61 protein-coding genes and 1 riboswitch (2 of these 62 cut by a window edge) are annotated in these 57,671 nt (G+C 44.5%); of the genes, 55 read left to right on the top strand and 6 right to left on the bottom strand.

The window, feature by feature from the left end; genetic code table 11:
* Positions 1–2,157: the 3' portion of a dynamin family protein gene (locus tag CYJ37_RS22065; protein ID WP_101551925.1), read on the top strand. Its footprint begins 570 nt before the window's first position; the window shows 2,157 of its 2,727 coding nt (coding positions 571–2,727); its start codon lies beyond the left edge, outside the window; its stop codon occupies positions 2,155–2,157.
* 124 nt (positions 2,158–2,281) lie between these two features.
* On the opposite strand, the gene yiaA is transcribed toward CYJ37_RS22065, so the two are convergent.
* Positions 2,282–2,755 (bottom strand): inner membrane protein YiaA, encoded by a 474-nt coding sequence (gene yiaA, locus CYJ37_RS22060; RefSeq protein ID WP_009792332.1) that lies wholly within the window; start codon positions 2,753–2,755, stop codon positions 2,282–2,284.
* A 329-nt stretch (positions 2,756–3,084) separates the two neighbouring features.
* On the opposite strand from yiaA, the gene CYJ37_RS22055 reads away from it, so the two are divergent.
* From CYJ37_RS22055 to CYJ37_RS21975, 17 genes are all read left to right on the top strand, one after another.
* Positions 3,085–4,008, top strand: a complete 924-nt coding sequence (locus CYJ37_RS22055) for an ABC transporter ATP-binding protein (protein ID WP_022543319.1) — start codon at positions 3,085–3,087, stop codon at positions 4,006–4,008.
* Positions 4,009–4,011: 3 nt separating this feature from the next.
* Complete coding sequence (locus CYJ37_RS22050; RefSeq protein WP_009792330.1) at positions 4,012–4,752, top strand: ABC transporter permease; 741 nt, start codon at positions 4,012–4,014, stop codon at positions 4,750–4,752.
* The gene (locus CYJ37_RS22045; RefSeq protein WP_101551923.1) at positions 4,753–5,874 is read left to right on the top strand and encodes a sensor histidine kinase; all 1,122 of its coding nucleotides are present in this window, start codon (positions 4,753–4,755) and stop codon (positions 5,872–5,874) included. It begins immediately after the preceding gene.
* Positions 5,875–5,889: 15 nt separating this feature from the next.
* A complete protein-coding gene (locus tag CYJ37_RS22040; RefSeq protein WP_009792328.1) occupies positions 5,890–6,495 on the top strand; it encodes a response regulator transcription factor in 606 nt (201 codons plus the stop codon).
* Positions 6,496–7,544: 1,049 nt separating this feature from the next.
* On the top strand, positions 7,545–8,912 hold the full coding sequence (locus CYJ37_RS22035) for an aspartate kinase (RefSeq protein WP_101551920.1): 1,368 nt from the start codon (positions 7,545–7,547) through the stop codon (positions 8,910–8,912).
* 101 nt (positions 8,913–9,013) lie between these two features.
* Entirely contained in the window at positions 9,014–9,412 is a 399-nt protein-coding gene (locus CYJ37_RS22030) for a MarR family winged helix-turn-helix transcriptional regulator (protein ID WP_101551918.1), read from the top strand.
* The gene (locus tag CYJ37_RS22025; protein ID WP_101551916.1) at positions 9,413–9,754 is read left to right on the top strand and encodes a DUF3147 family protein; all 342 of its coding nucleotides are present in this window, start codon (positions 9,413–9,415) and stop codon (positions 9,752–9,754) included.
* Positions 9,755–10,020: 266 nt separating this feature from the next.
* A complete protein-coding gene (locus tag CYJ37_RS22020; protein WP_180827417.1) occupies positions 10,021–10,902 on the top strand; it encodes an alpha/beta hydrolase in 882 nt (293 codons plus the stop codon).
* Positions 10,903–11,080: 178 nt separating this feature from the next.
* Positions 11,081–11,977: a phytoene/squalene synthase family protein gene (locus tag CYJ37_RS22015; protein WP_257964286.1), complete on the top strand. Its 897-nt coding sequence runs from the start codon at positions 11,081–11,083 to the stop codon at positions 11,975–11,977.
* A complete protein-coding gene (locus tag CYJ37_RS22010; RefSeq protein ID WP_101551913.1) occupies positions 11,967–13,463 on the top strand; it encodes a phytoene desaturase family protein in 1,497 nt (498 codons plus the stop codon). The genes CYJ37_RS22015 and CYJ37_RS22010 overlap by 11 nt, the downstream gene beginning before the upstream one ends.
* A complete protein-coding gene (locus tag CYJ37_RS22005; protein ID WP_101551911.1) occupies positions 13,456–14,853 on the top strand; it encodes an aldehyde dehydrogenase family protein in 1,398 nt (465 codons plus the stop codon). Before CYJ37_RS22010 ends, CYJ37_RS22005 begins: the two co-directional genes overlap by 8 nt.
* The gene (locus CYJ37_RS22000) at positions 14,841–15,338 is read left to right on the top strand and encodes a glycosyl-4,4'-diaponeurosporenoate acyltransferase (protein ID WP_257964285.1); all 498 of its coding nucleotides are present in this window, start codon (positions 14,841–14,843) and stop codon (positions 15,336–15,338) included. Before CYJ37_RS22005 ends, CYJ37_RS22000 begins: the two co-directional genes overlap by 13 nt.
* A gap of 32 nt (positions 15,339–15,370) precedes the next feature.
* Positions 15,371–16,897, top strand: coding sequence for a phytoene desaturase family protein (locus tag CYJ37_RS21995; protein WP_101551908.1), 1,527 nt, complete (start codon positions 15,371–15,373; stop codon positions 16,895–16,897).
* Between the two features lie 56 nt (positions 16,898–16,953).
* Positions 16,954–18,060, top strand: a complete 1,107-nt coding sequence (locus tag CYJ37_RS21990) for a glycosyltransferase family 2 protein (RefSeq protein WP_101551906.1) — start codon at positions 16,954–16,956, stop codon at positions 18,058–18,060.
* A 333-nt stretch (positions 18,061–18,393) separates the two neighbouring features.
* The gene (locus CYJ37_RS21985) at positions 18,394–19,407 is read left to right on the top strand and encodes a helix-turn-helix transcriptional regulator (RefSeq protein ID WP_180827416.1); all 1,014 of its coding nucleotides are present in this window, start codon (positions 18,394–18,396) and stop codon (positions 19,405–19,407) included.
* 41 nt (positions 19,408–19,448) lie between these two features.
* Positions 19,449–20,243 carry an SDR family NAD(P)-dependent oxidoreductase gene (locus CYJ37_RS21980; protein WP_101551904.1) on the top strand — a complete coding sequence of 265 codons (795 nt, stop codon included), beginning with the start codon at positions 19,449–19,451 and terminating at the stop codon, positions 20,241–20,243.
* A gap of 118 nt (positions 20,244–20,361) precedes the next feature.
* A complete protein-coding gene (locus CYJ37_RS21975) occupies positions 20,362–21,186 on the top strand; it encodes a class I SAM-dependent methyltransferase (RefSeq protein WP_101551902.1) in 825 nt (274 codons plus the stop codon).
* Positions 21,187–21,263: 77 nt separating this feature from the next.
* Here CYJ37_RS21975 and CYJ37_RS21970 read toward each other — a convergent pair whose 3' ends face one another.
* On the bottom strand, positions 21,264–21,689 hold the full coding sequence (locus CYJ37_RS21970; protein WP_101551900.1) for a DUF3995 domain-containing protein: 426 nt from the start codon (positions 21,687–21,689) through the stop codon (positions 21,264–21,266).
* Between the two features lie 233 nt (positions 21,690–21,922).
* Here CYJ37_RS21970 and modA point away from each other — a divergent pair, with 233 nt between their 5' ends.
* On the top strand, positions 21,923–22,720 hold the full coding sequence (gene modA / locus CYJ37_RS21965; RefSeq protein ID WP_101551898.1) for a molybdate ABC transporter substrate-binding protein: 798 nt from the start codon (positions 21,923–21,925) through the stop codon (positions 22,718–22,720).
* A 140-nt stretch (positions 22,721–22,860) separates the two neighbouring features.
* Here modA and CYJ37_RS21960 read toward each other — a convergent pair whose 3' ends face one another.
* A complete protein-coding gene (locus tag CYJ37_RS21960; protein ID WP_101551896.1) occupies positions 22,861–23,262 on the bottom strand; it encodes a DUF4362 domain-containing protein in 402 nt (133 codons plus the stop codon).
* 204 nt (positions 23,263–23,466) lie between these two features.
* Here CYJ37_RS21960 and CYJ37_RS21955 point away from each other — a divergent pair, with 204 nt between their 5' ends.
* The 19 genes from CYJ37_RS21955 (at position 23,467) to CYJ37_RS21855 (ending at position 37,436) form a co-directional block, all read left to right on the top strand.
* Positions 23,467–23,901: a DUF4181 domain-containing protein gene (locus tag CYJ37_RS21955; RefSeq protein WP_101551894.1), complete on the top strand. Its 435-nt coding sequence runs from the start codon at positions 23,467–23,469 to the stop codon at positions 23,899–23,901.
* Positions 23,902–23,974: 73 nt separating this feature from the next.
* Positions 23,975–24,460 carry a hypothetical protein gene (locus CYJ37_RS21950; RefSeq protein WP_180827415.1) on the top strand — a complete coding sequence of 162 codons (486 nt, stop codon included), beginning with the start codon at positions 23,975–23,977 and terminating at the stop codon, positions 24,458–24,460.
* Positions 24,461–24,578: 118 nt separating this feature from the next.
* Positions 24,579–25,103, top strand: a complete 525-nt coding sequence (locus tag CYJ37_RS21945; RefSeq protein WP_101551890.1) for a cysteine hydrolase family protein — start codon at positions 24,579–24,581, stop codon at positions 25,101–25,103.
* A 105-nt stretch (positions 25,104–25,208) separates the two neighbouring features.
* Positions 25,209–25,658, top strand: a complete 450-nt coding sequence (locus CYJ37_RS21940; RefSeq protein ID WP_101551888.1) for a hypothetical protein — start codon at positions 25,209–25,211, stop codon at positions 25,656–25,658.
* Positions 25,659–25,692: 34 nt separating this feature from the next.
* Entirely contained in the window at positions 25,693–25,920 is a 228-nt protein-coding gene (locus CYJ37_RS21935; protein WP_101551886.1) for a hypothetical protein, read from the top strand.
* 74 nt (positions 25,921–25,994) lie between these two features.
* Positions 25,995–26,468, top strand: a complete 474-nt coding sequence (locus tag CYJ37_RS21930; RefSeq protein WP_101551884.1) for a GNAT family N-acetyltransferase — start codon at positions 25,995–25,997, stop codon at positions 26,466–26,468.
* Between the two features lie 42 nt (positions 26,469–26,510).
* Positions 26,511–27,059, top strand: coding sequence for a GNAT family N-acetyltransferase (locus CYJ37_RS21925; RefSeq protein WP_101551882.1), 549 nt, complete (start codon positions 26,511–26,513; stop codon positions 27,057–27,059).
* 106 nt (positions 27,060–27,165) lie between these two features.
* The gene (locus CYJ37_RS21920; RefSeq protein ID WP_101551880.1) at positions 27,166–27,564 is read left to right on the top strand and encodes a GyrI-like domain-containing protein; all 399 of its coding nucleotides are present in this window, start codon (positions 27,166–27,168) and stop codon (positions 27,562–27,564) included.
* Between the two features lie 431 nt (positions 27,565–27,995).
* Positions 27,996–28,526 (top strand): AAA family ATPase, encoded by a 531-nt coding sequence (locus tag CYJ37_RS21915; RefSeq protein ID WP_101551878.1) that lies wholly within the window; start codon positions 27,996–27,998, stop codon positions 28,524–28,526.
* 197 nt (positions 28,527–28,723) lie between these two features.
* Positions 28,724–28,927, top strand: a complete 204-nt coding sequence (locus CYJ37_RS21910) for a PLDc N-terminal domain-containing protein (protein ID WP_101551876.1) — start codon at positions 28,724–28,726, stop codon at positions 28,925–28,927.
* A complete protein-coding gene (locus CYJ37_RS21905; RefSeq protein WP_101551875.1) occupies positions 28,927–29,832 on the top strand; it encodes an ABC transporter ATP-binding protein in 906 nt (301 codons plus the stop codon). The genes CYJ37_RS21910 and CYJ37_RS21905 overlap by 1 nt, the downstream gene beginning before the upstream one ends.
* Positions 29,829–30,608 (top strand): ABC transporter permease, encoded by a 780-nt coding sequence (locus CYJ37_RS21900; protein ID WP_101551873.1) that lies wholly within the window; start codon positions 29,829–29,831, stop codon positions 30,606–30,608. The genes CYJ37_RS21905 and CYJ37_RS21900 overlap by 4 nt, the downstream gene beginning before the upstream one ends.
* Before the next feature lie 973 nt (positions 30,609–31,581).
* Entirely contained in the window at positions 31,582–32,364 is a 783-nt protein-coding gene (locus CYJ37_RS21890) for an SMI1/KNR4 family protein (protein ID WP_101551869.1), read from the top strand.
* Positions 32,365–32,659: 295 nt separating this feature from the next.
* The gene (locus tag CYJ37_RS21885; RefSeq protein ID WP_101551867.1) at positions 32,660–33,466 is read left to right on the top strand and encodes an aldo/keto reductase; all 807 of its coding nucleotides are present in this window, start codon (positions 32,660–32,662) and stop codon (positions 33,464–33,466) included.
* Between the two features lie 113 nt (positions 33,467–33,579).
* The gene (locus tag CYJ37_RS21880) at positions 33,580–33,963 is read left to right on the top strand and encodes a hypothetical protein (protein WP_101551865.1); all 384 of its coding nucleotides are present in this window, start codon (positions 33,580–33,582) and stop codon (positions 33,961–33,963) included.
* Between the two features lie 173 nt (positions 33,964–34,136).
* A complete protein-coding gene (locus tag CYJ37_RS21875) occupies positions 34,137–34,367 on the top strand; it encodes a hypothetical protein (protein ID WP_180827414.1) in 231 nt (76 codons plus the stop codon).
* Between the two features lie 15 nt (positions 34,368–34,382).
* The gene (locus CYJ37_RS21870) at positions 34,383–34,952 is read left to right on the top strand and encodes a dienelactone hydrolase family protein (RefSeq protein WP_101551861.1); all 570 of its coding nucleotides are present in this window, start codon (positions 34,383–34,385) and stop codon (positions 34,950–34,952) included.
* Positions 34,953–35,321: 369 nt separating this feature from the next.
* Positions 35,322–35,876 (top strand): hypothetical protein, encoded by a 555-nt coding sequence (locus tag CYJ37_RS21865; protein ID WP_101551859.1) that lies wholly within the window; start codon positions 35,322–35,324, stop codon positions 35,874–35,876.
* A 258-nt stretch (positions 35,877–36,134) separates the two neighbouring features.
* Positions 36,135–37,436: a DUF5667 domain-containing protein gene (locus CYJ37_RS21855; RefSeq protein ID WP_101551855.1), complete on the top strand. Its 1,302-nt coding sequence runs from the start codon at positions 36,135–36,137 to the stop codon at positions 37,434–37,436.
* A 305-nt stretch (positions 37,437–37,741) separates the two neighbouring features.
* On the opposite strand, the gene CYJ37_RS21850 is transcribed toward CYJ37_RS21855, so the two are convergent.
* Positions 37,742–39,517: a sensor histidine kinase gene (locus tag CYJ37_RS21850; RefSeq protein WP_101551853.1), complete on the bottom strand. Its 1,776-nt coding sequence runs from the start codon at positions 39,515–39,517 to the stop codon at positions 37,742–37,744.
* Positions 39,514–40,224, bottom strand: a complete 711-nt coding sequence (locus CYJ37_RS21845; protein ID WP_101551851.1) for a response regulator transcription factor — start codon at positions 40,222–40,224, stop codon at positions 39,514–39,516. Before CYJ37_RS21845 ends, CYJ37_RS21850 begins: the two co-directional genes overlap by 4 nt.
* A 173-nt stretch (positions 40,225–40,397) precedes the next feature.
* Here CYJ37_RS21845 and CYJ37_RS21840 point away from each other — a divergent pair, with 173 nt between their 5' ends.
* From CYJ37_RS21840 to CYJ37_RS21785, 12 genes are all read left to right on the top strand, one after another.
* Positions 40,398–41,603, top strand: coding sequence for a DUF418 domain-containing protein (locus CYJ37_RS21840; RefSeq protein ID WP_101551849.1), 1,206 nt, complete (start codon positions 40,398–40,400; stop codon positions 41,601–41,603).
* Positions 41,604–41,716: 113 nt separating this feature from the next.
* Positions 41,717–42,346: an NUDIX hydrolase gene (locus CYJ37_RS21835; protein WP_101551847.1), complete on the top strand. Its 630-nt coding sequence runs from the start codon at positions 41,717–41,719 to the stop codon at positions 42,344–42,346.
* An 84-nt stretch (positions 42,347–42,430) separates the two neighbouring features.
* Positions 42,431–42,856 (top strand): 2-oxoglutarate dehydrogenase E1, encoded by a 426-nt coding sequence (locus CYJ37_RS21830; RefSeq protein WP_101551845.1) that lies wholly within the window; start codon positions 42,431–42,433, stop codon positions 42,854–42,856.
* A 111-nt stretch (positions 42,857–42,967) separates the two neighbouring features.
* Positions 42,968–43,687 (top strand): class I SAM-dependent methyltransferase, encoded by a 720-nt coding sequence (locus tag CYJ37_RS21825; RefSeq protein WP_101551843.1) that lies wholly within the window; start codon positions 42,968–42,970, stop codon positions 43,685–43,687.
* Between the two features lie 162 nt (positions 43,688–43,849).
* On the top strand, positions 43,850–45,085 hold the full coding sequence (locus CYJ37_RS21820) for a cation:proton antiporter (RefSeq protein WP_101551841.1): 1,236 nt from the start codon (positions 43,850–43,852) through the stop codon (positions 45,083–45,085).
* Positions 45,086–45,342: 257 nt separating this feature from the next.
* Entirely contained in the window at positions 45,343–46,125 is a 783-nt protein-coding gene (locus tag CYJ37_RS21815) for a threonine/serine exporter family protein (RefSeq protein ID WP_101551839.1), read from the top strand.
* Between the two features lie 11 nt (positions 46,126–46,136).
* Entirely contained in the window at positions 46,137–46,577 is a 441-nt protein-coding gene (locus CYJ37_RS21810) for a threonine/serine exporter family protein (protein ID WP_101551837.1), read from the top strand.
* 217 nt (positions 46,578–46,794) lie between these two features.
* Entirely contained in the window at positions 46,795–48,537 is a 1,743-nt protein-coding gene (locus tag CYJ37_RS21805) for an ABC transporter ATP-binding protein (protein WP_101551835.1), read from the top strand.
* Positions 48,518–50,365 carry an ABC transporter ATP-binding protein gene (locus CYJ37_RS21800; RefSeq protein WP_101551833.1) on the top strand — a complete coding sequence of 616 codons (1,848 nt, stop codon included), beginning with the start codon at positions 48,518–48,520 and terminating at the stop codon, positions 50,363–50,365. The genes CYJ37_RS21805 and CYJ37_RS21800 overlap by 20 nt, the downstream gene beginning before the upstream one ends.
* Positions 50,366–50,538: 173 nt before the next feature.
* Positions 50,539–51,996 carry an alanine/glycine:cation symporter family protein gene (locus CYJ37_RS21795; RefSeq protein ID WP_101551830.1) on the top strand — a complete coding sequence of 486 codons (1,458 nt, stop codon included), beginning with the start codon at positions 50,539–50,541 and terminating at the stop codon, positions 51,994–51,996.
* Positions 51,997–52,396: 400 nt separating this feature from the next.
* Positions 52,397–52,912, top strand: coding sequence for a hypothetical protein (locus tag CYJ37_RS21790; RefSeq protein ID WP_257964284.1), 516 nt, complete (start codon positions 52,397–52,399; stop codon positions 52,910–52,912).
* Positions 52,913–53,049: 137 nt separating this feature from the next.
* Positions 53,050–53,334 (top strand): hypothetical protein, encoded by a 285-nt coding sequence (locus CYJ37_RS21785; protein WP_094768126.1) that lies wholly within the window; start codon positions 53,050–53,052, stop codon positions 53,332–53,334.
* A gap of 185 nt (positions 53,335–53,519) precedes the next feature.
* On the opposite strand, the gene CYJ37_RS21780 is transcribed toward CYJ37_RS21785, so the two are convergent.
* Positions 53,520–54,446, bottom strand: a complete 927-nt coding sequence (locus CYJ37_RS21780; protein WP_142385291.1) for a DMT family transporter — start codon at positions 54,444–54,446, stop codon at positions 53,520–53,522.
* A 184-nt stretch (positions 54,447–54,630) separates the two neighbouring features.
* On the opposite strand from CYJ37_RS21780, the gene CYJ37_RS21775 reads away from it, so the two are divergent.
* The 5 genes from CYJ37_RS21775 to CYJ37_RS21755 form a co-directional block, all read left to right on the top strand.
* Entirely contained in the window at positions 54,631–55,125 is a 495-nt protein-coding gene (locus CYJ37_RS21775) for an Lrp/AsnC family transcriptional regulator (protein WP_094768127.1), read from the top strand.
* Positions 55,126–55,190: 65 nt separating this feature from the next.
* Positions 55,191–55,292, top strand: a riboswitch (TPP riboswitch).
* A 62-nt stretch (positions 55,293–55,354) separates the two neighbouring features.
* Positions 55,355–56,020, top strand: a complete 666-nt coding sequence (locus CYJ37_RS21770; RefSeq protein WP_101551826.1) for a thiamine phosphate synthase — start codon at positions 55,355–55,357, stop codon at positions 56,018–56,020.
* On the top strand, positions 56,004–57,155 hold the full coding sequence (gene thiO / locus CYJ37_RS21765; protein ID WP_101551823.1) for a glycine oxidase ThiO: 1,152 nt from the start codon (positions 56,004–56,006) through the stop codon (positions 57,153–57,155). Before CYJ37_RS21770 ends, thiO begins: the two co-directional genes overlap by 17 nt.
* The gene (thiS, locus tag CYJ37_RS21760; protein ID WP_101551821.1) at positions 57,152–57,355 is read left to right on the top strand and encodes a sulfur carrier protein ThiS; all 204 of its coding nucleotides are present in this window, start codon (positions 57,152–57,154) and stop codon (positions 57,353–57,355) included. Before thiO ends, thiS begins: the two co-directional genes overlap by 4 nt.
* 1 nt (position 57,356) lies before the next feature.
* Positions 57,357–57,671, top strand: partial view of a thiazole synthase gene (locus CYJ37_RS21755; RefSeq protein ID WP_101551819.1) — the 5' portion only. It continues 453 nt past the right edge of the window; the window shows 315 of its 768 coding nt (coding positions 1–315); the start codon lies at positions 57,357–57,359; its stop codon lies beyond the right edge, outside the window.

Below are 57,671 nucleotides of genomic sequence, written 5' to 3'. Positions count from 1 at the left end.
CAAGGGGCGGCAAGGAAGCTTGAGCCTGTTTATTTCCTTGACGCGCTGAAAACGGTCTTTTATAAAGATGAATCAAGATTTGAAAAGCTGTCTGTCTCCCTTTGGCAGCATTATCAGAATCAGAGCAGCAGCCATCAATGGCTTAAGGATTTCAACGGGATGATGCTGGAGCTTGAAGCGGACAGATCTTATGCATGGCATGAACTTTCCGCTATGTACAGGGAGACCTACCTGCAGCTTATCACAGGCAATTATTATGTGAAGGAATTGACTCCGCTCGTTCCTGAGCTGCTTGTGAACTGGGTTAGGATCACGGATTCCGCCAACGCGGTGCACGCTTCCGCTGCATTGCTTGCCTGGAATAAGCTATTTGCCGGATTAGACTCTAACGCTGTAGCGGATGCAGAAAATCTGATAGAGCGCTCAAGCCTTTATAACGGAGGACTGGAAGACAGCTACAAATTGTTTATGGATATTAAGAAATGGGCACTCAAAAATGATCTCCCGCTTGGACAGAGGCTGGAATGGATCGTCGAAGAGCTCCTTGATCTTGATAACAGCCATGTCCTTGTTGCCGGCAGGCCTGGAAGCGGGAAGTCCGCATTCATTAATTATGTGCTGGGCAAGCCGGTTCTTGGAGAGGACACATCTTCCATCAGTATGTTCAAGGCTGGCGAAGACGCTGCTTTCAGTGAAGTTACCGACAGCAGGCTGATCATGATGAAAGATCTTCCGCAATATCAGGAAAATGAAGCCGCCGCCGGCCTTGAAGGAGAAAAGGTTGCTTTCAACTGCCGGGTACCGGTTCCCTTCCTGCAGGAAAACAGGATTGCGCTCATTGACACCCCGGGAGTCAAAGGGAGCGGCAGGGCAAGTGGAGAGCTGGCCCATTATCTCCCGCTTGCAGACAGCATTTTATATGTCATTAATGCAGCAGAAGGCCTTGTAGAGGAGGACCTCCTGGCGCTGGAAAGAATTCGTGAGTCTGCTCCTTTCAAAAAGGTGCACTTCCTCCTGAACAAGGTGGATGCGATTCATGATCAGCGTGAGGCAGAAAGGCTGGTCGACGAGATATCCGCACAAATCCGGTCTTATTTCCCGCAAGGAAAAGTATTTGCCTTTTCCTCCCATTATGGAAGCAGAGAGCAGCTGGCAGATTTGGCCGGATTTTTCGATGACAGCCTGAGCCGCGACTGGTATGAGCTCCGGACACAAAGTGTGCTTGTCTATATCCAGCGCGCCTTAAGCTATCTGCTTGATAAGCGGGTGGAGGTGGAGAACTCGCTGCAGGAGGATATCCGCTGGAATGAAGAGATGGTCACGAAGCTGAATGGCGCCATCAACCAGCTCAGCGATATTGAAGAAGAAAAGACAAGGACGATCACAAAATCCTATCAATCTATCAAAGACAGGATGAGGAAGAAGCTTGAGGAGGAAATCCCCGGGATCCTGCGGGGCACTTCCGAGCTGGTCACAGAAGACAGCGACTTCCGGAAAATCCATCTTGAGCTGAACGATGCAATGAACGAGCGCGTCCAGCAGTATCTGGAGGATTCTGTCCTGCCTGAATTCTACGGCTCCATCCAGAAGTGGATTGCCCTCACCACTGAAGAGTTCAATCACAGCCAGGCTTATTTATATGAAATGGGCGAAGGGTTCAATGAGTTATATGGAGAGGAAAAAATCCGGCTGGAGTGCGATTTCAAAGTGCTGGATGACTGGCGCAGGGATGCTGACAGGATGACAAGCGGAGTGAGGATGGAAAAAGTGAACATCCTACTGCGCTTCACTCCTTCGCAATTCCTGCTGAAAAGCGCCGGAAAGCTGTTTGGCGCAATGCCGCAGAATAAAGGAATGCTGTATAATAGATATAAACAATTCCTCGAAAATGAGGATTACAGCGAAAGCGTCGACGCCATTGTCAGCAAGTTCATGCAGCAGTTTGAACTGTTCGAAAAAGCACTGGAGAGGGATATTAAGATCTTCTTCCGCAATCCATTCAACGTGCTCAATATGACAGTTGAGGAAACCTTGAACACTATTGAAGCCAACGGGCAGGCCCTCAGCAAAATGAAGGAAAATCCGGAGGCTTACCGCGATCCGATCACTTTGTTTGAGCTTAGGAAGCTGCAGTATGAGCGGATGGTTCGCGTATAGAATGCAGGGGATTGTGTGCTTTCCCAAATAAAAGACTGGCCGGAATTAATTCTGGCCAGTCTTTTTGTATTTTTTCAGCAGGGTTACTGTCATGATCTGTTCTGAAGCAATGTTCTTTGCTGCTTCAATCTCTGTCTTTAGCCTGCTGGGTATCCCGGATGTTCTTCTGGACTGTAACAGCGGCAAAGACGCTGAGCACGAATGACATCGCATAAAATCCTTTTTCGCTCAGGATGATGCTTCCTGCATTGTACAAGCCGATAGCCATCAATAGTACGGCCACAATAAGTGCGAACCAGCTCAGTCCATAATAGATGCCGGTAACCGGTATTCCCTCTTCTTTGTCTCGTACCGCCTTTTGCAAAGAGACCGCAGAGTAGAGGCCGAAAATCAGGACAGCAAAATAATATCCTTTCTCGTTCAGCTGCATCGTGTCCGCATTGAACAGCCCGATCAGATAAGCCCCAGCCCCGACCATTAAAGCAGCCCAGGAAGCTCCTTTAAAAGCGGCAGTCGGTTCCCCTTCTTTCCGTTCTTCCTTCTTCTTCGGCGCTTTATTAGTGCCTTTATCTAACAAAACATCATCTTCATAAGCCATTCTCGAATCGCCTCCAGCCAGTCAAATAATTTTTTAGCACCGCAAAAGCCTGCAGCACTCTACTTCCAACATCTATTATATAGAAAATTTTTGAAATTAATAGAAAAAATTGCAATGGCTCCAGCGTGCCAGGCACCGTTCGTGGACAAATAGGGGGAAAGTGTCTTTTTAAGGTGCCAGGCACCACCCGTGGACAGAATGGGCAATAGTGTCTTTTTTGCGTACCAGGTACGGAAAATGACATTTGTCATATGAATTTGATGACATCAGGTACTAATGAGTATGGCTGGAAGGTTTTACAATGAAGTTAATTAATGGAGACGGAGCTGATGAGTATGCAACAGGCAGTTGTTTTTGAAAATGTGGTGAAGGCTTTTGGGTCCTTTAGGGCGCTTGATGGATTAAATCTGAAGGTCAATGCGGGGGAGGTTACAGCACTCCTGGGTCCGAATGGAGCCGGCAAGACTACCGCGGTGGGGCTGATGCTGAATATGCTCAAGCCTTCCTCTGGCAGGATTGAAATATTCGGGCGGGAGCCGAAGAGCAAGGAGCTCAGGGAAATGACGGGGGCCCTGCTCCAGGAAACAAAGCCTGCAGACGGCTTGCGTACAGGCGAAATCCTCCAGCTTTTCCGCAGCTATTATAAAAATCCCTTATCGTATGAAAGGCTGCTGGATCTTTCAGGACTGCATAAGGAAGAAAAAAGGAAGGCCACTGCGCTTTCAGGGGGCCAGCGGAGAAGGCTTGCATTCGCACAGGCACTTGCCGGAAATCCGAGCCTTATTATTCTGGATGAACCGACTGTCGGGATGGATGTGGAATCAAGATTCCGCTTTTGGGAAGTGATCAGCGCTCTTGCGAATGATGGGAAGACCATTCTTCTGACCACCCACTACCTGGAGGAGGCGGATGCTGTTTCTGACCAGATCTGTGTGATGGCAGAAGGAAGGCTCGTCGCTTCCGGGACTCCGCAGGCACTTAAGGCAAGGGTATCATCAAGAACAGTTTCGTTCCGTTCCTCCCAGGAGCTGGACCTGAATCTCCTGAATGGACTGCCGGGCGTCGAGAGGGCGGAGAAAAGCGGAAATGCTTATTCTCTATATGCGAGGGAAACGGATGAGCTATTGCGGAACATCATTACATCAGGCTGGGAAATCAGGGATGTCCAGGTATCCTCAGGCAGTCTCGAAGCCGCTTTCAGGCAGCTGACAGACATACAGGATCAGCATTCAGAAAATAAGGAAGGTGCGTAAAATATGAACATGTTTATTTCCCAATGGAAGGCAGAGAGCCTCCGGATCATCAGAAGCCCGTTTTTCCTGCTGTTTTCCCTTTTGATGCCATTTGTGTTTTACTTTCTGTTCGCCAGCTTGAATGGCGCGGATAAGGAAATAGCGGGCACTTCATGGGGGGCATACTCACTTATGTCCATGACCGCTTTTTCACTGATAGGGACGGCGACTTCCCAGTTTGGCATCCGCCTTGCTTTTGAAAGGAAGGAAGGGTGGATCCGCCAGCTTCAGCTTACACCTTTGTCCCACTTCACCTGGATCAGCGCCAAGGTTGCCTCGCAGATGCTTATCCATCTGCTGATCATCCTGCTGCTGTTCCCGCTGGCCGCTATTGTTTATGATCTCCACCTGACTCCCCTGCAGTGGGCAGCCTGCACGATCTGGCTGCTGTTCGGAAGCCTTCCGTTCCTGGCGCTGGGCGCCCTTGTCGGGACAATGAAGAATGCAGATGCCGCCATTGCGATTTCCAATGTCCTCTTGATGGGACTGGCGATCGCCGGCGGGCTGTGGATGCCATTGGAGGCACTGCCAGTGTGGCTGCAGAGCATCGGCAAATGGCTGCCATCCTACCATTATGCAAATGGGGCATGGGAAGTGCTTTCAGGCAATCTCATCTCATTGGAAAATATTTTCTATCTTGGCGCCTGCACGGTTTTATTTATGATACTATCAAGCTATATTCTAAAGAAACGGGATGCGGTATAAGTGAATCCTTACTGGAAAAAGTTATTTCCTGCCTCGGAAGGCTGGCCTCCGTATATCTATCTGGCCAACTTTGCACTGCCTGTATATTTCATGCTCGGAGAAGCCCCGCTTAAGAGGGAAGCGGGCTTTTTCCTGCTGCTGGCCTACCTCTTTTTTTACAGGCATCTGTACTGGTCCAGAAAATATGAAACTCTCATCATTGCATTGATGGTCGGCATGACGCTGTTATTCAGCTTTTTCTATAATCCTCTGTATCTGTATCTCATCTTTCTGGTGCTCAATCATCTGGTCAGGCTGCCGCTGAAAACGATCTATATCCTGTGTGCTTGCTTTGGTGCAGCCAGTGCAGCTGTCCTGGTCCAGTCCGGCCTTTATCTTGAGCCCCTCATGCTCTCCGGCATCAGTCCGCCATTGTTCGGGGGGACGATCCTTCCTTTCGTTGTTAAAGCTTCTGCAAAATATAAGGATATGTCAGAGCAGCTGCAGGTGGCCAATATGCAGATCGAGCGCCTGGCACAGCAGGAGGAAAGGCAGAGAATTGCGAGGGAGCTTCATGATACACTAGGCCACACCCTTTCATTGATCGCACTGAAAAGCGAGCTGACAGCCCGGCTGGCATCCAAGGACCCGGTACGGACAGAAAAGGAAGCAATGGACATCCAGCTCACGGCGCGGATGGCCTTGAAGGAGATGCGTGACCTTGTTTCAGATATGAATCTTGTCAGGCTTGAAGAGGAAATCGAACATGCCCAGACGCTTTGTGCGGCTGCCGGCATAGAATTCATTTATGAAAAACCGCCTGTGCCAGCCGGCCTGACTCCGCTCCAGGAAAGGATCCTGGCTATGTGCTTGCGAGAGTCTATCACCAATATGGTCAAATACAGCAGAGCAGCCAGATGCGTTCTGTCAGCTGCCGAAACAGATGATAAAATTCATCTTTCTGTAAGGGACAATGGCATCGGGTTTGATTTATCAGTGATCGCCAAACATTCGGGAAATGGCCTTGCAGGGATGAAGGAGAGGCTCCAGCTTGTAGAAGGGAGCCTCCAAATCAGTTCAGCACCAGGAAAAGGAACGGCTATTAGGATGAGCATTCCACTGGTCATCAGGGAAGGATTTTAAAGGGGGAGATGGCAAATGATCAGGATTGTACTGGGTGAGGATCAGCGCCTTCTGCTTGGCGCACTCGCCTCTCTGCTTGAGCTGGAGGAAGATATTGAAGTAGCTGCGCAGGGGGAAAACGGCAGGCAAACCCTGGAGCTCGTCAAAAAGCACCAGCCTGATGTATTGATCGTCGATATTGAAATGCCTTTAATGACCGGGCTGGAGGTGGCAGAGGCGCTAAAGGAAGCCGGATCCTCCTGCAAAGTGATCATTCTGACCACTTTTGCAAGGCCAGGCTATTTTCAGCGGGCGATCGCGGCAGGAGTGGGCGGCTATCTGCTGAAGGATACCCCAAGCAGGGACCTGGCGGAAGCAGTCCGCCGGGTGCATGCCGGGAACAGAATGATTTCACCGGAGCTTTCCCTTGCCATGTGGGAGGAAAAAAGCCCGCTTACACCAAGGGAAACCGAGATACTTGAATCCGCTGCAGCAGGGCACACAATGGCCCAGATTGCCTCACAGCTGTACTTGTCACATGGCACAGTCCGAAACTATATGTCCGAAATCATCGGCAAGCTAGGTGCCGCCAACCGGATTGAAGCCGTCAATCAGGCAAAGGCGAAGGGCTGGATTAAATAGAGTTGGGGAAATAAGTGGGAATCAGGCTCGGGCTTTTTGCCGGGGCTTTTTTTGTGTTGGGAAGGGGTGTGCTGAGGCCAATAAGTATATGAGAGGGGGAGGGGAGGGCAAGTTAGTATGGCGGGATTGGGTCTGGAGTACATGAGTGATGTGGAGAAAAGGGAGTCGTGTATCCCGGGAATGTTCTGGAGTACATGAGAGGTGTGGAAAAGAGGAAGTTATGTATCCCGGGGGTGTTCTGGAGTACATGAGTGGTGTGAAAAAGAGGAAGTCATGTATCTCGGGAGTGTTTTGGAGTACATGAGAGGTGTGGAAAAGAGGAAGTCATGTATCCCGGGAGTGTTTTGGAGTACATGAGAGGTGTGGAAAAGAGGAAGTCATGTATTCCGTGAGTGTTTTGGAGTACATGAGAGGTGTGGAAAAGAGGAAGTCATGTATCCCGGGAGTGTTTTGGAGTACATAAGTCGTGTGAAAAAGAGGAGCTCGTGTATCCCGGGATTGTTCTGGAGTACATGAGTGGTGTGAAAAAGAGGAGCTCGTGTATCCCAGGGGTGTTCTGGAGTACATGTGTGATGTGAAGAAGAGGAAGTCATGTATCCCGGAAGTGTTTTGGAGTACATGAGTGGTGTGGAAAAGAGAGAGTCATGTATCTCGTGAGTGTTTTGGAGTACATGTGTGATGTGAAGAAGAGGAAGTCATGTATCCCGGAAGTGTTTTGGAGTACATGAGTGGTGTGAAGAAGAGGAAGTCATGTATCCCGGAAGTGTTTTGAAGTACATGAGTGGAGTAGAAAAGGGGGAGTCATGTATCCCGGGAATGTTCTGGAGTACATAATCAGCGGTAAAAAGGGAGTGGGATGTATCCCGCCATAGGAATCCGCGCAGTATACCTCTGCATTCATGTCAAACCCTAAGACTAACCACACTTTTGTCCATCCTTAAAAAACATTTGTACTTTCCACAAGGAAAAACTATTGCTTTTTCTGCTTTAAAGCGTGATAATAAGAGTTAAATTTTAGCAGGGAAACTGCAGCTATGGGAGATGTAAAAATGAAGGTTGTTAAGTTTGGCGGTTCTTCTCTTGCTTCTGGCCGTGCAGTCGAAAAGGTCTTTGAGATTGCAGCAGCCGATGAGAGCCGTAAGATCATTGTTGTATCAGCTCCGGGCAAGCGTTTTCCGGAGGATGAGAAAGTGACAGATATGCTGATTGACTGCGGGATATATGCCCTCGAGAAAGAGGGGATGCCTCCGAAGCTGGAAAAAATCGTTGAACGGTACAGCCGGATAGCAGCGGAGCTGGGCCTTGATAATAAGGCAGAAGAAGTCAGGGGCAGGCTCCTCGATACAATGGCCTCCGGCAAAGAGCGGCCGGAATATTTCCTTGAAAAAGTAAAGGCATGCGGCGAGGATTTGAATGCGAGATTGATAGCGGAATATTTCTCTTCCAGGGGAATTGAAGCATCATATGTAAATCCGGGGGAGGCTGGGCTTTATGTGACGGATGAACCCGGCAATGCAAGGGCGCTTCCTGAAGCCTACATCAATTTAAAGTCATTGCGGGAACGCAAAGGCATCATTATTTTTCCCGGCTTTTTCGGCTACAGCAAGCAGGGGGATGTGCTTACTTTTTCAAGGAGCGGTTCGGATATTACCGGATCCATATTGGCAAATGGCATTGAAGCGGAGCTTTATGAAAATTTCACCGATGTGGATGCTGTCTATTCAGTGAATCCCCACACGGTAAGTTCGCCGAAGGAAATCAGGGAACTCACATACAGGGAAATGCGGGAGCTGTCATACGCAGGATTTTCTGTATTTCATGATGAAGCGCTGATACCTGCCTACAAGGCCGGCATTACCGTGAATGTGAAAAATACGAATAATCCGGAGGCGCCAGGCACCAGGATTGTCGGTGAGAGGGACAATACAAATGGGCCGGTCATCGGAATTGCCAGTGATAAAGGATTCTGCAGCATCTATGTGAGCAAATATCTGATGAACCGGGAAATCGGGTTCGGCCGCAGGATCCTGCAGATTCTTGAGGATTTCGGATTGTCCTATGAACACACTCCTTCGGGGATCGATGACCTTTCCATTATTCTCAGGCAGCACCAATTTGATCAAGCTGCTGAGGAACAAATAGCGGCAAGGATCAAGGAAGAGCTGGAGGCAGACGAAGTGGTCATTGAGCATGATCTTGCCCTCATTATGGTTGTCGGCGAAGGGATGAGGCATAATGTAGGCACGATGGCCAGGGCTTCAAAGGCGCTGGCAGCAGCGAAGGTAAATATAGAGATGATCAACCAGGGCTCATCAGAAGTGAGCATGATGTTCGGGGTGAAAGAAAATGATGAAAAAAGGGCAGTCAGAGCGCTTTATGAAGAGTTTTTTGAACCGGCCCGGACAGCTGTAAGATAGTTTAGGAAACCTGATTGCATGGCAGTCAGGTATTTTTCTGTGTTATTATATCGTTTTATACGATATAATCGTATAAAACGATTTAAATTAGGGGGAATAAGATGATTGATCAAATCAATGAATACTTTACCGATATTTATTTCCATCTACACCCTGAACAGCAAGAGCCCATTTCCCACCAAAGCGTACGCATCCTGCAAATGGTAGATAAAAGACAATCCGTCATGATCCGCGATATTGCTTCGCTGCTGTCTATTTCGCATAACACAGCTTCAGAGCATGTGAAAAAGCTGACAGCGGGCGGATGGCTTTATAAAGAGAGGGATGAAAAGGATCAGCGAAAGGTGTATTTGCACCTTACAGAATCAGGAATAACGGTTCTCAAAAAGAATACAGAACTGGACGGGGGAAAACTGAAGGCGGCACTCGAAAAATTGTCTGCGGAAGAAAGGCAGCAGATTTTCAACGCCTTTAAGCTGCTGAGCGAGGCATCCAAATAAATGTATATGCTCATCAAAATATTTAGCTCTGCAGCAATCATTGGCATCATAACGGAATTGGCAAGGAGATTTCCGGTATATGGAGGCATGGTTGCAGCCTTGCCGCTGGTCAGTCTGCTGAGCATCATCTGGCTGTCTGTACAGGGGGAACCTGCACAGAATGTCACCCGTTTCACCCTGGGTGTTCTATCCGGACTCCCCGCCACGATCGTTATGCTGCTTGTCATTTACACCGCCTTCAAACATGCAATCCAGCTGCCTATGGCAATTATAATGGGAATCGCAGCATGGGGAATTTTCCTGCTCATTCAAAATTATTTCATGCAATCATTTATTAGATGAAAAAGTGTCCCGTCTATCATACAAATAACAAGCGTAACTCCAAAGCAGGGTCACGCTTCTTTTTGTGGAATAGTTTTATAGAAAAGTAACACATCCTTGAAAATGTTTCGCAGCATGACTATTACCCGGAAGCGAAAACGGGAATGAAGAAAAATGAAAAAAGAGATCCAGAGAAACACGCGGAATGAAAAACAATCCATCGCTGTAGCAATCAGGTATAAATGCGTTTCATTCCAGCTAAAATGTTAAAAAGTGAGGTTACTATTATGTTCACTCTTGTGGTTGCAAAAATGCTGCGCCTCTTTCCTAATCAAGCAAAAAAGAACCCTTTGATTACCAGGCAGCCTGTAAAAATGAAAAAAGATGTGATAGTTGAAACTTCTGTTCAGCCTGCCGGCATTTCCTTATATTATCCGCTGGAATCAGAGCAGGAAAGCTTTCCTGTCTATATCAATTTCCATGGGGGAGCATTCATCATGAATGAAAAAGAGATGGATGATCCTTATTGCCGCTACCTGGCCAATCAGGCAAAATGTGTTGTTATTAATGTTGATTATGCAAAAGCACCGGAATACCCTTTTCCGAAACCGATTGAACAGGGCTATGAAGTGATTCAATGGATAAAAAGAAGTGCTGATGACTTGAATATCGATGCGGAGAAAATCATGGTGGGCGGACAGAGTTCAGGGGCAAATATAGCAGCAGCCCTCTGTCTCAGCATGGAAGAAAGAGGGGACAGCCAGCCGATCCTCCAAGTGCTGTCCTGCCCGATGCTGGATTTTGTTACCCCGCATGCAGAGAAGCCGGAACCGGATAAGTGGCGTGCCCGGTATCCGCAAGCGGCCCATTTTTTAAACATGTGCTATGTTCCTGGCAAAGAACAAGCGGAGCATCCCCACGCTTCCCCTGTCCGTGCTGAGGTGAGCGGCAGCCTGGCTTCTGCCCTTATCCTTATAGCGGAGTACGATGCTTTCAGGCCGGAAGCCGAATGTTATGCTGAGAAGTTAAAAGCAGCCGGGGTGAACGTTCAAGAGGAGCTGTTCAGGGACTGCAGGCATGCTTTTACCCATAATGGCCCAAAAGAAAGGGCAGAAGAAGCTTGGGAGCTGATCGCACGGAAAATCAAAGCGGCGGCTGAATCCTATTGAAATAAGCATCTCACCTTATATTCCTCTTGGATAATGTGTTATTCAGCACATTCAAGTTTTTGCAGGGAAATATCAGGGTATAAAATAATTTTAAGGCTGCAGACGCATCAGCGGAAAAAGGGAAATCGGCGGTTAACATACTTCACTGATCTTGAAAACAGATCCAAAGGAGATGAATATGGACAAAGAGCAAAGGCAAGCGGATTTTGATTATTGTGAAAGAATCATAAAAAAACATTCCAAAAGCTTTTATTATGCCTTTTCACAGCTGCCCTGTGAAAAAGCAAATGCCGTATATGCCATCTATGCTTTTTGCAGGACCGCAGATGAGTGTGCAGATGGAAAACATTCATCCAAGAAGAAAGTACAGCTGCTGAGACAATTAAAGAAAGAACTGGACTTGTTCAAAGATCATGCTGAATTGGACAAACCGTTGTGGCGCGCGCTCAGACATGTATTCAATACATATGAAATGGATATCAGACCATTTTATGACCAGCTTACCGGTCAATCCATGGATTTATCATTTACCACCCCGAACACAATGAAGGAACTGGAAAGATACAGCTACTATGTAGCCGGTTCTGTCGGTTTAATGCTTTTGCCTATCATCTCTTCAAAACCTGCATCAAATTTGCCTTCAACTGTAGTAAGTCTGGGCGTGGCTATGCAAATAACCAATATCCTGCGTGATGTTGGCGAGGATTACCATGAGAAAAAACGCATCTATCTGCCCGGAGAAGAAATGAGTCACTTTCAATATACACAGAATGATTTACATAAAGGCTTGATCAATGAACATTTCATCGGCTTATGGGAGAAGCTCGCTGCACGTGCCGAAGCATTATATAACGAATTTTTACTCAGCATAGAACTGCTGGATGCAGACAGCCGGATACCCGTCTATCTGTCTGCCCACGTTTACAGGGGCATACTTGATGCTGTACGAAACAATGGATATCAATGCCTGACCAGACGGAATTATGTCACAAAAGAAAAAATGTCCCAGATCAATGCTGCCGTAAAAAGAGTTTTTGATTTGCGGGAAGGAGATGCATTAACAGTTGAAAAATAAAACCGTACTAGTCATCGGAGGCGGACTCGGCGGTCTGTCGGCTGCCATTTCACTTGCTCAGGCCGGATACGATGTCTCCTTATATGAGAAAAATGAACACATTGGAGGAAAGCTGAACAGGCTCGATCAGGATGGCTTTGGATTTGATCTTGGCCCATCCATCCTGACGATGCCGCAGATTTTCGAAAAATTGTTTGCTGCCAGCGGGAAATCCATGAAGGATTATGTCCCGATTGAGAAGCTGGATCATCAGTGGCGATCCTTTTTCCCTGATGGAAATGTCATAGACTTGTATGAGGATCTGAAGGAAATGCAAGAGAAGAACGCATCCCTGAGTGAAAAGGATATGCAGGAATATCAGAATCTGCTTAACTATTCGAAAAGAATTTATGATCTGACAGATAAGACCTATTTTCAGCATGGCGTGGATACGACGAGAGAAATCATGAAACATACGGGCTTGTTCACTGCTTTGAGGAACTTTGATCTATTTTCTACTGTTCATGGAGCCATTGATAAGCGGATCAGCAATGAACAGTTCCGCGATATGCTTTCCTATTTTATCAAGTATGTAGGTTCGTCCCCTTATGATGCACCGGCGGTTTTGAATATGATGATCTATATGCAGCATGACCAGGGGGTTTGGTATGTACCCGGCGGACTGCACAATCTGGCAGGCGGCCTGGTGAAGCTGGCTGAAGAAGTGGGTGTCAAATTCCACCTTGGCAGGAAGATCATCAAGCTTGAAAAAAAGAACGGCGAAATTACAGGAGCAATTTTGGAAGATGGAACCGTATTGACCGCCGATTATTTTGTTTCCAATATGGAAGTCATACCGGTATATGAACGATTGCTGGAGGAAGACAGCTCTTATGTGAAAAAATTAAAAAAGAAATTCGAGCCCGCGAGTTCCGGCCTTGTTATGCATTTGGGCGTGAAAAAGAGCTATCCTCAGCTGCGCCATCATAATTTCTTTTTCGCTGAAAATATGAAGCAGCAAATGCAATCGATCTTTCATCGTCATGAACTGCCGGAAGACCCTGTCATTTATTTAGTCAACGTCAATAAAACAGATCCTTCGCAGGCACCTGACGGACATGAAAATATTAAAGTGCTGCCCCATATCCCTTATATCCGGGACCAGAAGCCTTTTACGCAGCAGGACTATGAGAAATTCGCTGAGCGGGTTCTGATCAAACTGGAAAGAATGGGACTGCACGATCTGCGGGAAAATATCGTGACAAAGGATGTATGGACACCGGAGGATATCAGACGGATGTATGGATCTGACCGTGGTGCCATCTATGGAACAGTATCAGACCGCAAGAAAAATAAAGGATTCAAGCACCCGAAACAGAGTGAACGCTATAACAATCTATATTTTGTCGGCGGAACCGTGAATCCAGGCGGCGGTATGCCTATGGTCACCTTAAGCGGCCAGCTTGTAGGCAAGAAAATTGTTCAGCGGGATTCTTCCCATGCCTGACAATGACAGACATTCTCTGGAATCATTGCCGGAAAGGCAGAGGGAGGATCTGTTTTCGGAGGGGAGCCCCTCACTTGAAGCGCGAAAAAAACTGCTTTCAAAGCTGAAAAGCATGATTGTGGAGAATGAAGAGGCATTTATCAAGGCTCTTCATGCAGACTTGGGAAAACCGGCATTCGAATCCTTTTCATCTGAGATTGCCGTTTTATTAAATGAAATCGATCATGTATGCAAGCATATAGCGAAATGGAACCGGGAATCCCGGTCCCGCTATCTTAAGTTGGGTTATGTGGAAGCGGTTAAAAAAAAGCGGCAGCCATTTGGGAGTGTACTCATCATCGGTTCGTGGAATTACCCGCTCCAGCTTTCCCTGATGCCTGCCATCGGTGCACTCGCTGCGGGAAACCGCTGTGTGATCAAACCATCTGAACATGCACCGGAAACTGCTGAGCTGCTGAAAGAAATCATCAATGATGCCTTTCCTCCCGAACAGCTGCTTGTTGTAACAGGAGATGCACAGACCGCGAGCCTGCTGACCGCAGCCCCATTTGACCTGATTTTTTTTACAGGCAGCAGCCAGACAGGGAAAGCTGTGGCAGAGCAGGCAGCCAGACAGCTCACTCCGGTGATACTCGAACTCGGCGGGAAAAATCCGTGCATCATTGATGAATCAGGGTTTTCAAAAGAGGCCATCAGGGAGATTGTTTGGGGAAAGTTTCTTAATGCGGGGCAAACGTGTATTGCACCGGACACCCTTTTTATCCAGGAGTCCATTTTTGAAAAAACACTGAATGAAATTTCCGCTTCAATCTCTGCTTTTTACGGAGAACATCCTCAGGCAAACGGTGATTATGGCCGGATCTGCACAGATGCACACTTTGAGAAGGTGGTTGATTTTATCAGACAGGGTGATGTCCGGCATGGCGGTGGCCATGATCGAAGCGAACGGTTCATCGCCCCGACGGTTGTAGCCGATATAAAACCTGGAAGTCCGATCCTGGAGGAAGAAATATTCGGCCCGGTCCTTCCTGTCATTCCTTATTCAAACATGAGAACGTTATTATCCAGCGGCAGCATTCAGCGTGATGCACTTACGGGGTATATATTCAGTAAGAACAAGGAAGACATCCAGCTGTTCGAGAAACATATGCGGTCACCAACCATCAGTGTCAATCAGGTGATCCATCATGCCGCGAGTCCCCATATCGCATTTGGCGGGGTGGGAAGAAGCGGATACGGTGCTTATCACGGAAAAGCGGGCTTTCTGGCTTTCAGCTATGAAAAAACAGAATACAAAACCTGGCATTACATTCACTTTCAAGGTAAGTTCCCGCCATATTCCGATACAAATATGAAAGCTTTGAAGAAGTTAAGAAAGTGGCTGCTGTAATGATTGTTTCGCTTCCGCTCCACTGGATTATTATCCTGGATATATGTGCATGGGCGTTTTTCCATCTGTCCATCTCGTCCATTTGCCTGAAGCTGCCTTTATCCTGGTTTTTAAAAGACACCTTCTGGTTTCGAATTTTCACCTGGGAAAGATCCGGAGAATTATGGCAGCGTTTATTCCGGGTAAAAACATGGAAAGGCTATCTTATAGATGGCACAATTTTTCTCAAAAAAGGATACAGTAAAAAGGAGCTGCATGGCATCGGGCCGGGGGACTTGGCAATCTTTGCTGCGGAAACAAAGCGCGCGGAATTGGCACATTGGCTTTCCGTCCTGCCTGCCCCGCTGTTCTTCTTGTGGAATCCGGCAGGGGCGGGCTGGGCAATGATTCTGTATGCTCTTGGTTTCAACCTTCCCATTATTGTTGTACAGCGCTACAATCGGGGGCGCATGACTGCCATTGCTTCAAGGCCTGCTAAGAAATGAAGCGGAATTTTGTTTGGAAATGAGGGATTTACATGAGTAAGAAAGTTATTGTCATCGGCGCTGGTGTAGCCGGGCTTGCCACTGCCATAAGGCTGCAGCATGCAGGATACCAGGTGGAGATATATGAAAAAGGACAGACACCCGGCGGAAAAATGAACCGCATTGAACTGGATGGCTATAAATTTGATCTGGGGCCAAGCATCGTCATGATGCCGGATTTATATCAGGAAATATTCGAACTGTGCGGCCGCGATCCGGATGATTATATTCCAATGGAAAAGCTGGACCCGATTTACCGGGCTTATTTCAGTGATATTCCCGACCAGCCTTTTGATATCTCATCAGATCTTACCAAATTGACAAAGACGATTGAATCGATCAGCGAAGATGACACGGCAGGCTTTTTTCAGTATCTGCAGGAAATTTACAAGCGCTTTGTCATCGCGAAGCATCATATTCTTCAAAGGCCGTTCCGCAAAAGGTCTGATTTTTATAACCTCCCGATGCTGAAGAAAGCCTTGAAACTGAAACCATATGACACTGCCGATACGTTCATAGGAAAATATATTAAGAATGAACGGCTGAAACAGCTGATCAGTTTTCAAACATTGTACATAGGCATTTCCCCTCTTAAAAGCCCATCTTTTTACACCATGATCCCCATGATTCAATTTTTGTATGGAGTATGGTTTATTAAAGGCGGTATGTATACGATGGCCCTGGCCATGGAGAGGCTCTTCGGGGAACTGGGAGGAACCATTCACTATGGCAGGGATGTGCAGGAGATATCCATTCAAAATGGCCAGGCAGAAGGAATAATCGTGGACGGGGAAAAGGTTCCCTCAGATTATGTTGTGTGCAATGCTGACTTCCCGCATGCGATGAAGCACCTGGTGAAAGACACGGCCGCCAAAGGGAAATATACCGATAAAAAAATTGACAGCATGAAATACTCTTGTTCATGTTTTCTTTTATATCTCGGCATGGACCGCAAATATGAAGAAATCGACCATGTACATAACTTTATTTTCAACGAAGATCTTAATAAGAATCTGGAGGACATTTTTTCCGGGAAGAAACTGGAGAATGCCTCCTTTTATGTATACATCGCTTCAAAAATGGATCCCTCCCTTGCACCCGAGGGGAAGGATGGATTGTATATCCTGATGCCCGTCTCCGACAAATCTACAGCAGACTATGAATGGGACGAGGAAACCATTTCATATTATCGAGGCTACATCTTGAGTGAATTGAAAAAAATCCGCGGCTTTGAAAATATCGAAAATGAGATTATCACCGAAACGTATACAACACCACAGGATTTTGAGTCGAAATTCAATGCCTATAATGGTGCCACGTTCGGCTTGCAGCCCATTTTGAAACAAAGCAACCACTATCGTCCGCAAAGCAAGGCCAGCACTTGTGAAAATTTGTACTTTACCGGAAGCAGCACACATCCCGGCGCCGGTGTCCCGATCGTGCTGCTCTCCGCCAGGATCACGGCACAGGAACTGATTCAGGACGATACAGGCATTCTGTATGATTACTCAGCGAAATAAGGACTTGCAGGGGATCATAAAAGCTGTGTGCCGGCACGCAGAGGAAGGAGGCAGGTATGGCAGCTGCAGAAGCAATTAATCTTGCTGTTGGATTTCTGGCATTTATTGTTGGCATTTTTATGTTCTGGTCTTTGCCGGTCCCTGTATTCTCCTCCAGGCTTAAGGAGGATCTACCATTTTTGTCCATCATTATTCCTGCCAGAAATGAAGAAGGCAGGATTTCACCGCTTCTGCAATCATTGCAGGAGCAGAGGTTCAGACATTTTGAAATTCTGGTCATTGATGACGATTCATCTGACAATACCAGGTCTGTTGCGGAAAGCTATGGTGCCAGGGTTCTGCAGAATGCAGGCTCAGGAAAATCATCGGCCTGCTGGCAGGGTGCTGAGCAGGCTAAAGGAAACTGGCTATTATTTTTAGACGCAGATACGAGATTCACCAGTGCGGATGGACTGAGAAATCTGCTGCATTTCCATCACGGCAAGGGAGCACGGGGCATATTGGCATTACAGCCCTTTCATACAGTTGAGCGCTTATATGAACACCTTTCCGTTGTATTTAATATCATTGTCGTGGCGGGGATGAATCTATTTACGATCTGGGGATCGAAATTTAAAACCGCCGGCTCATTCGGTCCATGCATTCTTTGTAATCGGGACGATTACTTTTTGAGTGGAGGGCATAAAAAAATCGAGGGAGCCATCATGGATGATCTGGCACTGGGTGAGGCATTTCTTGAGCATGATCTCCCGGTCCGCTGCCTCGGCGGCAAAGGGATTATTTCCTTGCGCATGTACCCGGAAGGCTTGGGCAGCCTTATCGAGGGCTGGTGCAAAAGCTTTGCCGTCGGCAGCAAATCTACTCATCCAGCCGTCATGCTGATGGTCATCTTCTGGATCGCAGGCAGTTTCATCGCTGCCGGGGCACTGATCTCTTCCATTACAGACTGGAACCCTGCCGCCATGATATTCAGCGGAATATTATATATCCTCTATAGTATTCAAACAGCATGGTTTGCCCGCAGGGTCGGCAACTTCAGATGGGCAATCTTCCCTTTCTACCCGGTATTATTCCTGTTCTTCGCAGGAATCTATCTCTACTCCTTCATCCGCGTAAACATATTCCATTCGGTGAAGTGGAAAGGGCGTAATATTAAGGTTTGAGCCAGTGCCCGGGGCCGGGCCGGGGGGACAGACCCCTTGGCTCCTTTTTTGTCTGAGGGACAGGGGGACAGACCCCTTGGCCCTTTTTTGGAGAACCAAGGGGACAGGTCCCTTGGTTCTTTTTGAGGTGGACGAGGGACCTGTCCCAGTGGACTTTCAATTCGAATTCACTATTAATCAATCGTTTGAAATTGACGCAGTTTGCAAGTGGAATGTCGCCATTGGCTAGTCACAGGGCAGGTTAAGGATGGTAATATAATATCTGTTCTGTTAAACAAGCTGAAACGGTATTTAAATTTTGCAAATGTGCAGATGGCTAATGGAGGGACGATTATGACATCTCTTACCCGGATAAAAATGCCGGCAGGGTTTTGGACTGGATTACAGCAATTGGGAATTTCCGCACAAGATGTGGTTCGACAAGCACGGATGCCCCTCACGATCATAAATGAACCGGTTGTCACTGCTGCTCAGTATTTTGCAATCTGGCAGGCATATTCAGACATGGTTGATGATATTGCGAATGGAATCATCAAGCTTATAAAAGTCTTTAAAACAGCGCATTATCCACCGGCCGTTTTAGCGACCTACCATGCTCGGAATTACCGCGAGGCACTAAAACGAATGGTCCGGTATAAGCAGCTGTGTCCTCCCGAAAGCTTACGAGTCACTGAGGAAGGCGAGTATTGCCATATCGATCTGGAATGGCAGCATACCGGGGAAACTGTTCCTCCGATGCTGGTAGGCATTACATTATCGTTTCTTATAGAGTTAGGGAGAAGAGGCACAGGTAAACCATTGACTGCGGGATTCGTTGAATTTTCGCACCCAATGGGCAATGTAAACACGCTTGAAGCTTATTTCGGCTGCAGTATCCGAATCGGAGCAGATAGGAACCGTTTAACCCTGCATCAAAAAGATCTGGACCTCCCTTTTGTCTCGTATAACTTAGAATTGCTGGAAGCTTTGACGCCTGTATTGGATAAATCATTGAACGAAGAGCAGCGGATCCGCTCTAACACCGAAGTGGTTAAGTGGATCATTGAACGCAGCTTAGCAGATGGGCGCCCCAACATTCATACTGTCGCGAGCGAACTGGGAATGAGTGATCGTACCCTGCAGCGCCGGCTAACGGAAGAAGGTACAAGGTTCAATCATCTGCTGGCAGAAGTTCGGCATAATCGGGCGCGGGAATACCTATCAAACCCTTCTATAGACATTAAAGAAGTGGCGTTCCTGGTTGGCTACGAAGATCAAAATGCGTTCTACCGTGCCTTTCGCCTTTGGGAAGGAGATACTCCTTCAAATTGGCGTAATGAGCATATGGGGGCAAACGCAATCCATTAACCTTATCTTTTTAACACGATATACAAGCAGGGGGAAAATTTATGGACATGGGTCTAAAAAATAAAACGGCTTTAGTTACAGGCTCCACCAGAGGCATTGGAAAAGCAATTGCAATTGAACTTGCCAAAGAAGGTGTTAATGTACTGATTAATGGAAGAAATGACGAAGAGGTAGAACGAGTTGTGAATGAAATGAAGTTGGATTTTCCGGATACCTCTCCAGGGAATGCAGCAGCCGACATAGTGAATCGCAATCAAAGAGAAGACTTGTTTAGAAAGTACCCCCATATTGATATTTTGGTTAACAATATGGGTATTTACGAAATCATGGAATATGAAGATGTCGACGATGAGATTTGGGAAAAGTACTTTCGGACTAATGTTCTTGCCGCAAATGGATTATCTAAATTTTATTTACCGAAAATGCTGAATAATGGCTTTGGCCGTGTTATCTTTATTGCAAGCGAGGAAGCAGTTATGCCTTCTGGACAGATGCCGCAATATTGTATGACAAAATCAATGGTATTATCATTATCTAAAAGCTTATCTAAATTAACAAAAGGTACGGAAGTCACAGTCAATACCATTATGCCAGGGCCAACACTCTCTGAAAATGTGCATCAAATAATTGAGGGGATCTACCCAAATGAGGATATGAGTTTCTCGGATAAAGAGAAAAAATTCATGAATTTAAACCTGCCTCAATCTGAATTACAGCGATTTATCAGACCAATAGAAATAGGCCGACTAGCTGCATTTGTATGCAGTCCCTATGCAAATGCATTTAAAGGGTCCCCTATCCGCATGGATGGAGGAATGGTGCCAACTATTTATTAGAAGAACCAAGGGGACAGGTCCCTTGGCTCGTTTTGTAGAACCAAGGGGACAGACCCCGTGGCTCTTTTTTGAAATTGGGCCGGGGGGTCTGTCCCCATGGCCTCTAGGAGGCAGATGAATGACAAAATTCGAGATCAATGAAATGACTCAAGCCTTTATCAAGAAGTATAAACTCTTTGAAGAAGATACTGTACAGCAGATCCAGCTGCAGCACCGGTTGGATCTGGCTGCGGCCTTTCAGATCAAGGAAGGCATGCGTGTGCTCGAGGTAGGCTGCGGACAAGGAGACACAACGGCGGCTCTTGCAGATGCAGTAGGGAATGACGGATTTGTTGTGGCGATGGATGTTGCCAGTCCGGAATATGGAGCTCCGTTCACTTTGGGAGAAGCTGCAGAAAAAATCAAGAAATCCTCCTTGGGGAGCCGGATTTCTTTTCACTTTGAAGCTGATCTTGAAGACTTTACAGGGGAAGCTCCTTTTGATGTGGCAGTTCTGTCTCATTGCTCCTGGTACTTTAAGCATCCGGAGGATTTGCTCCGAACTTTTACAAGGCTGCGCCAGCTGGCAAAAAGGGTCTGTTTTGCAGAGTGGGACCTGGATTTCACAAGAAGGGACCAGCGTCCCCATTTTTGTGCTGTTTCAATTCTAGCTTTATACTCTAATTTTGTAGACAACGAGGGAAATATCCAGAACTTGTTCCATAAATCCCGTATCCAGGAGCTGCTGAAGGAGGCAGGATTTACAGTTGAGGAGCATTTGACTGTTGATGCGTCCTATCTGCAGGATGCCAAATGGGAAAAGGATTTTGCAAACAGCATCCGGCCTGAATTCTCAAAAGCACCTGAAATGATCCAGACATTAGTGAACAGCTATTATGAACTGATGAATCACAGCCATGATAATGAAAAGTCACTTGATAGTTTTATAATTTGTGCAAGATGAGCCAAGGGGAGAGCCAAGGGGACAGACCCCTTGGCTCTTTTTGAAACTGGGCCGAGGGACCTGTCCCCCTGGCCTATTTAAACAAATGATGCCAGAAAAAAACTAAGGCTGATCCATATACAAATTGGTGAGTAGAGGGCGGTATCTTGTTTTGCAAATCTAGTATGTTTGATTTTCTTGAAAAAGCCCACATATCTGCCATCTCCAATAGCGCGCAGCAGGAATACAGTTCCACCAGCTATACAAAGCCATTTTGAAAGAGGTGAGGATTTAATGATGGTGATCAAATCTGCTTGAACTAATAAAAGTACAGATGCAAAAAAGCAAAGCAATGCGATAAAAAGTGTGCCTGCCATTCTTGGCTGTAAAACTGGCAATTGACCATCATCCTTAGTTGGAAGGACCATATTTACTCCCCACTTACCTCCAAATGCCCAATAAACGTGTAATATACCAATACTGATTAATATAAGAGACGTTATGCTTATTATAGCGTTTACCAAAAGACCACCTCTTCATCATGTTATGATCCTCCGTTACTAACTTGCTGTATCATAATTATACAGATTCATTTCTCAAATCAGCACAAATTTTTTTAAGTAAGAACCAGGGGGACAGGTCCCGTGGTTTTTTTGGGCCGAGGGGTCTGTCCCCTTGGCCTTCCCTTGGCCTTTGCGGCCATAAATAGGTATGATTATGAATGAATAGCTTTGTTCAGTTGGAAAGGAAGAAATATATGAAAAAGCAATTTGTTATTTTGTTTTATGTCCTGCTGCTTTTTGGAGTGATGGCAGGGTGTTCGGGTAATGAAGCTGAGGATGGACAAGAGGGCAACAGTGAAAAGAAAGAGGAATTGACAGTTTCTGCAGCGGCAAGCCTTCAAGATGCTTTAAATGATATAAAAGCTTCTTTTGAAAAAGAACATCCTAATGTGACAGTCAATTTTAACTTTGGGGGTTCAGGGGCACTCCAGCAGCAAATATCCCAAGGAGCACCGGTCGATGTTTTTTTCTCAGCGGCAGAAGACAAATTCGATAAGCTGGTAGAGGATGGGGTAATTGATAGTGCCGACGGATTGGATCTGGTCGGAAATGACCTTGTGCTAATCGTGCCAAAGAATTCTAATAAAAGCATACAATCGTTTGAAGACCTGGCTAATGCTGATAAAATTTCAATTGGCACCCCGGAAGCTGTGCCGGCAGGACAATATGCCAAAGATACACTGGAATATTTAAATGTATGGAAATCTATCGAAGGCCAGGTTGTTTATGCGAAGGATGTCAGGCAGGTCCTTACATATGTAGAAACAAACAATGTTGACGCAGGCATCGTCTATAAAACAGATGCCATGGTTTCGCAGAAGGTAAAGATTGCAGCAACTGCTGTAGAGGATGCCCATGCTCCCATTATATATCCTGTGGGTGTGATCAAGGATAGTGCCCATCCTGAAGAAGCACATTTATTTTACGATTATCTGCAAAATGAAACTTCTTTGAAGACTTTTGAAAAGTATGGGTTTAAGGGTTTGAAATGAATTGTGAATAAGTACTTTTGTATACAGCTGCCAAATCAGGCGGCTTTTTTTATGGCTAACAGGCCAAGGGGACAGGTCCCTTGGCCCATTTTGAAACCGAGCCAGGGGACCTGTCCCCTTGGCTCCATGGAATTTGGCCGCTAATCATTAATAATGATAGTCACATGTATGACGTCTTCTTTACCTTTACATCCTTCTAACTGATAAATGGTTTGATTATTTTTGTCTAATTTCTTTATGGTTTCACATACATCTTCTTTTACTAATTGATCCCCAAATTCATCTGCTCTTGTATCCTTGATCGAGGTTAATTGATCGTTGGAATATTTTAATTCATGAATAATTGGATCTCCTTCATCAGTGTAATTTACTACACGGACTTCACTGTCCTTATTCATAGAAACATCTTCAATAAATTCCTCAAGTAAACTAAGATTCTCAATCCTGCCATGTGTATTGACTACATCATGCTTAGAAGGAGAATATTCGCCACAGCCTGAAAGAAATATAGGCAATAAAAAGCTAATATATAATTTCCTCATTTAATCGCCCCTAACAGTAAGATATCATCCATAATTGCGTATCAGTGAATCTTATCGTTGAACAAACGATCTTGCTTTCCTTAAAAAGGTTAATGAAAAGGGAAAAATTTGAAACTCTTACATGAGTTATCCGTATATTATATAGAGTATTGGGAAGACATTGAATATTCAAAGTGAAAATTCAGAAGTATAGGCGGTTTTGTTATGTATGTATACGGTACTGAACCTGCTGTTGGGGCGAGATTAGCCTTATTGGTAGCTATTGTTCTATTATTGTTGTTTAGCTTCAATATATTAGCAAGAAAATGGTTTAAAGTGGAGAAAAAGAAATTGTTTTCGTATAACCATGTTAATGAGAAACATAAAAAGATTGATTGGATAATCAGGCTTTCATCAATGGCCAGCATATTGGTTGGATATGCGATAAATATTACAAGAGATCCATCAGATTGGTATTGGTTTTTGCAACCGTGGTTTATCCTGACCATTTATATCGTCATTTCTCAAGCAGCGACAGCCGTCATGGAACGAAAGTATGCCCAAAATCCCAATGCCTATAAAGTAACAATCAGTGAGTTAATATTTATACTTTTATTATTTTTTACATTATACCAGACTGATTTTTGGGGATTGGGGTGAGCCAAGGGGACAGGTCCCTTGGCTCTTTTTGAAACTGGGCCAGGGGACCTGTCCCCCTGGCTCCAAGAGGAGGGTGATTTTTATTAGGAAATCTGTTCAATTCTTTATGCTTGTATTTATTTTAGGTCTGTTTGGCTGCTCGAAAAATCACATAAATGACAATGATGTCTTAGAAATGCTGAAAGTATATAAAAAGGAACAATATACAATTGAGGAGCCCTCTGATCCACCCACAATTGATGAAATAGTTCAACGAGTAAAACCATATTTAAGCGAAGAAGCACTGGAAGAACTGAGTGCAAATCGTGTCTTCAGCATTGCACCGGAAATTGCGTCTAACACAAACAAATCCATTAAGGTGAGCGGTGTTCAGATTAATGAGTTGGAGAAAAATGAAGATGGTACAACTGATTATACTTATACTGTAGAAATCCAGCTCGGTGAAGGGTCTAATGCGGAAGTCATTAAAAACAATGGACAATTAACCGTTTCATCTGAAGATGGCTTGAAAATTATTAGGGATTGGGAGGAAAAAGATCAATTTAAGAAGTTTTATTAAAGATCAGCTGCCAAACCAGGCAGCTTTTCTTACTTCCCGAAAAAGGGGCAGTTTAGCGAAAGAAGGACATGGAGAATAAAAGTAGAATTTATTGGTAGACACGATAAGGGGGAGAAAAATGAAGAAAGCATTACTGGTTATCGACGTTCAGAATGGGATGTTTCAAGAAGGTAATGTTGTGTATAAAGGAGATAGTTTACTTGAAAATTTAAAAGCACTAATCGCTCAGGCACGATCTTCCAAAACACCGATTTTTTATATCCAGCATAATGGTCCTGCAGAACACCCATTAGAATATGGAACAAGAGGCTGGGAACTTCATCCTGAGATTACTCCAAACGATCAAGATATTATTATTCAAAAAACTGCCCCAGATTCATTTTTCAAAACTTCTTTAGATGATGAACTGATAAAACAAGGGATTGGACATTTAATAATCGCGGGAATACAAACAGAAGCGTGTGTGGATACCACTTGTAGAATAGCTTTCAGTAAGGATTATAAGGTTACTTTAGTTTCAGATACACACAGCACGTGGGGGGCAGAGGATCTTACTGCCCAGCAAATTATAAACCATCATAACAGAGTGCTGCATTGGTTTGCAGATGTTTCCCCTTGTAAGGAAATTGAATTTAATAGTTGATTCATATGTTCATGATTATCTTTAAAACAATGCAGCCTTCTTGTTCCTATAAAAAAGGACATAAGAAAGAAGTTTTCAATAAGAACACAAAGAGGAGGCTGCCATTTGAAAAAAATATTAACAGTCGTAATGTTAATTCCTGTTTTATTAATGGGGTGCAGCAGTAAAACAAATTTTGAAGATGGCAGCCTGATCCACGATGAGCAAACACAATCTGCAGAACAATTGAGTATGGCTGTAGAGACAGCATTCAGTGAAAAAGAATTTGCTGAGTTGTGGAAGTTCTTTAACTTTGATAAGGACCCTCCCAGTGTTGATTTTGAAAAATCGGCTATTTTAATCGCACAAACCATGGAAAACTCTTGTCCTAAAGAAATTGAAAGACTAGAGTTGGACAGCGCAAAAGAATATTTAATAATTGAAACTGCGCAAAAAGAGACTACCTGTAACGACATTGGAATTCCAAAGACTTTTGTATTCAAGATAGACAAAGAAAAGTTTGAAAAAGTTAAAATGGTTAGGTTTGAAGGCGAGGAATTTGCCTTAGAAGATTAAACTTCAAAGGTATTATCTGAATAGGAGAAAACAGATGAAGTCACCATACAACAAGGTTTATATACCTTTGACTATTATTGCAATTATTGTATTGATCCTGCATAAAACAGGGCCGCTTGCTGGGCAATTAAAACTTGTTGGCTTTACTCTCTTCACTATGCTATGTGCTGTCTTAGTTATTGAAAATAGAAGAACTAAAGGAAGAGCAGTAGCGGCTATTGTTTATTTCCTGTTTGGACTTGTTTTGTACAAATTTAATTAAGCGCAAAATTGTTGCAATGCGGCTTACCATATCTTCTGAAAGATCAGTTTTTGTTAAAAACGGAGGATTAATATATGAATATTTCAATCGAGACAGCAATGATTGATGACCACGGCGCTATTAATTTAATAGTTAAAGAGGGGCAGGATGAACACTCAGAAGCACTGCCATACATATTTAATAAGGTGGACCAGGTAATGCCTGAGAGCTACTACCGTGAATTGCTGGAAGACCCAAAGAGTGAAATACTAATTGCTAAAATCTCTGAAGAGATAGTGGGGTTTGCGGTTATGGAATTAAATGAATCTTCACCATTTGACTCAATGGTACGAAGGAAATTTGCGTATATGAATGATTTTGGTATAAAGAGGAGCTGCCAAAGAAAAGGAATAGGGAAAATCTTATTTGAAGCGTGTGCGGAATGGTCTAAAAACAAAGATGCCGCATCCTTAGATCTAAACGTCTGGGAATTTAACAAGAAAGCAATATCTTTCTATGAGAATTTTGGAATGGATACCATCAGCAGAAAAATGACATTGCGTTTATGAACCAAGGGAACTGTCCCCTTGGCATAAAGTCTTTAGTGGGAGTTGGAGAGTTTGGAGAGGCGTCAGTTACCCAGAGTAATACTTAGGGAATTATCTCTTGATGATGTTGAGGACCGTTATAAATGGTGTCTGGATAGAGAGGTGACAAAATATCTGAATATGCCAAATAGATATCCGCCGTTTAGCAGAGAAGAGACAAAGACGTGGATTGAAATGTGTATGAACCGAACGAATGGCTATGAACAAAGAGCGATTTTGACGGAAGACGGAAGGCATATTGGCTGGGTAGATTTAAAGAATATAGATCGATTGAATAAACACGCTGAGCTGGGAATAGCCATCGGTGATAAAAATTACTGGCATAAGGGGTTCGGTTTAGCAGCTATGCAAGAAATGCTGAAGGTTGGCTTTAATGAATTAGACTTAAATAAGATTTGGCTAAGGGTAGAAGTGGATAATGAAAAAGCGATTAAGTCATATAGTCGGGCAGGATATAAAGAAGAAGGCATCCTGAGGCAGGATAGATTGAGAAATGGAGAATTTGTTGACCGTCTTAGGATGAGCATTCTTAAGGATGAATTCTTCGGGTAACAGCAAATAATTACCTGATTTTGAAAAGTAACTGCTGCTCCAGGTTGGGTATAACCAGAGTTTGTCGGAAGGGTTTCACTTGAAATGAATGAGAGGGGGAAATGCAATGAACTTAACAATAATTAAGAGTGTCAGAACTAATAATTTCAAAGATGAGACTATTATGCAAAAGATATCAGAAATGTGGAAAGAGGCATCAAGTATTTTGAGGAATCATGAAGAAGTTAAATATGGTCTTTATTATGATTACGAGAGTGATTATAAAGGAGATTATACATTAAGTGTAGCCAAAGAAAGCAGTAATAATAATCCCACTGTTAAAATCCCGGAAACAACTAAATATGAAATTTTTGAAGTGGACACATTAGATGAATTTGGGATACTTAACGCTTGGAAGGAAATATGGGATCGTGAAGAAAAAGGAGAGTTGAAACGAGCTTATTCATATGACTTTGAAAAGTATTATCCAAGTGGAAAGATTGAAATTCATATAGCTGCTAAATAACCTATATGATTATCAATCGTGGAGGTCTGGTAGAAAGGTATACTATCGAATACATAGATTTTGACAATGGCCTTACCATAGTAAGGCTCTTTTTATAGAAAGTTTTAATCATGAGGATCAGCAGGCATTGGAAAATCGACTACCTTTATTGAACTTGTGAAAAGGCTGGGCCAGGGGACCTGTCCCCAAAGCATCCAGTAAACAAATCATGTGAGCAGTTTGATATGTACAAGTAAGGTCTTAGGATTAAATTCCTGAGATTTTTTTATTTTTTCATGAGTGAACGATTAGAGGAACGTGATCGTCTTAAAAGTAAGTAAACAATTAGGTGGAGAAAAAAATGAATGAACTGTTAAATGCAATCCCATGGGTAACCATGGGGACAGGTCCCTTGGCACATAGAAAAATTTAATCAGAAAGGTTTTGATGAAATGGATAATAACAAAGTTTATATTATCTCAGGACCAGCAGGCGTTGGGAAATCGACTATCTCAACAGAACTTGTGAAAAGTCTAAATAGAAGTGCTTATATATCTGGTGATTACGTAAGTCATATGCATATTAATGGGAGAAGGAAGCCTTGGGAGAGCGAAGAGGAGCATAGTTTGATATGGGATAATATTCTGAGTTTAACTGCTAACTTTATTAAGTATGATAATGATGTTGTCATTGATTATGTTTCATTTCCAGAAGCGGCAAAATGGTTAAATGAAAATTTGAAACACTTTAATGCAGAAGTAAGATATGTTGTTTTACTGAGTGATAAAGACACGCTGATAAAAAGAGATAATCTAAGAAAAATTGAAGATAGAATGGGGGAACGCTCCCTAATCTTACTGAATGAATTTATAGAATCTGGAGTAAGTCAAAATCACATAATTGATACAACCATGCATACTGTGATGGACCTTCACCATATAATAAACGACATAATAAATAATCCGAGATTTATTTTGGAGTGATTAAAACCAAGGGGACAGGTCCCTTGGCTCTTTTCGGAAGCTGGGCCAAGGTGCCTGTCCCCGTGGCATCAGTAGTTTAATAAGTACAAGAAAGGTCTCAGGATTAACTTCCTGAGATTTTTTTATTTTTTCGAAAGTGAACGATTAGAGGAAAGTAATCGTCTTAAAACTAAATAAACAATTAGGTGGAGAAAAAAATGAATGAACTGTTAAATGCAATCCCATGGGGAGCGATTGCTCCAATTCTTGTCCTACAGCTAATTCTGATGATTGCCGCATTAGTTTCTTGTATTAGAGAAGAAAAAACGAACGGACCCAAGTGGCTGTGGATCCTTATTATTCTCTTGATCAACATAATAGGACCAGTGCTTTATTTTGTTGTTGGAAGGAGAAATGATTGATGGAGTTATTAAAGGCAAGCGATTTAGTGAAAAGATACGGAAACACGAATGCTGTTAAAGGAATCAATTTTCATATTGAAGAAGGCAGGTGCGTTTCATTACTTGGACCTAATGGAGCAGGAAAAACAACGACGTTAAAAATGCTGTCCGGATTGCTTGAGCCGACTTCGGGGAGTATTGATTTTAAAGGTGGAAAAGCAAAGGATTTAAGGCAGTTTATTGGCTATTTACCTCAATATCCTGCTTTCTTTAATTGGATGAGCGGAAAGGAATTTCTTGTTTTCGCAGGGCAATTAGCAAAGCTGAATCGGAAAGAAGCAGCAAAAAGAAGTGAAGAATTACTTGAACGAGTGGGCCTGACGGATGCGAAGAAAAGAAAAATAAGGGGTTATTCCGGCGGAATGAAGCAGCGCCTCGGATTGGCGCAGGCACTGATTCATCGTCCGAAACTGCTTATTTTAGATGAGCCTGTTTCAGCACTCGATCCACTCGGAAGACGGGAGGTATTGGATATGATGAGAGAGATTAAAGAGGAAACCACCATTCTCTTCTCAACTCATGTCCTTCACGATGCAGAAGAAATAAGTGACGATATTCTTATCATGCATGATGGGGAAATTGCGGTATCAGGCAGCCTGGAAAGTGTAATGGCAGAGTATCGGCAGCCTATTTTACAAATCGAATTCGAATCACAGGCTGCCGACTGGCTAAAGAGCATAGCAGGTTATGGCTTTGTATCTGAAGTGAGCATCCAGGGCAATAAAGCCAGCATCGTATTAAACGATATGGTAAACGGGAAGCAAACATTATTGAAAGATATCGTGGACAGAAAACTTCCGATCCGTAAGTTCGAGGTTTCCCAAACTACATTAGAGGATTTATTTATGAAGGTGGTGAAGCTATGACACAATGGACTGTTCTTTATCGAAAAGAAATGCTGGAAATGGCGCGGAATTATAAAATCTTATGGATTCCCATTGTCTTTATTTTGCTGGGGGTGATGCAGCCGGTTAGCTCATACTATATGCCGGAAATTTTAGATACTTTTGGCGGCCTTCCAGAAGGTACAATCCTTGAAATTCCTGTTCCAACTGGGGCAGAAGTATTAATGTCGGTTCTATCCAATTATGGGATGCTTGGCGTCCTTATGCTTGTTTTGAGTGCAATGGGTGTCGTTTCCGCTGAAAGACAGAGCGGGGCAGCAGGAATGATTATGATTAAACCAGTTCCTTATTCCTCGTATATTTTATCGAAATGGGCCGGGTTACTTACAATTACACTTCTTTCATTGTTTATCGGATATGCAGCTTCCTGGTATTATACGAGCTTACTTATTGAAACAGTCCCTTTTGGGCAGGTTTTTCAAAGTGCAGCAATCTACAGCGTATGGTTAATTTTTGTTGTTACACTCACACTTTTTTTTAGTACGGTCATGAAAGGAAATGCCAGTATCGCTTTTGTTACCATTATTGTAGTTTTTGCCATTTCCACGGTTACAAGCTTTCTGGGAAAGTATATGAAATGGAGTCCGGCCGCAATGACTGAGCACACAGGACAGGTCTTGCTGTCAGGAGAACTGAATTCCAGTTTCTTGCCAGCCTTAATAACAACTATTGCTATTATCATCGTCATTCTTATCTCATCCATACAAATCTTTAAGCAAAAAGAGCTGTTGGAATGAGCCAAGGGGTCAGGTCCCTTGGCTCTTTTTGATGCTGTTGGTCATGGACCTGTCCCGGGGGCTGTGGAACACGTCACTCAAACTATAAATAGCTTGTTTAAAATCAGCTGCCAATAAGGCAGCTTTTATTATTTTACAAACACAGGGCAGGAGAGTTTAGCCCTAAAATAGAACTCATAAATAGGGTTACTCTATATAGAAGGGTAGGATGCTGAATGTGGTGGAGAATACCTTTATATTTTAGCGTGATTCTACTCTTTTCTTACCTATTATTTAATTTGATTGCTTATATAGATCCAGACAGTCCAACAGCAACAGAGGTATTATTGCTGTTGTTAACTATACAAATGTCTTTTATTATTTCAATTCAAATATATTTGAATTGAAAAGGGAAAAAATAGGAGGTTAATTTTTAAGAGAATAAATTCCTCCAGATGGAGTGTTGATGTGATAAGGAAACTAATATTCTCTAGTATTCTATTCTTTAGTGTACTTGAATATATATTGATCTTACTTATGATTGATAAATATGGAGATATTATGTGGATTGGTAAAATATCATATTGCTTAATCTATATCATAATCTTTAATATCATCCTTTTCATAAGGTCCAAACAAAGAATTGAGAATTTGACTGAAACAATATCTTGTGTAATCTTACTGATCATACCAATATCAATATTTATATTTAAACCCGATTTTACGGTAGAGAAAGCTCTAAGTTCTTTAGAAGATAGACAGCAAGAGTCATTAGTGTATACACATTTTCAAAAATACAATGATGAGAAAGTCTATGTTTTTTATTCTGAACGAACAGAAGAAAGATATTTTTTTAATCCTTATAATGGTGAGTATGGAGATTTTAAAAATGATTAGTAATTAAGGTAGATTTGGCTCAAAAGGGTTAAGGTTAAGAATAGATACTGTTTTGATAGAAGATTTTAATTACAATTTTGTAGGAGAGAATGCAGCGGTGAAAAATATATGGCAAGAAGATGATGAATATTATAAGTTGAAACCTTTAACAGATAAGGAAGTAGAAAAAGCAGAAAATAAACTTAAAGTAAAGTTGCCTAAATCCTATATTTATCTTCTTAAAGAACAGAATGGTGGATATATCAACTATAATTCTTTTCCTTCTAATGTCCCAACATCCTGGGCTGATGACCATATTAATATAGAACACATTTTAGGTATAGGTGAAGAAAACAGTATATTAGAAAGTGAATACTTAATAAAAGAATGGGGATTGCCCAAAAATATTGTTTTAATCTCAGGAAGCGGTCATTCGTGGGTGGCATTGGATTACAGAAATATAAAAGAAGAGCCTCCTGTTATTTACATTGACATGGATTCTGATCAGATTATAGAATTAGCTCCTGATTTTGACATATTCATTAATGGATTGTACGTAGAAGAAACAGAACTTGAAGCTGTTTATTATGAACAAGAGGAAAGAAATTGGACTCCCGATGAACTTAACATAGCCTTATCAACTGCCGACGAACAAGAGATTATTCTCGCTTTGAACTATCTTTATGAAAATACAAAGGGAAATGAACATTTCATTGAACAAAAATTGATTGTTCTCCTTCAAAATCCTGCTATTGATATTAAGCAGATAGCAGTCAATTTTGCTAGTCATTTCAATGAAATAGGGATACTGTCTTCTAAAGGGGTTAAAGAAATGATATCCATTATACGGAAGGATAAAGAAATTGATTATTATGCAGATATGTATTTTAGTGAAAGTTAAGATGAACTTCATCAGCTAACGGGGGTTTACGTTTCAGATCGCTGCCAAATCTGGCGGCTTTTTTATTTTATAAAAAGGGCAGGTCTGTTGAATAAAGAAATTAAAATGTTGAGTAAGACAATAAAGAGTTAATGCTCTTTTTACTTCCCAACAAGTAAAAAAAGATTTGATGCAGAATTGTTTATGTTGATTACTAGAGAGAACGTTAACCTAAATAGGATTCGTATTACTTTTTGAAAATTCTATAATTTGGTATGATGTTAATAAAGTAATTACAGAGGGAGTGCTGAAAAGTTTGGAATACATAACACTTAATAATGGCTTGAAAATGCCTATCGTAGGTACAGGTACAAATACTTATGGAAAAGAAAACAACGATTATAACGGGACGATAACCAATGAAATTCCTGAACTCTTATCAGCAATTGAGCTGGGTTACCGTTCCATAGACGCTGCCATCATGTATCGAAACGAAGAACTTGTCGGAAGAGTTTTAGCAGAAAGCACAGTGCCTCGAGAAGAGTTATTCATTACGACAAAAATTCCAGCCAGTGAAGAGTATATTTCTTCAAAGGAAGCGACCCGGGCAGCTATTGATAACAGTCTGAAAAACTTCCAAACAGACTATCTCGACCTGTATCTTATTCACTTCCCTATCGAAGACAAAGAACAGCTGAAAAACACTTGGGAAGTCTTTGAAGAATATTACGAAGCAGGCAAACTTAAAGCAATAGGTGTTTCAAACTTCGGAAAAAATCATCTGGATGAATTGAAAGAATTCGCTAAAGTGAAACCGGCTGTTAATCAAATACAAATTAACTTAAAAGAACCTAACAAAGACCTGCTTGCAGTATTAAAAGACGAGGGCATTACCCCTGTTGCATGGGGCCCAATGAAAGCCGAAGCTCATCAAAAAGAAGCTTTGGATGAAATAGGTAAAGCCTATAATAAATCTGGTGCGCAAGTTTTATTAAAATACCAAATCCAACGCGGTGTAATTGTTATTCCTAAATCTCACAACCGTGAAAATCAAGCATCTAATCTAGACCTTTTTGATTTTGAATTATCTGCAGAAGATATAGAAAAGATCGAAAACCTATAATTGATTAGTCTCTATCCTAGTGATATGTATAACATCGCTGGGATTTTGATTTTTTCAGAGCAATGAGGCTGGAGTAGCACAGCTTGATTTAAGTCCACTAAGGGGGTAATTAGATGAAAAAGGCTGTATTTATACTTGGTATAGCAATAGTTATTATAGCTGTGTTCATCTTCGTAAATAAATTATACTATCCCTCTCTTCCAATAAAGAATTTATCAGCAAAAGAAGCAATTGAAAAACTAAAAGAATCTGAAAGTAAAGTAGCAGAACTTGCAGTAGAAGGTGATTCTATTTGGTATATCACAAGTAGTGAGAACACAGGTATATCGATTGCTGATGAAAATATAAAACAAATGATTAGTTCAAACGGATGGGAATTTAAAGAAAAAGATGGTGCTGGTCTGTTCTTTGAAAAAGACGGAAAGAGATTAATAGCTACCACCCAAATGTGGAAGGGGAACTATGTTCTCGTTAAAATCCCAGCTGATTTTAAATAATCTAAACTGGCACGTTCCGGGCGGAGCAGGGGAAAAGCCGGAGGTAACTTCAAACGCTTACCTATTGCTAATATTTGGCGGCAGAAGCAAAGGACAAACACAGAGCGAATAAAATATTTAGGCTGTCTAAAAAAAGCAAATATGATAAGAAATTAAAAAAGGAAATTAAACTCTTGATTGATAAAATAAAGACATTGCCAAACTGTTTTGTTCATCCTCAAACAGGCATTCCTGATGTTGAAGAAGAACAAACATTACCTGGAGATCTAAAGGAATTTTATAATATTTGCGGGGGAATTGATTTATTTATTGACTGTGATTATGCAATAAAAATTGTTTTTTCTCAAGGGTTTGGCAGGTCAAACAGGTGTTCTTGTCGAAGCTTAGCATATGAAATTCATTAAATTGGGGGGAAAGCGATGGCAGAGGTTTTGTTGTTACACCATGTTCTAGGCCGAACGAAGGGGATTGAAGCAATCGCCGATCAACTGAGAGATGCGGGGCATACTGTGCACGTGCCAGATTTATTTGACGGCCGCATGTTTACCTCGCTGGAGGAAGGCCTGGTATTTGTGAAGGAAGTCGGATTTGAAGAAGTAACGGCGCGCGGCGTTCAGGCAGCCAGCGAGCTTTCACGTGATGTTGTCTATGCTGGTTTTTCACTCGGTGTCCCAGCAGCGCAGCAGCTCGCTCAAACTCGTGAAGGAGCGAGAGGGGCACTGTTTTTTCATGCATGCCTCCCGACCTCGGCGTTCAAATCTGAGTGGCCGGCCGACTTGCCTGTGCAAATTCACGCCATGAACAAAGATCCTTTCTTCGTTGAAGACGGTGACATCGACGCGGCCCGTGAGCTTGTGGCTTCGGCTCATCATGCTGAACTTTTTCTGTACGAAGGCAAGGAACATCTATTCACCGACAGCAGTTTACCGTCATACGATGCTGACGCGACGAAACTTGTGATTAAGAGGGTTCTTGACTTTCTCGCATAGTTGTTAACGAAAAAATTTCACAAGAGCTTTAGCTAGCTGCCAAACCAGGCAGCTTTTCTTATTTGACAAGAACCAAAATATTAGTTTCAAAGGCGGGAAACAAATGCCGAGTAAGGATTTTAAAGAAGTTGGAGTAGATAGCCAATTAGTGGTTGTCCATTTTGGCCCATTGGTTGTTGGATTACTTTTTATGATCCTATTTGTAGGGATTGGACTATTATATTTGAGGTTGAAAAAAAATAAATAATTGCTCTATTAAAGGTCTAATTTTAATCAAGCATAAACTGCCCGTGGGGAGTCTTTTTTTACTAACGGAGCAGGATTTTTGAAGAAGGATTTACTATTTTTATTCAAGGGTGGTGATAAAGCGTGGAAAAAAGTAATACAAAAGAATTTTTAAAGGTAGCTATTATCACATTTATTACAAGTATTTTATTACTTTTTGCCTTTCTAACATTACAAATCAATGGAGTATTTGTTCAAATAGGGATACCACCAAACGGTATTAGTCATCAGGCATTATCGAATTTGCTTATAATTATGGCAATAGTATCGCTAATCTATTTGTTCGATGATAGAGGTATAAAAGGAATAATAATTGCGATAGGAGTATTTTTCATAATCGTAGCATCCCTTCCAAATCTACTAATAGAGGCTGAATACACGAGGTTTTCTTCTCCAGACAATAAAGAAGAATTTATAGTAATTGAAAGAGGTCATGGTCGCCTATACCAATTATCAAATTCAAGATTATTTATGACTTATTTAACCAGTATTAATACAGATGATGGCTATAAGCCATTTTCGGACAGTGCATATAAATTAGAATGGGAAGAACCGAATCAACTGATTATTCATTATAAATTTGATTCTACGTTAGATTCTTTGAGTGAGAAAGTTTCAACTAGATATAAAGTGAAGTGATTTGGGTACTATGTTTAAAGTTATTAAGCTAAAAGGTGCTTTTCCTATGCAACAAATAATCGCTCTCATCAGTAAGAATGCCCCATTCCTCTTAATCATTAATCACAATACAGATGAACATGTAAAATCAATATCTGCGCCGCTGGCTAAACACTATAAACAAAATTTAGAGAAAACAAATAATTTTTTTAAGACCGTCACAAACCTGTCTGCTTTTGTCGAAAGGTATTTCGAGAACAGATCAGGAGGAAACAGACTATGAAAAATAAGAAATCATTATTAAGCGGTGTCGCAGCATCAGCACTTCTACTTTCTTCATTGGGGACAAGCGCTGTATATGCGAATGAGAGTGCAGCTGAACAAACTGCAGATACGGAAGAAGCAGTTGAAGTTGAATTAAACGATGAAACGACAGCTGCAGAAGAAAATTCAGCTGATACTGAAGCTGCAGCTGAGGAAGAAGTAACTGAAGAAGCAGCAGATGACAATGGAACAACAGCAGACAAGGATCAAGAGCAAGAAGAGGCACCGGCTTTAGTTCCTGGAGATTTCTTCTACTTTGTAAAGACTATGATGGAAAAAGTAAGACTTGCTGTCACAATGGATGATTACAAGGAAGCGCGCCTTTTAGCTGACTTTGCAGCAGAGCGTATTGCTGAAGCAAATACATTGCTTGCAGAGGGAAAAACTGAGGAAGCGACAGCGCTTTTAGAAGAGGCAATCGCTACTCAACAGAAAGCTGCTGAGAGTTTAACAGATTCAGAAGATAGTGCCGGTGATGATACAGAAGCGGCAGAGGAGGCTGCTGAGGAAACGGAAGCAGATGAAGTTCAGCCAGCTGAAGACACTGAAGCGGTAACAGAAGCAACGGAAGGTGAAGAAGCTGCAGCAGAAGATGAAGGGGCAGAAGATGAAGTAGAAGTAAAGCTTGCTCAAAACATCGATGCATTAGCTGCCGCATTGTCACATGTTAAAAATCCTACCGCTCAATTGGCCTTAATGAAGAATATTCAAAAGTCTTTTGCGAAATTAGACAAAAAACTTGCAAAGCTTGAAGCAAAAGCAGAAAAATTCAAGGTCGAAACAACTGATGATGATAAAGCCGTTGAGGAAGAAGCTGCAGCAGATACTGAAACTGCGGCAACAGAGGCAACCCCAGAAGCAACAAAGGAAAAGGCTGTTGAGGATGCCGTAATAGAAGAAACAGTAACGGATGAACAAGCTGAAACCGAAGCTGCGGAAGAAACTAAAAAATCAGCTGCTGTTGCCCCCGGATTAGCTAAGAAAGAGGAAGCAAAGGCTAAAGCAGCTGAAAAGCGTGCTGAAGGCCAGGCAACTGCTGCTGTTAAAAAGCAAGAAGCTCAAGAGAAGAAAACTGATAAACAACAGCAAGTCCAAGAAAAGAAAGCTGATAAGCAGCAGCAGGTTCAAGAAAAGAAAGCTGATAAGCAGCAGCAGGTTCAAGAAAAGAAAGCTGTTAACCAGCAGCAAGCAAACGAAAAGAAACAAAATGGCCAAAATACAGGCGCTGAAAATAATAAAGGCAAAGGAAAAGAATAATACATTTCATAAACCTAGTACTTCGAGTACTGGGTTTATTTTTTCCCTGCATATCTTGGTTGCAGATCTTAAGCTTGATCTGGAATTGAATGGAAGCGATTGATATAAGAGCCTTATATCAAATTAATTTAAACATCTTTACCCTCCGGTGCCTTCAATTAAACAAGCAGCAACAAAACGCTCGGACATAAGCCCAAGCGTTTTTTGTCTGTTTTTTTCTGGCCCAATATAACCTATGTTTCTAGGAAGTTATTTCTTCCGTTTCTTACACTTTCCCTCATGCAAGCTAATTCCCGGCATTGTGGCTATGCCAAACCTTCTAACCTTCCTGCACGCTCCACCTCTTTCTCCAAAGGAAACTCAAGCCGGAAAACAGTCCCCCGATGTTTGACAGAAGAGACATGAATGCTGCCGCCATGCAGTTCGGCGATGGCGCGGGCGATGCTCATGCCGAGGCCGGCGCCTTCTGTCTGCTCGTCTGTGCTTGTGCCGCGGAAGTAGCGGTCAAAGAGGTGCCGGACTGTTTCTTCGTCCATTCCCGCACCATTGTCAGAAATGGTGACAATGGCGGATTGGTCCTGTCTGCTGACTGAGGCGGTAATGCTTGTGCCTTTTGGGTTGTGCTTGATGCAGTTATAGATAAGGTTATCGAGCATCCGTTCAAACCAGCGTATATCTGCTTGTATAAAAAGATCTGTATTTGCCCCTTCAAAGTTAAAGGGAACATCCTCAAGGGTGCGGTCGTTGACAAATTTCAGCATGATGCCTCGCACAAGTTCATTCAGATCGGCAGGCTTCAGCTGATGGGGGAGCGACTGATTTTTGAGCTGGAAGGCAAGGGAGAAGTCCTCAATGAGGGCGGTCATATAATCTCCTTTTTCCCGGATCATTTTGCCCATGTCCAGAAGCTCCTCTTCTGTCCAGCGGTACTGCCCGCTTTCAAGCAGATGGGCATAGCCCTGGATTGTTGAAAGGGGTGTCCGGAGATCGTGGGAAATGCCGGTCATCCACTCTTCACGCGTTTTGTCCAGCCGGTCCCTTTCCTTGTCTGAGGCAGAAAGCTTTTCAGCCATTTCGTAAAAGGCCCCGATCACTTCTTTATAAAGCTTGTATCTCAGGCGCACCTTTCCATTTTTCCGGAAGACCTTTTTGCGTTCTTTCTCTGTCAGCACTTCCTCGTAATTTCCGTAGCCCATCCTTTCCAGCCAGCCGGTGAAGAGAAGGAGAGGCTGGCCGTACCGGAAGCCATGCCAGAAGGAAATGCCTATGGTCAAGGCGAGCAGGACAGCTGCGAGGATGACGATGACCCTCATTACCTCGGAGAGAAACGCAAATCCTTCAGGCTCTGCCTCTTGCCTGGGTGTGTGCATAATCCAAGTGAAACCCGATTCCGGATCATTGAAGATCGTTGTATGGGTTTCGAATTTTCCCGGTGATTTTGTCCTGACAAGCACATCGAGCGGCTTGTAGTCTTCCTTCATTATTTCAGACCCGGCGGATTGAACAATTTTCCCTTCCTGGTTGACCACATGGATGGAGCCTTTCAATGGCTCTAATTCCCTTTCAAGCTTCTTCAGGTTTTCATCAGGGAGCCTGCCGCTGCTGGAATACTGTGAAAACCAGCGCTGGAGGCTCTCCAGCTCATTGTTTTCATAGCCGAGCATATAAAAATACGGGTCCTTAAAGGTTGTGTCGACCTCGGAATAAACATAGAAGCCTTCATATTGATTCGTTTTTTCAATCTGGAGGATCTCGCTGACGGAGTATGAGTCAGGCAGGAGTTCAGGCGTATTTTCTGACCCGATGACCTCCCCATCCATATCAACAACCTGCACCCAGAGATTCCGTTCCTCGAGCTGATGTTTCCAGGCATCACTGATGGTGGCCTTGTTATCCTCAATCAGCGTATCGATCGTAATGCCTTCCAGGGCACCAGCGGGCCAATTTTGCTTCATTTCTTCTCTGTTTAAATGCATCAGCAGCACAAATAGAAGCACCAGAGAAAAAATCGCGACAAACACCATGATGGAAATGAACTGAAGAGAGAAGTGAAGGGCCAGCCTCCGCCTGAGCGACTTCATCCCTTTTTCCCCTTGACCAGCTTGTAGCCCAGTCCGCGCACGGTTACGAGCAGTTCCGGGTGGCTCGGGTCTTTCTCGATTCTTTCCCGGATCCTTCGGATATGTACAGTAACGGTATTATCATCCACAAAGCTGTCAAAGCCCCATACGGCTTCAAGCATCTGCGTTTTTGAGATGACGGTGTTCGGATGCTGGCACAAATACTGCAGCAGGAGAAATACCTGGGCAGGCGTCTGTACGGCCTTTCCCTCGACAATCAGGTCCCCTGCCTCTTCGTCCAGGATAAATCGCCCGAAATCATGCTTTCTGCCAGTCTCTTTTATGGCAGGGGAAGCAGCCTGGTTCCGCCGGAGCCTTGCCTTGATCCTCGCCGCGATTTCCAATGGGTTGAAGGGCTTGGTGATATAATCGTCCCCGCCGATCGCAAATCCTGTCAGCACATCAAGATCAGAGACGCGTGCTGTTAAAAAGAGAATATAAGCATTGGAGATTTCCCTGATTTTCGGGCAGATATCGAAGCCGCTTTGTCCAGGGAGCATAACATCAAGCACCACAATATCAATGGGGTGACGGGAAACGCACTCAAGCGCCTCTTCTGCTGTGTAAGCTGTATGTATAGAAGTGAATCCTTCTTTTCTTAGAACGGTTTCCATTAATTTCACGATTGATTTCTCATCATCCACTAATAAGATTTCTGCATTTTCCACTTTTGCCCACCTCGGTCACTATCGTAGCACATAAACCTTACGAGCATATTAACAACTTTCCAGAAAGTTTATCAGAAAGTAAACTTCTGTTTCTCCAGGGGAAATAGAGGCGGACTATACTGGGTGATAGAATATAAGCTTCCTAATCAGGGGGCAGATAAAGGAGTATGAAAATGGACGGGGAAAATAAGAGGATACACGTGATCGATGGAATGAGAGGCTTTAGCCTGCTCGGCATTCTGGCAGCTAATATGCTGATCTTTCAATATGGCATGTTTGGGAAGGATGAGATGGAGGCATTTTCACCTTCAGGGCTGGATAGCTTCCTGCATGAGTTTTTAAAGATTTTTGTTGAAAGCAGCTTTATGCCGATCTTCACTTTTTTATTCGGCTATTCATTGATCAAGCTGAAGGAGGGGCTCGAAGATAAAGGTTTGAAATACAGGAGGCATCTGGTGCGGAGGTTTTTCCTGCTCCTTTTGTTGGGCGGTTTGCACGGCGGTCTTCTATGGGAGGGCGATATTCTTTTTTCTTATGGAATCATGGGCTTCTTTTTGCTGCTCTTCCTGAACCGGAAAAAGAAAACCATTCTTGTATGGGGAATGGTGCTGCTGATTCTTGCTTCCTTTATGGGCTATGGCATGGACTCTGCCGTCCCGGCCGATGAGGCCAAGAGGATGGATGAGTATGTGGCAGACACTAATAAAATATATGGCACAGGAACCTACAGCGAAATATCCAATCATCGCAATAATGCCGATCCGTTCGGGATGCCGGACTCCTTTTACCTGTTCATGATGCTTGCCATGCCGTTCATAACAGCGCCCCTGTTTCTGTTTGGCATGTATGCCGCCAAGCGCCGCTCTTTCCATGAAATCGGCCGCAATAAGAGCAGATATCTGCTTTGGGGAGGCATCCTCACCGGAGCGGGAATCCTGCTGAAAGCCTCGCCGCTCATGGTGGCGGAATCTGGCTGGACCGGTGTTCTGTATATGTTTGGAGGGAATATTTTATCACTCGGCTATATCTTCCTTTTTGCCTGGCTGTACGCAGTTAAGGGAAGCGCCGTTTTGTTCAGGGCTTTTGAAAGTGTAGGCAGGCTGTCGCTGAGCAATTATCTATTGCAGTCTGTTATCTGCACCACTGTTTTTTATGGCTATGGCCTGGGATTGTTCGGCAAGCTGGGCGTACTGGCAGGCATCCTGCTGACCGTGGCGATCTACAGCGTTCAGCTTGCCGGAAGCTATTTCTATCTGAAGCTGTTCCGTACGGGCCCGTTTGAAAAAATCATGCGGATGTGGACCTATTTCTCTTTATCAGGGAGACCTAAGACGAAGAAGGCTAAGGAAGCCAGAGAAAAGCTGGCTAATGCACAATAGTGAAAAGCCCTGGGAGGCAATCCTTCCAGGGCTTTTTGCCATGCAGGATTTTCCTGCATGTGGGAGAATAACTCTAAGGACTGCAATTTAACAACAAGCAGAGGAGAGATCATATGGAGCAGGAGCTTTTGAAAATATTCGATGAGGAAGGAAATCAGATCGGGACGGCCACAAGGAAGGATGTGCACCGTCAGGGATTTTGGCATGAAGCTTTTCACTGCTGGTTCATTCAGCGGGAAGAGGACAAGGTGTATATATATGTACAGCTGAGAAGCAAAGATAAAAAGGATTATCCGGACCTTCTGGATATTACGGCGGCCGGGCATCTGCTGGCTGAAGAAACCGTTGAGGATGGCGTCAGGGAAATAAAAGAAGAAATCGGCATCGATGTTGATATCGAAGAGCTGTCACCGCTCGGAATCATTAGATATTGCATTGAGAAGGAGAACTTCATTGATAAAGAAATGGCAAATGTGTTTCTTTACGAATGCTCCCAGCCGTTCAGCGAGTATGAGCTGCAGCAGGAAGAAGTAGCCGGGATTTACCGGATTGAATGGGACAGCTTCAAGAAGCTTTGGGAAAGCGGGGACGGCAAGGTGCTAATGGAAGGCTTCGAGATCGGCAGTGCCGGCGAGAAAATTTACTTGGAGAAGGAAGCAGCCATCGGAGATTTCGTCCCGCATGACCGCTCTTACTACCAGGAAGTCATCAAAGGCATCTCGCAGCGGCTTGATCTTATGTAGCAGACCCGTCAGCTCCACAAAACATAAATTCTCCCTGGGATAGCAGACTATAGATATCACAAAATGGCAGGAGGGGGATGGAGATTGAAGGTATTAACAATGAAACAGCCCTGGGCCAGTCTGTTTGCCCTGCGGGAGGCTGAGTATGAAACGCGGACTTGGAAAACCCCATACAGAGGGGCGCTGGCCATTCATACCAGTCAGAAAATTGACGTAAAAGCATGCCGGCAAAAGATGGTCTCGGAGCTTTTAGGCCGGCATGGGTACTCAGAGGAAAATCTTCCCGCCGGGCAGATCATAGCTGTCTGCCGCCTGGAGGATTGCTTTAGTGTCATAGATCACTCCGGGTCAGGGGCCGTGCTTGAAAACGGCAGGATTATATCGGGACAGGAGCTCTATCTGGGCGATTACCGGACTGGCTGCTATGCCTGGCAGGTCAGCGGCATGGAAATCCTGAAGGAGCCAATCCCGGCCAAAGGCCGGCTGGGTTTATGGGAATACCCGCTTTGAGGGCGGGCTTTTCTATTTTAAGCAGGTAAAGACTGTCAAGGCGGCAATCACAGTTATGGTACGATTTTTTTATAAAATACCCCATTTCTGAATAAAGAGGTGACATCCGAAATGAAAGCAAAGGTCAAGCAAACATTTAACAGTCTGGCGGGCATCTATGAGCATCAGGTGGATCATGGGAGTTTGTTTAACAGCGAGTTTGAAAGGCCGGCGATGCTTGAGCAGCTCCCGGACAGTCTTGAGGGAAAGGATATTCTGGATGCAGGATGTGCGGCCGGGTGGTATACGGCTGAATTGGCCAGGAGGGGTGCAAATGTAACGGGTGTGGATTTAAGCCCTGAAATGATCAGCTCTGCCAAGAGGCGTGTTGGCAATAAAGCACGGCTTGTCTGCTGTGATCTGGAAGGGGAGCTGCCATTTGACGGCGGTTCTTTCGACTGGGTCATCAGCTCTCTTACTCTTCATTATCTGAAGGACTGGCATCAAACCTTTGCAGAATTCCACCGGATTTTAAGGCCGGGCGGAACGATTCTATTTTCCGTCCACCACCCGTTCATGGATATAAAGCTGCTGGATGAACCGGACTACCTGGCTGCAGAATTGATTGTGGATCGATGGACAAAAGCAGGGCAAACCTTTGATGTACCTTTTTACCGGAGGCCGCTCCAGAATATCATCAATATGACGATAGCCCACTTTTTATTGCAGGAGCTGATTGAACCCCGTCCGACGCAGGCCTTTAAAGAGCGAAAGCCTGACCAGTATGAAAAGCTGATGAAGGCGCCTCATTTTTTAATTGTGCGTGCGGTAAAAGCTAAAAATCCTTTATAACGTATAATGTGTGCTCTTCCCCGTGCATGAAAACCACTCCCGGAAGGGATACTTGGGCTATAGCGGCATCCTTTTTCAATAGGTGGTTTTCTGCTTCCATATTGAGGTAAAGGTAATGGCAGGACTGCAGGCTAATGTCTGTGCCGGAAAGGGGAATTTTCAGTGCATCATTTTGATGAGGTCTTTATTCAAATCTTATTTTTGCTCGCTGTTTCGGTAACGGTTATCGGAATTGCAAAGCTGGCCAGGCAGCCATATTCCATTGCGCTTGTACTGGTCGGTCTTATCCTGGGGCTCACCAATATACCGCTTCTTGAAGAGGCCGAACAGTTTATTACACAATCACATATTTTTCAGGCTATCATTATTTCTCTATTTCTCCCCATTTTATTGGGGGATGCCTCCATTAAAATGCCGTTTTCTCAGGTGAAGCAGGTGAGGAGGCCAATTTTGGCGCTTGCCTTTGGGGGAACCTTTCTCTCATTCATTATTATCGGCCTGGGCTCATATTATCTGCTTGGGCTTCCGCTGGTCCTTTCCTTCACGTTTGCTTCCCTGATGAGTGCAACAGACCCGATCAGCGTCATCTCGATATTCAAAACATTGGGCGTGCCGAAAAAGCTGGTCACGATTATAGAAGGAGAGTCCCTCCTTAATGATGGTGTGGCTGTTGTACTGTTCCAGATATCCTCCATCTACCTGCTTACGTACATAGAAATGGGCTGGGCCGGGATTGCGAGCGGCGTTTGGCTGTTCATTAAATTCAGTATAGGCGGGGCCCTGCTTGGAGCCTTGCTGGGCTATATTTTTTCACAGATCATCCGCATTTATGATGACTATCCGCTCGAAATTGCATTTTCAATCCTGCTGTTCTTCGGCAGCTATTTTATCGCTGAGCATCTGGAGGTATCAGGTGTTATCGCCGTAGTGGTCGGAGGGGTCATTTTCGGGAATTATGGCGCAAGGATCGGCATGTCCGAGACAACGAAGACTAATATCAGCTCTTTCTGGGATGTGATCACCCTGATCGCCAATTCTCTGATTTTCCTGATGATCGGCCTGGAAATCAAAAATATCAGCTTCATCAATAACTGGTGGACGATTGTCCTGGCCATCGTCATTGTGCTGGCAGGCCGGACAATTGCCCTTTACAGCAGCCTTGCATTTGTTAAAGACTTTTCCAGCAAATACAAAATCCTGCTGAACTGGGGAGGCTTGAAGGGAAGCCTCTCGATTGCCCTTGCATTGAGCCTTCCGCCTTCTTTTGCAGGCAGGGATACAGTCCTGCTTCTTGCTTTCAGTGTGGTTCTGTTCTCCCTGATCGTCCAGGGGCTCACGATCAAGCCGATTATTCAGAAGCTTGGGATAAAGCCTGTCCCTGATGATGATAAACATTGACCGGAAATCCATTCAGCATGCTGGATGGATTTTTTGGCTGAGAGACCAAGAGATCTTTAAAAAGGGCTTGAAGTTATGCGATTTATCTTTCTTTTGTAAGGAAAGGAAATTAAAATTGCCTCTGCCATCCTTCATGCTTTAAACTGTAAAAAGTGCATGGGGGAATATACATCCCAGCAGGGCAAATTTCCGGAAGAAAATAAAGGCGGGATCGCTCCTGCTTTGTTTGACCAGGACCTCAGCCAAGTGATTTGTGCATGGAGGGAGAGCCAGTGGAGGAATTCAAGAACGATACATATGAAATCATGGAGGTTTGCCTTCTTGCCGGAAAAATCATGCTCCAAAGCGGCGCAGAAACATACCGGGTCGAGGACACGATGATGCGGATAGCTGCTTCCTTCGGGGTTGACCAGTCGCACAGCTATGTTACGCCGACTGGCATCATTTTTTCCATAGAAGGCCATGATCCGACCAAAACGAAGCTGATCAGGATTTCCGAGCGGGGAACTGATCTTGATAAAGTCACCATCGTCAACAGCATCTCGCGCAATATCAGCAGCGGGGAACTGACAGTGAAGGAAGCCCTGCAGTCATTGCGGGAAGTGGAGGCTGCCCCGATGGCGTATTCGCTGCTGCTTCAGATACTGGCGGCTGCCATTTCCAGCGGCTGTTTCCTGATTATGTTCAAGGGGAGCTGGGAAGACTTTTTGCCCGCGGTAGTATGCGGCGGACTGGGTTTCATTTCTTTTGTCTATTTTCATAAATGGGTGCCGATCAAGTTCTTTGCTGAGTTTGTAGCGGCATTTGTCATTGGCCTCGCATCTTATGCTTTTGTCTTTTCCGGGGCCGGCAATGAGCTTGATAAAATTATTATCGGATCAGTGATGCCGCTTGTACCCGGTCTGCTGATTACCAATGCAGTCAGGGATTTGATCGCGGGCCATCTGGTGTCAGGTCTGTCAAAAGGCGCTGAAGCATTTCTGACTGCTTTTGCCATCGGATCAGGCATCGCGGTCGTATTATCTTTCATCTCATTTTAAGGAGGCATTGCATGGAAACGATTGAACAGCTTGCAACAAGCTTTATAGCATCGGCAGCATTCGGGATTCTATTCAATGCCCCGAAAAAGTCATTGATCAAGTGCGGCACGGTCGGCATGATCGGCTGGCTCGTCTATTTCTGGATGGAATCGTCTGGGGTTGACGCCGTTGCGGCAACAATTAGTGCAGCTTTTTTCGTGGCTTTCACAAGCCAGTTTTTTGCAAGGGCCTATAAGACGCCGATCATCATCTTCAGTGTAGCCGGGATCATCCCGCTTGTTCCGGGCGGGCTTGCATATGATGCGATGAGGAATTTTGTTGAGAATGACTATAATACAGCCATCTCCCTCGCAGCCCGGGCCTTCATGATTTCCGGGGCGATCGCAATCGGGCTTGTGTTCTCAGAGGTAATCAACCAGATCATCAAGAATGCGAGAAGAGTCCAGAGCTGAAGGATTTCCATTATATAAAACAAGGGGAGGCATGTAACTGCATGCCTTTTTGCATACAGTAAAAAGAATTAGCAGATAAATAATTTCAAAATTCCGTAAAAAGTCGTATGATAGTGTATATATTTAGTTAAACGAAAGATTAAGATTCTGAACTTTTTCCTCGAAAGGCGGGTAAAGGAAAAGCAATTCAGCAGGAATCAGACTTGGAGGACGATTTATGGGAAAGGTGTTTGGATTTTTAAAAATATACAGGGTCGCCGTCATTGTCGCTCTTGCATTGATGCTGACAGAGCTTGCGGTTGAGCTGCTTCAGCCGCTCTTGATGGCCAAGATCATTGATGAAGGAATCATGAAAAAGGATATAGATGAGGTCCTGATTTGGGGTGCGGTCATGGTTGGCATCTCACTGATTGCCTTTGCGGCCGGCATCATCAATTCCTTCTATGCTGCGCACGTCAGCCAGAGCTTCGGCTTTGATATTAGGAAGAGTGTGTTCAGGAAAGTGCAATCCTTCTCGTTTGCTAACTTTGCCATGTTTCCGGGTTCTTCTCTTATCACGAGGATGACCAATGATGTCACATTGCTCCAGAATATCGTCTTCATGAGCCTGCGCATCATGATGCGTGCTCCGCTCTTGGTTATTGGGGGTTTGATCATGGCGTTTGTTGTCAATGTGAAGCTCGCTTTGATTCTGAGTGCGGTTGTCCCATTTTTATTTATTTTCCTCATTTTTATTATGAATAAAGGCGGGGCCTTGTTTAAAAAAGTTCAGGAGAAGCTGGATGACGTTAATAATGTGATGCAGGAAAATCTGGCCGGCATCAGGCTCATCAAGGCGTTTCTGCGCAGGAACCATGAAAGCGAAAGGTTCACAGAGGTAACAGGGGACCTGAAGGACCAGACTGTTTTTGCTCTGCGGCTGATGGAAGTGACGATGCCGATGCTTCTTCTGATCATGAATATAAGCATCATCGGAGTCCTCTGGTTTGGAAGCATCCAGGTGGATGACGGGAGCGCCAAAGTAGGGGAAGTGGTTGCCGTCATCAACTATGCCACAAGGATTACGGGTGCGCTTTCAATGCTTTCTTTTATCATCATGGCCTTCTCCCGGGCGAAAGCTTCGGCTGGCAGGATTGCCGATGTCCTGAATACAGAAGTGGATCTGAAGGATTCTGAGCACGCTCTGGCTGGATTTGAAATAGAGGGAGGGGAAATCGAGTTTGATTCTGTGAGCTTCCGCTACCCGGGCACAGACACAGTGGTGCTTGACGGTGTATCCTTCAAAATAAAGGCCGGCGAGACGGCAGCCATCCTTGGTGCCACAGGGGCCGGCAAGTCATCTTTATTCCAGCTGATTCCCCGGCTGTATGACGTGACTGGCGGAACCGTCCGGATTGACGGGCAGGATATCCAGAGAGTCAGACTGGAAGATCTGCGCAAACAGATCGGATTCGTCCCGCAGGAGGCCCTGCTCTTTACAGGAAGCGTCCAGGAAAATATCCGCTGGGGGAAAGAAGACGCAACCCTTGCAGAGGTGGAGGAAGCGGCAAAGAAGGCCCAGATCCATTCTTCCATTGAAAGGCTCTCTGCTCAATATGACACGAAGATCGGGCAAAAGGGCGTCAATCTTTCAGGGGGCCAGAAGCAGCGCCTTTCCATCGCCCGTGCCCTTGTCCGCAAGCCGAAGATCCTTTTGCTGGATGACAGCACAAGTGCCCTGGATTTAAAAACAGAGGCAAAGCTCCTGGAGGCATTGCGGACGTATACCGCGACAACTCTCATCATTACACAGAAAATCAGTACGGCGATCGAATCAGATCATATTCTGCTGCTGGAAGATGGAAGGCTGATTGCCGAGGGGAACCATGAAACACTCCTGAGTGAATCAGAGCTGTATCAAAAAATCTTCCGTTCGCAGTTTGGAGAGGAGGCGCTGGAGCATGTTCAGGGAGCTGACTGAACCATTCCGCTACAAGAAGATTCCAGTCCTGGAGAAAGAGAATCTCAAAAAGACAGCCGATGATGCAAAGAAACCAAAAGTAAAATCGAAGAACTGGGCAGAGACTCTCCGCAGGATCTGGAATTATCTTGCCGAGGAAAAAGGGCTCCTCTTCCTCGTCCTGCTGATGGTCATTCTCAGCAGCGTACTGGGGCTGCTCGGTCCGTTCCTCCTTGGGAGGGGAATTGACCAGTATATCGTAGAAAGAAGCAACAGCGGATTTGCTGTCCTGCTTGCCGGGCTTGCTGCTATCTATATTGTCTATTCTGCGTCCCTTTGGTTCCAGAACTATTGGATGATCGGGATTGCCCAGAAAACGGTATTTAAAATGAGGACCCAGCTATTCCGCCACCTTCACAAACTGCCGATTCCGTTTTTTGACAAAAGACAGCATGGAGAGCTGATGAGCCGGGTGACAAATGATATCGAAAATGTCAGCTCCACGCTGAACAGCTCGGTCATTCAAGTTTTTTCTAGTGTGCTAACGCTTGTCGGGACCGTGGGGGTCATGCTATGGCTGAGTCCGCTGCTTACCCTGATCACCATGATCATTGTTCCGGTCATGTTTTATGGAATGAAGTGGATAACGAACCGGACCGGCCGGCTCTTCAAAGAGCAGCAGCGCAACCTGGGAGAGCTGAACGGCTTTGTCCAGGAAACGATTTCCGGACAGCGGATAGTCAAAACTTTTTCCCAGGAAGACAGAGTGATTGAAGAATTCATCGGCAAAGGCGAAAAGCTCCGGGCAGCGGGCTTCTGGGCCCAGACGTATTCAGGCTTCATCCCCAAACTGATGAACATGCTGAATAATATGAGCTTTGCCATCATCGCAGGAGTGGGCGGCATATTTGTCCTAAAAGGGATGATATCAATCGGCGTCATCGTCATTTTTGCCGAATATGCCCGCCAGTTCACCCGTCCGCTTAATGACCTGGCCAACCAGTTTAACACCCTGTTGTCGGCTATCGCCGGTGCTGAAAGGGTATTCGAAATCATGGACCAGAAAGAAGAATTCGAGGATGAAGAGGATGCAGAAGAAATCAGCTTTATCAAAGGGGAAGTCGTGTTCAAGGATGTTTCTTTTTCTTATGAAAAGGGTGAAAATACAGTAACAGGCATCAATTTCAAGGCAAATACCGGGCAGACTGTGGCCCTTGTCGGTCCGACCGGCGCCGGAAAGTCTACGATCATCAACCTGATTTCCCGGTTCTATAATTATGACAGCGGCAGCATCACGATCGATGGCCGTGAGCTGAAAAAAATCAAGCGTGAAAGCTTAAGGCAGCATATGGCATTCGTCCTCCAGGATTCGCTCCTTTTTCAGGGAACTGTCAGGGAAAATATCCGCTACGGAAAGCTGGATGCGACAGACGAAGAAGTGGAAAGAGCTGCAAAGATGGCTAATGCACACTCGTTCATCATGAAGCTGCCGCAGCAGTATGATACCATCCTGAAGGGGGACGCCAGCGGAATCAGCCAGGGGCAGCGCCAGCTTTTGTCCATTGCCAGGGCTTTTCTTGCAGATCCTTCAATATTGATTCTTGATGAAGCAACTAGCAGCATTGATACCATCACAGAAATGAAAATCCAGGAAGCGCTCCAGACGCTGATGGAAGGAAGAACCAGCTTTGTGGTGGCCCACAGGCTGAACACCATCCAGCAGGCCGACCAGATTCTTGTCCTTGATGAGGGCAGCATCATCGAGAAAGGCTCCCATGAAGAACTTCTTGAACAGGAAGGATTCTACCATGGGCTTTACCACAGCCAGCTGAAGGAAGAGGCCATATAGGAAAAAGGTGCACGGCCATTTGGGCTGTGCACCTTTTTTGTATTTCGGGGCGGGAGAGTTCTGTTCCTTCATTAATGTCTGTAGAAGGCAGAGCAAAAAAAGATTGTACTCCATTACCATTTCACATATAATTCTTAATAGGAAAAAGATTCAGAATAAAAGGGGGAATTTGTTTGGAAGGTTTTGTTAGCCAATTAAACGGCATTCTTTGGAGTACACCGGTCATTTATATCTGTCTTGCCGTCGGACTCCTGTTTTCCGTGTTAACCCGTTTTCTGCAGGTCAGGCACATTAAAGACATGGTGCTGCTCATGTTCAAAGGCAAAAGTTCCGATGCGGGCGTTTCTTCTTTCCAGGCCTTATCTATTGCTCTTTCCGGCCGCGTGGGAACTGGTAACATCGCTGGTACCGCTACAGCAATCGCTATGGGCGGACCTGGTGCCGTCTTTTGGATGTGGGCAATTGCATTCATCGGTGCAGGAAGCGCCTTTGTGGAATCGACTCTTGCACAAATCTACAAAGTAAAACAGGATGGCTTATACCGCGGGGGCCCTGCTTATTATATTGAAAAGGGCATCGGCATCAAATGGTTTGCAGTTTTATTTGCGGTGGCTGCCCTGCTGGCTATGTCAGTGCTAATGCCTGGCATCCAGTCAAATTCCATTGCTCTGGGCATAGAAAATGCATTTGGTGTTAATGTATATATCACTGGCGGCATCATTGTCGTCCTTCTTGGCCTGATAATCTTTGGCGGGGTAAAAAGGATTGCAACGGTTGCTCAATATGCTGTTCCATTTATGGCGGTAGGGTATATCCTGGTGGCCTTGATTATCATTGCCATGAATATCGGCGAGCTTCCAGGCGTATTCTCTCTCATCTTCAGGAGTGCGTTTGCCGCAGATTCCATGTTTGGCGGAATTGTCGGCAGTGCGATCGCCTGGGGTGTGAAAAGGGGAATCTATTCGAACGAAGCCGGCCAGGGTACAGGTGCGCATGCTGCTGCGGCTGCAGAGGTATCACACCCGGCAAAGCAGGGGCTTGTCCAGGCCTTCTCTGTTTATATCGATACGCTTTTCGTATGTTCAGCAACAGCCTTTATGATTCTTTTCACCGGCATGTACAATACAGTCGGTGAGGACGGCACGACAATGATTGTAAACGGCCTTCCGGGAGTGGAAGCAGGCCCGGCATTCACCCAGGCTGCAGTTGACTCTGCACTTCCTGGCTTCGGTGCAGGATTTGTGGCAGTATCTCTATTCTTCTTTGCCTTTACAACAATCATGGCTTACTACTATATCGCCGAAACCAATATGGCGTATCTGATGCGCAATAAGGACGGCAGACTTTTGACTTTTCTTCTGAAGATTGTATTGCTGGGGGCGACTTTTTACGGGGCCGTCAATGCAGCAGATCTTGCCTGGGCGCTTGGGGATGTCGGGCTCGGCCTGATGGTATGGCTCAATCTCATTGCCATCCTGATCCTTGCCAAACCGGCACTCATTGCCCTCAAGGATTACGAAGCACAGAAGAAGCAGGGTCTTGATCCGGTCTTCAACTCGAAGAAGCTTGGCATCAAAAATGCTGAGTATTGGGAAGAGGAATATGTGCAGCAGGATGAAAGAGTTTCATAAATGGAAAAAGGATGCCCTGGATGGTGAGCAGTCCCATCTTGGTGGAGAAACATTTGAAATAGCACACTAATGAACAGGCCAAATCTCATATGATTTGGTCTGTTGTTTTTTTTTGTGTTTTTATGATTTTTAACGCATGAATGGACAAGCAAAATTACATCCAATGTGATAATGACTATTTTTAAAAAACAGGAAGCCTTATCCTTATTTAAGTAATCAGCAAGCATCAAAATAAGCGGAGATTTTCCGTTTAAGCTGCATGGCACGGTAGGTTGATATAGGCGATGTTTCGGGACAGCTGCCAACATAGGCAGCTGTTCTTATTCCATAAAAGAGGCAGAATACTTCAAAAAAATATATGGGATTTTATGGTATAGTTTGATAGGTAAGGGGGTTAGAAATGTATAGAAAAAAATACATATCATTAATGCTGATTTTCGCATTAACAGCTTGTACTCAAAGTCCTGATTTTGAGTTGTATGAAGGAAAACCTTTAAAAATAGCGGTGGTTGGAAAACGACCAGAAGTAAATGAAAAACAAGTGATGTTTACAGAGATCGCATTTGATGAAATGGCAAGTGAAGAACTGAAATATTTTGACGCAGTAGTTATCAGGGAAGATAACCTTTTAGAGGCTGCTGAAAGCCAATATGCAGATGTTTACCTAAATTCTACAATTCCATTCTTTTTTATATCAGCTAGTAATCATGTCCCTGTCTCCACAAAAGAAACAGAATATAATGAGTCTTGGCATTGGGAAGCTGGTCAAAGCTATGCTGTTGGGGTTCTTACATTAAAAGAAGATGAGTCGTTAAAAAGCTGGGAATTCGGTTTGTATAATGATAGAAAAACAGATGAACACATAAAAGAAATATATTCAAGAATATTCAAATCGATTGATGAACTTAATCAATAATATAAATAAGATCTATGAATAAATTCACTTGAAGCAACGGGTGCTTATGTTCCAGATCAGTGACCAACCTGGCAGTCTTTTTATGTGACAAACGAAGCAGGATACTTAAACCAAAAATATAACTTGGGGGTATAGTTATGTGGTTAATATTAGGGGTTTTTGCAATAGTATTAACTGTTATAAATCTTTCTTTGTATGCAGCAGGAAAGGATTATAAGCTTGCTATGGCGATGGCATTATCATTTACAGCATTAACAATTTGCGCAGATTACAGTTATTTAACTCGGTGGGTAAATGCGGAAGATTGGGCGGCTTTATCGGATGTAATACCTGGTATGGCAAGGGCATTTTGGTTTCTGACAATTGTTTCTATCTTGCTAAATATAGCACCTATATTCTTAGAACGAAAACGTAAGAAATAATGACTTATTATGTAAGTCTTTATGTATGACTAACGCGTAAAAAAGAACGCTTGGAATATCCATAATCCAAGCGTTTTTCTATGCTCTTGCATTGTTATTTATAGTGCTGAACAAAGTGCATCTTAGTGTATATTTTACCTTTTCTAACAGTGGAGTAACTATTTACCTTTTTGTTCATCCCTTTTCTAGTCTATAGCTGTAATGGAAGCTTCCGGTTTGCCGCGAAGGCTTTTTCTTTGCCGCTGTGCCTGAAGGCGGGTAAACAGATAGCAGCCAAGGATGACGATCATGCCTCCGAGAAACTGGATTGCTTCAAGCTTTTCTCCGAGCAGCAGAAAAGCCAGGATCGCAGTGAAGACAGGGTTGAAATTCAGGAACACTCCTGCGGTGACAGCCCCGATTTTCTGGACCCCTTTATTCCAGAGCACCATGCATACAACGGTTGAAATGAGTCCGGTATAAAGCATGGATCCTGCAAAGGACAGATCAGGATTTTTGATTTGGAGATCAGAATAGCTGAATGGAAGCAGGAAGGCCAATCCGAAGATCCCTGAATAAAAGGTCGACAGGATTGGAGAAGTATATTTTCCGGCCCACTTGCCGAGGATCGAATAGATTCCCCAAATGCACACCGCTGCCAACATCCATAAATCCCCTTTATTAAACGTCAAAGACAGCAGCATTTCCAGATGGCCTTTGGTAAGGACAAGCAGGACGCCGAAGAGTGAAAACATCATGGTCAGAATCTGCGGCAGGTTAATTCTGTCTTTTAAAAAGATTGCTGAAAAAACAGCTATTGAAATAGCGTTAAGCGTTGAAATCAGTCCGACATTTGTGGCCGTTGTTTCTTCCAGCGCCCAAAATTGAAAGATATTGAACAGCACTACACCTGTGATGCCAATCAGAATCAGCGGGACAAGCGATTTTGCAGGAGGCAGAAGCTTTTTTTCCTTCCGCAGCACGATAGGCAACAGGAAGATAACAGCAATGATCCATCTAAATGCGGTCAAGGCCACAGGGGAAGCATGCTCCACAAGCGACTTGCCTACAACAAAATTCCCGCCCCACAGCAGGGAGGTGAGAAGCATCAGGCATACATATAAAGCTGGCATAGGAGCAGCTCCTTCGATAGTTATTGAATTAATTTTAACATTTTCTCTTTGTGTTTTAATGATCATTTCGTACAATAGAGTAAATATGAAATTTTATTAAGAGCAATTGTGTTTTTTGTGAATGAAATTAAATTAAGGATAGACTTAAACGGAGTTGGCGGAATAATCATAAGGAGGCTGTAAGATGGAATCGATTGTGAACAAGGTGCTGGATGACGTGGACTTAAAAATCCTTGATCTGCTCCAGAAGGATAGCCAAATAAGCAACGCTGAGCTTGCCAGGAGGGTCAGCCTGTCTGCCCCCGCCATTCATGGGAGGGTGAAGCGGCTCGAAAATGAAGGCTATATCGAGAAGCAGGTGGCAATTTTAAGCCAGGAAAAACTGGGCTTTGATCTGCTCTGCTTTATTTTCATCAGCACTAACATCCATCAGGCGGAAAAGCTGGAAGCACTGGAGGGCACGCTGGTGGATATGGCTGAGGTGCTGGAATGCCACTGCCTGACAGGAGAATATGATTATATCTTAAAAGTGGCCATCAAAGACCGGAAAGGGCTGGAACAATTCATCCGAAAGCTGAATCAGCTCGGGATCACGAAGATACAGACAAGCCTCTCCTTGAGGGAAGTCAAATATTCAACAGTACTGCCGATTCTGCCTGACGGAGAAAAAACAGTCTGATTCAGATTTCGGGTTCTCCCTGCTGATCGTGTATGCTAAAATAAAAGAGAACAATTGAATAATAGAATTATCACTAGGGGAGCCTGCAAGAGGCTGAGATCAAGCATTTGAGACCCTTTGAACCTGATCTAGTTCATACTAGCGTAGGGAAGTGTGCCGAACGGTTATAAAAAGTACATATTTTTTTAGCCATAGATCATTAATCAGCCACTTTCCTGCGCAATGGGGAGTGGTTTTTTTGCGTCGTTTACAAGGTTGGCCCAGCAGGGATAAACTGCAGCTCCACGCCATTTCTGCAGGACAGCCGGCGGAGGAATTTATCAGGATAGCTTCAAGCATCTCGCGGAATGTGGACTATATTCATATCAGGGAGCATCACCTGACAGCGGCTGACATCTACGAGATGGGGAGAATTCTGCTGGAAAAGGGAGTCCCGGGGGAGCAGATCATCATTAATAACAGAGTGGATGCAGCGGCCGCATTGGGAGTGAAGGGAGTCCAGCTCGGCTATCACAGTCTTCCGGTACGGGAAGTGCGGATAACATTCCCTGGCCTGCTCATCGGAAAATCCGTCCACTCAATTGAAGAAGCTGTTCAGGCAGAAGAGGATGGCGCAGATTATGTCATGTATGGCCACTGTTTTCCGACCAGTTCCAAGCCAGGTATGGAGCCAAGGGGCCTCTCCAGCCTTGAGGAAATGACAGGAAGGCTTTCTATTCCGGTGATAGCGCTCGGGGGAATTTCTCCTGACAATATGGAACAGGTGATAAGGGCCGGAGCTTCAGGTGCTGCTGTACTCTCGGGAATTTTTAAAGCCGTCAGTCCGGAGGAGGCAGCTGGCGCATATAGGGTTGCACTGAACCGGGGAGGAGGCAGATATGAAGAAAGTTTATGATGTGATCATTGCCGGGGGCGGCATTATAGGGTGCTCTATCGCCTATCAGCAGGCGAAGCTTGGCAAGCAGGTGCTCATTCTGGAAAAAAGGGAGCTGTGTTCTGAAGCTTCTTCTGCCGCAGCCGGAATGCTCGGCGCCCAGGCAGAAATAGATGAGAATCTATCAATGCTGAAGCTGGCCCTGAAAAGCAGGGCCATGTTCCCTGACATCATCCAGGAGCTTGAGGATCTGACAGGAATCAGCATCGGCCTTGTTAATGAAGGGATGATAAAAATTGCTTGGGATGATACAGAGGCAGAGGTCCTTAAAAAGCAGGTCAGATTCCATGAAGAGTGGGACGGACAGGTAAGGTGGATGGACCAGGCAGAAATCTGCGAAAGGGAGCCCCATCTCTCCCGGGGGCTCGCAGGGGGTATGCTGATTCCGAATGACGGCCAGCTGATCGCACCGAACCTGGCGCGGGCATTTGCGGTGGGGGCAATGGCCCGAGGTGCAGTTGTGCTGGAAGGGACGGAGATCGAAGACTTCATATTTGATAAAGAATCCGTCGAGGGTGTGATGACCAGCAAAGGAAGTTTTTATGGAGAAACCGTGATTGCTGCCGCAGGTGCCTGGACGGGGAAGCTGCTGAAAAAGACAGATCTTGAGCTTCCTATTTTTCCTGTAAAAGGGGAATGCCTCTCGGTCATTCCTGAAGGGCCTTTGATACGGTCGACGATCTTTTCCGATTCTGGCGGGTATCTTGTGCCCAAGAAGGATGGCCGCCTGATCATAGGTGCAACAAGCTATGAAAATGATTTCAATCCTTCCGTTTCGTTTGGCGGAGTCAGGATGCTGGCCGAACGGGCCTATAAGCTGCTGCCCCAGCTCGCATCGGCACGGTGGGAAAAGGCTTGGGCAGGAATCCGGCCGCAGACAGGGGACGGCCTTCCCTATATCGGCTGGCACCCCGCCTATAAAGGCCTGTTCATAGCTGCCGGGCATTACCGGAACGGCATCCTGCTCAGCCCCATCACAGGAAAAATGGTTTCTGATTCTATTGAAGGAACCGCAGCCGCAGAAGATAAGGAGCTTTACAGAGAATTTGAGATTGAGAGAGGTTTGAAAAAAGTGCAGGAGGGGTGGGTCCAATGAAGCTGCAGGTGAATAGCAGTGATATCCTGGTGCCTGGCACCGTCAAGTCGGTAGGGGATTTACTGGAACATTTGAAACTGAATCAAAAGGCGGCGATTGTAGAACTGAACACCGCTATTTTGGAAAAAAGCCAGCATGCTGAAACAGAGCTTGCAGAAGGTGATCGCATAGAAATCGTACATTTTGTAGGAGGCGGATGAAATGCTGAAAATCGGAACATATGAATTTAACTCAAGGCTATTGCTCGGGACAGGGAAGTATCCGGATTATGAAACGCAGAAAATGGCGGTCAAAGCATCACATACAGAGGTGCTGACTTTTTCAGTACGCCGCATGGATATTTTTGACCCGGAACAGCCGAATCTGCTGGAGGAGCTGGATGTGGAAAACTACAGGCTGCTCCCCAATACGGCGGGTGCAAAGACAGCAGAGGAAGCAGTCCGTACGGCAAAACTGGCCAGGGCTTCAGGCCTTTGCGACATGATCAAAGTCGAGGTGATCGGCGATATGAAAACA

The sequence above is a fragment of the Bacillus sp. UMB0728 genome, assembly GCF_002858875.1.
Lineage (GTDB): Bacteria > Bacillota > Bacilli > Bacillales > Cytobacillaceae > Bacillus_AB > Bacillus_AB infantis.
This window is presented reverse-complemented; position numbering and strand designations above follow the sequence as displayed.

Excerpts from the sequence above, each read along its gene's own strand:
- yiaA (WP_009792332.1), bottom strand. The coding sequence starts at position 2,755 with ATGGCTTATGAAGATGATGTTTTGTTAGATAAAGGCACTAATAAAGCG.
- CYJ37_RS22055 (WP_022543319.1), top strand. The coding sequence starts at position 3,085 with ATGAGTATGCAACAGGCAGTTGTTTTTGAAAATGTGGTGAAGGCTTTT.
- CYJ37_RS22050 (WP_009792330.1), top strand. The coding sequence starts at position 4,012 with ATGAACATGTTTATTTCCCAATGGAAGGCAGAGAGCCTCCGGATCATC.
- CYJ37_RS22040 (WP_009792328.1), top strand. The coding sequence starts at position 5,890 with ATGATCAGGATTGTACTGGGTGAGGATCAGCGCCTTCTGCTTGGCGCA.
- CYJ37_RS22035 (WP_101551920.1), top strand. The coding sequence starts at position 7,545 with ATGAAGGTTGTTAAGTTTGGCGGTTCTTCTCTTGCTTCTGGCCGTGCA.
- CYJ37_RS22030 (WP_101551918.1), top strand. The coding sequence starts at position 9,014 with ATGATTGATCAAATCAATGAATACTTTACCGATATTTATTTCCATCTA.
- CYJ37_RS22025 (WP_101551916.1), top strand. The coding sequence starts at position 9,413 with ATGTATATGCTCATCAAAATATTTAGCTCTGCAGCAATCATTGGCATC.
- CYJ37_RS22020 (WP_180827417.1), top strand. The coding sequence starts at position 10,021 with ATGTTCACTCTTGTGGTTGCAAAAATGCTGCGCCTCTTTCCTAATCAA.
- CYJ37_RS22015 (WP_257964286.1), top strand. The coding sequence starts at position 11,081 with ATGGACAAAGAGCAAAGGCAAGCGGATTTTGATTATTGTGAAAGAATC.
- CYJ37_RS22005 (WP_101551911.1), top strand. The coding sequence starts at position 13,456 with ATGCCTGACAATGACAGACATTCTCTGGAATCATTGCCGGAAAGGCAG.
- CYJ37_RS21995 (WP_101551908.1), top strand. The coding sequence starts at position 15,371 with ATGAGTAAGAAAGTTATTGTCATCGGCGCTGGTGTAGCCGGGCTTGCC.
- CYJ37_RS21990 (WP_101551906.1), top strand. The coding sequence starts at position 16,954 with ATGGCAGCTGCAGAAGCAATTAATCTTGCTGTTGGATTTCTGGCATTT.
- CYJ37_RS21985 (WP_180827416.1), top strand. The coding sequence starts at position 18,394 with ATGACATCTCTTACCCGGATAAAAATGCCGGCAGGGTTTTGGACTGGA.
- CYJ37_RS21980 (WP_101551904.1), top strand. The coding sequence starts at position 19,449 with ATGGACATGGGTCTAAAAAATAAAACGGCTTTAGTTACAGGCTCCACC.
- CYJ37_RS21975 (WP_101551902.1), top strand. The coding sequence starts at position 20,362 with ATGACAAAATTCGAGATCAATGAAATGACTCAAGCCTTTATCAAGAAG.
- modA (WP_101551898.1), top strand. The coding sequence starts at position 21,923 with ATGAAAAAGCAATTTGTTATTTTGTTTTATGTCCTGCTGCTTTTTGGA.
- CYJ37_RS21960 (WP_101551896.1), bottom strand. The coding sequence starts at position 23,262 with ATGAGGAAATTATATATTAGCTTTTTATTGCCTATATTTCTTTCAGGC.
- CYJ37_RS21955 (WP_101551894.1), top strand. The coding sequence starts at position 23,467 with ATGTATGTATACGGTACTGAACCTGCTGTTGGGGCGAGATTAGCCTTA.
- CYJ37_RS21945 (WP_101551890.1), top strand. The coding sequence starts at position 24,579 with ATGAAGAAAGCATTACTGGTTATCGACGTTCAGAATGGGATGTTTCAA.
- CYJ37_RS21935 (WP_101551886.1), top strand. The coding sequence starts at position 25,693 with ATGAAGTCACCATACAACAAGGTTTATATACCTTTGACTATTATTGCA.
- CYJ37_RS21930 (WP_101551884.1), top strand. The coding sequence starts at position 25,995 with ATGAATATTTCAATCGAGACAGCAATGATTGATGACCACGGCGCTATT.
- CYJ37_RS21920 (WP_101551880.1), top strand. The coding sequence starts at position 27,166 with ATGAACTTAACAATAATTAAGAGTGTCAGAACTAATAATTTCAAAGAT.
- CYJ37_RS21915 (WP_101551878.1), top strand. The coding sequence starts at position 27,996 with ATGGATAATAACAAAGTTTATATTATCTCAGGACCAGCAGGCGTTGGG.
- CYJ37_RS21910 (WP_101551876.1), top strand. The coding sequence starts at position 28,724 with ATGAATGAACTGTTAAATGCAATCCCATGGGGAGCGATTGCTCCAATT.
- CYJ37_RS21905 (WP_101551875.1), top strand. The coding sequence starts at position 28,927 with ATGGAGTTATTAAAGGCAAGCGATTTAGTGAAAAGATACGGAAACACG.
- CYJ37_RS21900 (WP_101551873.1), top strand. The coding sequence starts at position 29,829 with ATGACACAATGGACTGTTCTTTATCGAAAAGAAATGCTGGAAATGGCG.
- CYJ37_RS21880 (WP_101551865.1), top strand. The coding sequence starts at position 33,580 with ATGAAAAAGGCTGTATTTATACTTGGTATAGCAATAGTTATTATAGCT.
- CYJ37_RS21870 (WP_101551861.1), top strand. The coding sequence starts at position 34,383 with ATGGCAGAGGTTTTGTTGTTACACCATGTTCTAGGCCGAACGAAGGGG.
- CYJ37_RS21855 (WP_101551855.1), top strand. The coding sequence starts at position 36,135 with ATGAAAAATAAGAAATCATTATTAAGCGGTGTCGCAGCATCAGCACTT.
- CYJ37_RS21850 (WP_101551853.1), bottom strand. The coding sequence starts at position 39,517 with ATGAAGTCGCTCAGGCGGAGGCTGGCCCTTCACTTCTCTCTTCAGTTC.
- CYJ37_RS21840 (WP_101551849.1), top strand. The coding sequence starts at position 40,398 with ATGGACGGGGAAAATAAGAGGATACACGTGATCGATGGAATGAGAGGC.
- CYJ37_RS21835 (WP_101551847.1), top strand. The coding sequence starts at position 41,717 with ATGGAGCAGGAGCTTTTGAAAATATTCGATGAGGAAGGAAATCAGATC.
- CYJ37_RS21825 (WP_101551843.1), top strand. The coding sequence starts at position 42,968 with ATGAAAGCAAAGGTCAAGCAAACATTTAACAGTCTGGCGGGCATCTAT.
- CYJ37_RS21815 (WP_101551839.1), top strand. The coding sequence starts at position 45,343 with ATGGAGGGAGAGCCAGTGGAGGAATTCAAGAACGATACATATGAAATC.
- CYJ37_RS21810 (WP_101551837.1), top strand. The coding sequence starts at position 46,137 with ATGGAAACGATTGAACAGCTTGCAACAAGCTTTATAGCATCGGCAGCA.
- CYJ37_RS21805 (WP_101551835.1), top strand. The coding sequence starts at position 46,795 with ATGGGAAAGGTGTTTGGATTTTTAAAAATATACAGGGTCGCCGTCATT.
- CYJ37_RS21800 (WP_101551833.1), top strand. The coding sequence starts at position 48,518 with ATGTTCAGGGAGCTGACTGAACCATTCCGCTACAAGAAGATTCCAGTC.
- CYJ37_RS21790 (WP_257964284.1), top strand. The coding sequence starts at position 52,397 with ATGTATAGAAAAAAATACATATCATTAATGCTGATTTTCGCATTAACA.
- CYJ37_RS21785 (WP_094768126.1), top strand. The coding sequence starts at position 53,050 with ATGTGGTTAATATTAGGGGTTTTTGCAATAGTATTAACTGTTATAAAT.
- CYJ37_RS21780 (WP_142385291.1), bottom strand. The coding sequence starts at position 54,446 with ATGCCAGCTTTATATGTATGCCTGATGCTTCTCACCTCCCTGCTGTGG.
- CYJ37_RS21775 (WP_094768127.1), top strand. The coding sequence starts at position 54,631 with ATGGAATCGATTGTGAACAAGGTGCTGGATGACGTGGACTTAAAAATC.
- thiO (WP_101551823.1), top strand. The coding sequence starts at position 56,004 with ATGAAGAAAGTTTATGATGTGATCATTGCCGGGGGCGGCATTATAGGG.
- thiS (WP_101551821.1), top strand. The coding sequence starts at position 57,152 with ATGAAGCTGCAGGTGAATAGCAGTGATATCCTGGTGCCTGGCACCGTC.